Source organism: Maricaulis maris, from assembly GCF_036322705.1.
GTDB lineage: Bacteria > Pseudomonadota > Alphaproteobacteria > Caulobacterales > Maricaulaceae > Maricaulis > Maricaulis maris_B.
Window position 1 is genome coordinate 342,464 of record NZ_AP027270.1, and the last position, 57,671, is coordinate 400,134.

Below are 57,671 nucleotides of genomic sequence, written 5' to 3' on the forward strand. Positions count from 1 at the left end.
GGCCAGCGGGCTCGACTTCCTGTTCGGCATTGATCCCGGCATCATCACCCAGATCATCGTGATCGGCTGCATCACCTCGATCGCCATCCTCTCGGTCGTCCGCGGCCTTGATGGCGGCGTGAAGGTCCTGTCCAATATCAACATGGTGATGGCGGGCGTCTTCCTGCTGTTCATCTTTATCGTCGGGCCGACCGCTGTGATCGCCAGCGGCTTCTGGGTGAACACCGTGGATTATGTCCGCGACTTCCTGCCGCTTTCCAACTGGGTCGGCCGTGATGATACCGAGTGGTTCCACGGCTGGACGATTTTCTACTGGGCCTGGTGGGTGTCCTGGTCGCCCTTCGTCGGCATGTTCATCGCGCGTGTCTCCAAGGGCCGGACGGTGCGGGAATTCCTGACCGCCGTGATCTTCGTACCGTTGCTGATCACCATCGCCTGGTTCTCGACTTTCGGTGAAACCGCGATCTTCCAATATGAAAACGGGATCGGGGAGCTGGCCGACGGCGTCGGTGAGGTTTCGCTGGTGCTTTTCCAGATGCTCGACCATCTGCCCTTTGCCGCGATCACCTCCTTCCTCGCCATCGTCCTGGTCTTCGTCTTCTTCGTGACCTCCTCGGATTCCGGGTCTCTGGTCATCGATTCCATCACCGCGGGCGGCAAACTTCATGCCCCGGTTCCCCAGCGCATCTTCTGGGCGACGATCGAGGGTCTGGTGGCTGCAGTCCTGCTCTATGGCGGCGGCGCCCAGGCGCTGCAGGGCCTGCAGGCCGGTGCGATCACGGCGGGTCTGCCGTTCATGGTCGTACTTTTGGTGTGCTGTTACAGCCTCTGGAAAGGCCTGTGGTCGGATCTGCGGGCGCAGCGGGCGCTGGAGGCGGCACGCAAGGCCGCGACCGCGTCTGGGTCAGACGCAAACGCGAAGGCTTGAGTGAGCGCCTGAGAAAGCCACCGCACACCTGCGGCATAAAGGAAATTTCAACGGGCCTCGGTTAACCCTGTTGCCATCCGGACTGCGCGTGGCGGCGCGCCAAGTGGCATGTGGGTCCGAGTGTTGGGTAAATTTAGAACAGGCTTGGCCGCTCTGGCGCTGGGTTTGAGCCTTGCGACGCCAGTCCTGGCGCAAGGCTTCGAGACCGGCGGCAAGCTTCTGCTCACCCGGGGCATCAGCACTGTGGAAGGGGCCGGCGGCGGCGGGCTGTCGAGCTGGGCGCTCATCACCGGCAACGAGACTGACCGCGGTATTGGCGCAACGGCGCACGCGACGCAGGTCGAGCTCGATGATTTTCGGTTTCAGGCGGCCGGCTTTGCGGTCGGGCTGCATGATCGTTTCGAGTTTTCCTGGACTCGGCAGCGCTTTGACACCCGTGACGCCGGGGCGGCACTCGGCCTCGGTCAGGGCTTCACTTTCGAGCAGGATGTGATCGGCGTGAAGCTGCGGCTTCTTGGCGATGCCGTGTATGCGCAGGACAGCTGGGTTCCCCAGCTCGCACTGGGTATCCAGCACAAGTCCAATGACCAGGGCGCGATTGTTCGCGCGGTCGGCGCCGCCGATGACAGTGGCTATGACGTCTATCTGGCCGCGACCAAACTCTATCTCGACCATAGCCTCCTGCTGAACGCGACGGTGCGCTGGACCGAGGCCAACCAGACCGGCCTGCTTGGATTCAGCGGTCTCGATGACCATAGCCTGCAGGGCGAGTTCACGGCTGCCTACCTGGTTTCGCGTCGCCTTCTGGTCGGTGCGGAATACCGGTTCAAGCCGGACAATCTGGGCTTCGCCACAGAGGACGATTGGGTCGACCTGTTCGCGGCCTACGCGGTCAACGAGCACCTGACGGTCACGGCGGCCTGGGTCGATCTCGGCTCGATCGCGACCTTCGATGACCAGCGTGGTTTCTATCTCTCCCTTCAGGCCGGCTTCTAGGAGCGCGTGATGACCCGACTTTCCATCCCCATGGCCAGCCTCGCCATCCTTGCCATCGGCAGTGCCGCCCTGGCCATACAGCCACCCCATGCCCATCCCGGTGAGCTGGAGGTCGATCCCTACGAGGCGTCCAATGCCCATGCCGGAGCTGCTCCGATTTCGGATCCGGCTGTGTTGGCGGCCTTCAATGGCGAGGCCGGTATCGCCCGGATCGTTGACGGGCTCATCGCCGGCATCCAGCAGGATGAGCGCATCGAGGGGATCTTCCGCGCCACCGATTGGCCGCGCCTGCGCCGAACGCTGAACGAGCAGATCTGCTACATCCTCGGCGGTCCGTGCGATTATACCGGTCGGTCGATGGCGTCCGTGCATGCCGATCATGGCATCACCACGGCCGAGTTCAACGCGCTGGTCGAGAACCTTCAGGACGCCATGGACGCGGAGGGTGTGCCATTCGGCATGCAGAACCGCCTGCTGGCGCGCCTGGCCCCGATGCATGGCGACGTCGTCACCCGCTAGAACCCGTTTCACCCCGAATGCGCGAGCGTTTACCGACATCATGATCCAGAGCTGCCTCCGATCAATCCTGACCCTTCTTGTTCTGCCGATGCTCCTGTCAAGCGCGGCGGGGGCGGAGGATCTGCGCATCAGGGTGATCACCCCGGACGGGGAGCCGGTTGCCAACGCCGTGGTGAGCGTACCGGGCGAGCTGACGGCAGGCGCGCTCCAGGTCGAGCCGCTGGAAATGGCCCAGGTCGATATCCAGTTCGACCCGTTCGTCCTGGTCGTGCCGCGCGGCGCCGATGTGGTCTTCCCCAATCGCGACCGGGTCCGCCACCACGTTTACTCCTTCGCCCGCGGCAATCGGTTCGAGCTTGAACTCTATGGCCGCGAGCAGGAACGTTCGGTCCGTTTCGACGTCGCCGGCCCGGTGCCGCTGGGCTGCAACATCCATGACCAAATGATCGCCTTTATCCGGGTCGTGGACACACCGTTCGCTGCCCGGACCGATGCCGATGGGCGCGCGGTCCTGGCCAGACTGCCGGCCGGTTCGACGACGCTGACCGTCTGGCATCCCTACGGCAATGCCGAAGACAATGTTGTCACGCTCGCCATCGATCCCGCCGACGGGATGGAGGCGACTGTCACGCTCGCCCTGCTCGGGCGGAACTGAAGCGCATGTTCAACTTCCGCTCCCTCCGGACCAAGTTGGCGGTCATCTATGCCGCGCTGTTCAGTCTCGTCCTGATCGGCGTCGGGGGCGCGTCGCTCATGTCCGTTCAGAGCAATGCCACCGATCTGGTGCGCAGCGAGATGTCGGCCACAACCGCCGTCTTCAACCGGATCTGGGACATGCATGCCCGCCAGATGGGCGACGCGGCCGACATCCTTTCCCGCGACTTCGGTTTCCGCGCCGCGGTCGCGACGCGTGACGATCCCACCACCGAGTCGGCGCTTGAAAACCTGCGCCAGCGCTTTGACTTCGATCTGGCCTTTGTGATGGACGAAGCGGGTGGCATTGTCGGTGTTGAGCCCGGAAGCCTGGAAATGCCCGATGGCGCCCTGTTCGACATGCTGTCAGGCCGCGACAATGCCGGCGGCGTGCTCTTGATCGCGGGGGCGCCGCATCATGCCGTTGCGCGACCGGTTCGGGCACCGACCCGGGTCGGCTGGGTTGTGTTTGCCTATCGCCTCTCCGGAGCGGGTCTTTCGGATCTGACCGAGCTGTCGGCGATACCGCTGGATGCGCGCCTGTACTGGCGTGAGCCGGACGGCGAATGGACTGCCCAGGACCCGACCGCCCCGTCACTGACCCGGTTTACCAACGGCGAAACCGATATCGAGGCGTTCGATACCAGCGTCCGCTTTACGCCCGATGGCGACGCGCTCGCGAGCGTGATGCCGATCGGGGCCTTTGCCGATGGCCTGCCGGTGACCCTCGTCCTTGAATACCCGTTCGCATTGGCGATGGCGCCGTTTCGCAACATGCTGGTCTCGATCGCCGCAATGGGCCTTGTCGGTCTGGTCGCGCTCATTGTCGGGACGTGGATCCTGGCGCGTGGCCTGACCAATCCGCTCACCGCCCTCGAGTGGGCGGCACGGCGCCTGGCCGATGGCGAGACCACCCGCGTCGAGCTGGCCGGCCGTGACGAGATCGCGCGACTGGCCACGAGCTTCAATACAATGGGCGAGACCATTGCCGCGCGTGAGCTGCGAATCCGGGAACTGGCCCTGCGCGATGGCGAAACCGGTCTGCCCAACCTGACGGCCCTGGAAGCCGAGGTCGAAACCCGTCTCCTGACCCATCCCGCCGGGCAGGTTTATGCCCTGACGCTGGGCATCGACCGTTTCGCGGAAATCCGCGCCGCGATCGGCTATCGGCTCGCCTCGCGCATCATCGGTCAGATCGAGCTTCGCCTGCGCACGGTTTGTCCGTCGGCGCTGGTCGGGCGGACCGCCTCGGACACGCTGGGACTGGTCCTGACCGCCTCAACCTATCGCGAGGCCCTGGGTCTCGCGGTCCAGGCCTGCGAAAGCGCCAACCAGGCGGTCACCATCGACGACGAGCGGATCGATGTGCACGCTGCTATTGGTCTGGCCTCGGCGGCCGGCGCCGACGGGGCAGGCCTGAGCGTGATCGAGTGTTCAGCCGTCGCGCTGGACCAGGCCCGCAAGGCGGATGTTCCGATCGCCTCCTTCGACCCGGAGAGCTATGGCGATCCGACCGTCAAGCTGTCGCTGATGAGCCGGATGATGGAGGGCTTGGCAAAGGGCCATCTTTATCTCGCCTATCAGCCGAAATACGATTTTCGCAACCAGTCGATCACGGCCGTCGAGGCGCTCTTGCGCTGGCAGGACCCTGAACGGGGTTTCGTCGGTCCGGATGATTTCATCCCGCTGGCCGAGGAAACCGGGCATATCCTGCCCCTGACCGAATGGGTGCTGGATCGAGCGATTTCCGACCAGGTCCGGATGGGTGCGGCCGGTCATCATCTGCAAGTGGCCATCAATATTTCCGGGCGTCTGGTCAGTGATGCGCGCTTTACCCAGCGCGCGCTGGATCGTCTGTCCCGTCATCGCGGCCGGATCTGTTTCGAGATCACCGAAACCGCCGTCATCAACAAGCCTGAGGCCGCGCTCGAGAATATCAGCGCGTTGCGCGATGCCGGCATTCCGATCTCGATCGACGATTATGGGTCCGGCCTGTCCTCGCTGGCCTATCTTCGGTCTATTCCGGCCGAGGAGCTGAAGATCGACAAGGCCTTTGTGCTTGAACTCGGCTCGGTGCAGGCCGACCGCCTTCTGGTTAAGTCGACCATCGACCTGGCCCACAGCCTCGGCATGAAGGTAACGGCCGAGGGCGTCGAAGATGCGGCCAGCATTGCGATCCTGGCCGGCATGGGAGCCGACTTTGCGCAAGGCTATCATATCGGTCGCCCGATGCCGCTGGACGGTTTCCTCGACTATATGCTCGAGCAGGGCGGTGTGTGTCGTGAAGACGACGCGGAGCCTGGCGCGGTCAAAGCCATTTCATCACCTTGAAAAACCAGATCTGCGCGGCACTGACCGCCGTCAGAATGGCGAGGAAAATCCAGAAGGCGCTGGCCATGTCAGCGCCGGGTATGCCGCCCACATTGATCCCGAGCAGGCCGGTCAGAAAGCCGAGCGGCAGGAAGATCGCGGCGACCAGTGACAGCACGTAGAGGTTCTTGTTCATCCGGTCGGCGAGGGCATTGGCCAGCTCGTCCTTGACGATCTGCGCGCGCTCTCGGATGGCATCGAGGTCTTCCAGATAGCGTGTGATGCGATCGAGGTTTTCCTGCAGACGCCGGCGATGTCCGGTGGTCAGCCAGTCCATTTCCGAGGTTCGCAGATAGGCGATCACGTCGCGCTGCGGGGCGAAATAGCGACGGAAAATGATCGCCTGTTTGCGCAGCGAGGTGATTTCCTGCCGCTCGGCAATCGACGGCTCGTCCATGACCCGTTCCTCGACGTCGTCGAGCCGTTCGTGCATTTCGGTCATCACCGGCTCCATACGCTCGAACAGGCGGGCGGAGATCTGTCCGATGAATTCGCCGGCATCTTTCGGGCCATTGCCCGCGGCCAGCCGGTCCTGGATATCGCGAACCGCCTTCAGGGGCCGTCTTTGCACGGTGATGATGCGGGACGGGTCGATCCAGAGCCGGATCGAGACCATGTCCTCGGGTTGGGCGTCGGCGTTCAGATTGACACCGCGCAGGATCATCAGGGCGCCCTTGTCAAACTCCACCAGGCGCGGGCGTGTCTCCTCGGCCAGCAGGGCATCGATGATCAAGGGGTCGAGATAGTCGAGCTCAGTCTCGATCCACTGACGGGCCGCCTCGTGCCTGCCGTCCAGATGGACCCAGGCGAGGGCGTTGTCCCGGATCTGGTCTGCGATGTCGTCGCCGCTGAGGGGGCGGCCCGTGCCGTCGCCGGTGAGCGCGGCGGCGAAGATGATGCCGGCGGTATGATCCATGTCAGCCCTCCATCGGTGATGCGGGTGAGGACGAGCGTATATGCACATCGCGCTGCGGGAAGGGGATCTCGATGCCGGCCTCGCGGAATTTGCGCCAGATCGCGAACATCACTTCGCTTTGTGGCGCCCAACGGCCTTTGACCACATCGGCGATCCAGAACAGCAGGGTGAAATCAACCGAGCTGTCGCCAAAATTGCGCAGGAAGCATTGCGGCGCAGGGTCCTCGATCGTCAGCGGGTGTTCACGCGCGGCTTCCAGAATGAGCGCCTGTGCCTTTTCGAGGTCGGAGCCATAGGCCACGCCGATGGCCACCTCGATCCGGCCGCGGGTATTGGTCAGGGTCCAGTTGGTGACGCGGTTGGTAATCAGATCCTCGTTCGGGACCAGGATTTCCTTGCCATCGAGGGTCTCGATCAGTGTGTAGCGGGCGCTCGACCGGCGGACGAAGCCGGTGACGCCATCCGGCAGTTCAATCAGGTCATCCTGCTCGACTGATCGTTCGAGCAGCAGGATGAGGCCGGAGATGAAGTTCGAGGAGATCTTCTGCAGACCGAAGCCGAGGCCGATGCCCAGCGCCCCGGAGAAGACGGTCAGGGTAGTGAGGTCGAGGCCCATCAGGTCCATGGTGACCAGGAAGGCCACCACATAGAGGGCGATCTGGAAGACCTTCGTGATCAGGATGCGGGTGGTCACGCGCATCCGGGTCAGCTTCTTGAGGCGCCCCTCGACAATCGCCGAGACAATGGCCGCAGCCCAGAAGACAACAGCCAGTACCAGGGCCCCTCGCAGAACGTCATAGGCACTGAAGGACAGGCTACCGACCGAGAAGGTCAGCATCGGCGCATCAAGATAGGCCTGCACCGGATCGAGATGGCCCGTCGTGCCGGCGAACAGGACGCCAGCCAGCGTCACGAACAGCAGAATTCCGGCCCATGCGCCGTTTGGCTTGATCAGCGACAACAGGAAGGTCTTCATGCTGGCAGGCTTCCTTGCTCGAGAGCTGCAGAGAGTGTGGCATCAGGGATCGGCATCCACCAGCCGTACTCCGCGTGCTTGTTTCAGGCAAGCGCTTGGCCAGCCTCAGTAATCGCGGCGCCAGCGTATCGCGACGGTGGCGTCGGTATCGGCAGAGACGCGGGACAGGACGCTGAGATCCGGGCTCAGCGACCATTCGATCAGGGCTTCGTTGATCGCGGCGGCACCATTGCTGCCAACCTCGACATACACATTATCCCCGAAACGACGACCGCCGACCACCGCCAGGCCGCCGTCTTCGGTCGTCGAGATGTCGAGCCGATCGATCCCGGTCAGGTCGCGCAGCTGGCCGACCACGTCGAGCAGGCCCTGTCCCGAGAGCTGTGCCGCCAGCTGGGCGGCTTCAAACGCCCCGAGCTGGCTGACCGACTGGTCGAACAGCAGCCGTGCGAGGATTTCATCCTCCGGCAGGGCAGGGTCGCTGGACAGGGTGATGGTCGGCGCCTGCACTGACCCTTCGACCCGCGCTGACGCCCGGAAGCCGGACCGGCTGTGGACGGCAGTCAGGTCGACGCGGGCATCGTCCGGGGACCCGTCAAAGGTGACGGTCCCGGAGGCGAGGGTAAAGCGCCGGTTGAACACAAAGGCAGAACCGCCGACCAGCGTCGCTGTGCCGAACACGGAGGGTTTTGATTCGGGGCCTGTGACGTGCAGGTCCACACCCCATTCAGAGGTGAAGGCGCGCGACGAGACGAAGAGGCCATTCGCAGCCCGGACGCGGTAATCAATGCGGACCGGAATGCGCGGCTCGCCATTGCTGCGTCGGTCTTCGGGCAGGTTGATTTCCACGACCTGGAGCTGGGGAATCGAGGCGGCTCCGTTAAGGGTTGGCTGGATCCGCAACTGGTCGACCCGGCTCTCGCCGCCTACCAGCATCCCATCGTCGTCCAGGGTCAGGTCCACCGCGCCGGTCGCCTGGAATGTCAGCGCAGGGCGCCGCACGGCGACAAAACGCTCATACTCAAGCCGTCCGCCCCCTGCGGGCCGTCCATCGGCGCCAAGATCGATCCGCCCGGTGCCGGACAGTGTGCCTTCACGACCATCCGAAGCCGCGAGACGGGTCAGCTCAATGCTGGTTTCGGACAGCGTCAGATCGACATCCAGACCGGTCACCAGGCTGCCGGCCGTTGTCGCATTGATGCGGCCGTCACGCAGTGCGACTGCGCCGTCGAGATGAGGCTCGCCGACGGTGCCCGAAATAGCCAGACGGCTTTCGATCTCGCCGGTTTCCAGCAGGATATCCGACGGCAGGAAGAGAGCCGCCAGCGCCATCAGCGCGCCATTGGCCTCGATCAGCCCGGACAGCGGCGTGTCGGCATCGCCTTGCAGGTGGGCAATGTCGGTGGTCGGACCAGCGCGTGTCACTTCGCCCCGCGCGACAAGACCGCCTCCGGTCAGACGCAGGACGACGTGGGCCTCATCCTCGATCGAGGCGTTGGCACTGAGGGTCAGCTCGGGCATGTCAGGCAGGTCCGCGGCGAGCAGGCCGCTGGCTTCCAGCTGCGCGCTGCCGCGCCAGATGCCTTCACGCTCGCGCAGATCCGCAGCGCCGGAAATGACCCCTGCGGTCGAGGGCATGGCGGCGATGTCGGCGAGAACCCCGACCGGCAGGCTGTCGACGGTCAGGCTGGCGATCGGGCTCAGTCCCGCCGTCTGAAGGTCGAGCTCCACGCGCCCGCCGCCCAGCGTGAAAATCGCCGAGGCCGTCAGGCCGTCTGCTCCTGTTGCGACCCGGATCGGCTCCTGTGTCGCCCAGTTATGCGTGGCCCATTTGCCGGACGGGGACAGGCTGACCGCGACGCCATCATCGCGCAGATTGACCTCCCCGGTTGCCGAAATGTCGAAATTGCTGCGCATCTGGCCGTCTGCCCGGGCGTTCACCGCAATCTCCGAAAGCGGGCCGACAAGGGTGAGGGTCGCGGCATTGAGATCGGCCGCGCCGAGGCGCTGCGGGTCGAGCGACAGACTGGCGTCGAGCACGCCGGTCATCAGATCGTCCAGCTGCCCGCCGAAGTTGGCTACCAGGGAGATGTAATCGGTCCGGTTGGCGTTCACGGTCACGGTGAGGGACTGGTCGGCAAGCCGGGCCGACCCGGTCAGCCGGACCGCACCGACCTGGCCACGGGCAAGGGTGAGCGTGGTCGCGTCGGTCGCCAGGCTCAGCTGGCCGTCCAGCGCAATGGCCCCGGCCTCGCGGTCAGCCGTGAAGGCCCAGTCCAGCGTCGGCGGCTCATCCTCGGCGGGACCGAGCAACAGGCCCTCCACAGCCAGGCGTGGTGCGCCGAGCATCACAGGGCCAGCCTGCAATTGCCGGCTTGTGGTCACCGAGCGGAGGCTGAGTCCATCGGCGTCCCGGACCAGGCGGAATGCCGTCGCCAGGCCGCCATCAATCTCGATCGCAGCTACCGGCAGGGCGCCGACCAGCGCCAGATCGCCGCCGGCCTGCCAGTCAGTTGCATCATTGAAGCGACCCGTAAGGGTCAGATCGAGGGACGGACTGCGGGCATTGAAGGCGCTGATCTCCCACCCCTCGTCAGAGGGTGAGAGGCGCGCGTCGGCGACGAGGCCATCGAGGAGGGATCGGGTGCTGTCCGGCCACAGCATGTCACGGCCATCGAGGCTCACCGCGATGGATCGGTCCGCCGCGAGCGTGACTGTTGCGCGCGCCGGGCCGCCAATCCCGGCGCGCAAAAGGGCCGTGTCGCTGATCTCTGCCGACATCTCGCCAACCGGCCACTCCGATCCGCTCGGCAGGCGGGCGTCGACGGTGGCGCTCGCGACGTCCGAGGTCAGGATAAGGCCCGGGCCGATCTGCCAGCCGGTCCCGGAGTCCGGATTGCTGACAATGCCGGACACCTGAAGCCTGTCCCCCGCCAGCCGATCAATCTCGGCCTGGCCGGTGCGCACGGCCTGCAGTCCGAGATCAAGGGCGAGGCGTGGATGCCCGCCGGGGAGGGTGATGCCGATAGCGCCTTCGACCTGACCGATCTCGAGGCCGGGCAGTACCAGTCCTGCGATGTCGGGTCGAAGCTGGATATCGAGCCCCCCGACGCGGGCGATGGTCGCGGTGCCGGTCAGGGAGCGGGCTGCAACCCGCTGGTCCGACAACCGCTCCAGCAGCGCCGGGCTGATATCGAATTCAGCCTCGATCAGCGGCGCCATCACGTCCCGCAGCGATAGCCGGCTTTCGCCGGTCTCCAGGATCAGCCGGTCGATCGCGAATCCACCGGCCCGGCTGCCTTCGGCCCGGGCCTGGACTTCGGCGACTTCTGCGGCAAGGGGTTCGGGGACCAGACCCCAGCGCGCCGCGCGAATGTCCGCGTTGACGAGCCAGCTTGCCGGGTCCCAGCGGATTTCGGCATCCGCCCAGGCCTCATCGTCTCCCGACAGGGCGAGCTGGCCACCGCCGCTCTCCGGCGTGCCGCTCAACGTCCCGTCAATGCGTACGGCATGCCCCTCCATGCTCAGCAAGGCAGCCAGCGTTCCGCCTGCCTCCCCGGTCGCCGACAGGGTCCCGGAAACGCCGTCGGCATCAATGGTCAGGGCGGCTTCGACACGGTCGCCCGGGGCGTCGAGGCGTTCGGCGTTGAGGGCGAGGCGGCTGGTCCCGGGCCGGAGGCGGCCGCTGGCGTTGATCGAAAGTGCGGCTTGCGGACCGGCCACACCCTCGGCCAGCTCGAGCCGGGCGAGGGTGAATTGCGTGAGGTCGACCGGTGGCAGGGATGCCCGTCCGTTGCTGCCGGCATTGGCTGACGTCTCCGCCGCGCCGGTCAGGATCGGTCGCCGTGCAACGGCCAGGCGTTCGATGGTGAGCGCGTCAATCCGGACCGGTTGGGTGATGACGCTGCGGGCCCGCCATCCCAGAATGATGTCCTCGGCGATCAGCCAGACACCCTCGTCATCGCTCAGGGTCAGCCGCTCGATCCGCAGGCGCGAAAGCGGATCGCCCGACACGCCGGTGATGGAAATCCGCCCGGCGCCGGGAATATCCCGTCCGTCCAGCTGGCTGGTGATCAGCCAGCGCCCGGGCGCCTGCCCGGCAGCAAGACGCAAGCCCGCCGCCAGCAAGGCCAGCCCCAGAAGCACCACACCGGTCCAAATCGCCAGGCGACGTATCAGGGTGAGCGCGGGCATGGTCAGAAAGCCTGACCGAGACTGAGATAGATCTGGAAAGCCGGCTCGCCCGAGCGCCTTTCGATCGGCATGGCGAGGTCAATCCGGACCGGTGCAAAGTCGAAGTAATAGCGTCCACCAATCCCCACAGCATTCCGCAAGGTATTGAAGTCCGGCGTATTCTGGTCCGACGCTATGGCGCTGTCGACAAAGGCGACCGCCCCCCATTTCGGCGTCACCCGCCACCGCAACTCGGTGCTGAGCTCGACGACGGACAGCCCGCCGAAGGGCCGGCCATCGCTGCCGATCGGGCTTAGAGACTGATATTCAAAACCGCGCGCCGACCCGCCCCCGCCGGCGAAGAAGCGCTGGTCAGCGCCGAGACGCGCGGCCGACGTGCCCAGGACCGAGCCGAGCCGGATCCGGGTCGCGGCCACGAGGGCATCGTTGAGCTGAAGGTAGCCGGCAGCGCGGGCATCGATCCGGACATAGCGGTCATCAGAGTCGCCGAAGGTCAGGGCCGGCGTAAGCTGCAGGGACGCGCGAAGGCCCTCGGTCGGGTCGAGTGGATCATTGCGACTGTCATAGCCTCCACTCAGGTCAAAGGCGGCCGTCACGATGTCGCGCTCGCCGGCGACATCGGTGACCCGAGAGGTGTCGAATGACAGCCCCGCCCCGTAGGTCCGGCGCCCGTCCCGCCGATTGACGCCGATCCCGGCTTCGATCTCCTCCTGGTCGTAGGCATCCGTGGTTTCCCGGACCAGGCCGGAATGCAGGAAGAGGGTCTGTGCGTAGCGCCTCCAGTGCGGCCGATCGATCCGTGCTGTCGCGGACTGGTTCAGCGTCGCCAGCGTGGCGGACAGGGTGAGTGTCTCGTCACGCCCGAACATGTTGCGTCGGGTCCAGCGCACATCGCCGCCCGGCCCTTCGCTGGTCGAGTAGCTGAGGCCGGTCTCGATCGTGTGGCGGTTGGCTTCGGTGAGCGTAATTTCGATCGGTCTTTCGTCTGTGCCATCGACCGGTGCGCCGAGTGTCACCCGAGCCGAGCGGACGCTGGCCAGGCTGTCGAGCCGTCGCTGATAGGTTTGCATCTCCTCCCGGTTCGCCACGGCTCCTCGCTCCAGCGGCGAAATGCGGGCGATGAATTGCGGATCCCAGACCGCTGTGTCGCGGCTGACCTCGCCATAGCGCGAGTACGGGCCGGGCAGGAAGCGGAAGGTAATAAGGCCGTCCTGGCCGGCATGATCGACGATGACATCCCGCTCGAGCAGCTCGGCATCCGGCCAGCCCTCATTATGCAAGGCGCGGAGCGCACGGGCTTCGGCATCGATCACGGGTTGGGCCAGCAGGGGGGCACCGGGTGTCAGGGTTACCGCCTCGAGGGCATGGCTTCTGGCGGCATTGTCGCCGGCCGCGGCGGCATCGACCTGCCGGATAGTGAACTGCTGTCCGGGGAGCACGCGCAGGCTGGCGCCCTGGCGCTCGTCGACAAAAGGGTCAACCCGGGCCGCGTAATAGCCACGGGAGCGCAACAGGCGGCGCGCCCGCTCGGCGGCTGTGCGCGCGTCGCGCATGGCGCTGGTCGCCGGCGTATCAGCCGACATGTCCCGTTCGCCGATCGCGATCACCAGTGCCGCCTGCAGCTCGGCGTCGCGCATACCCGGTATCTGCGCCAACGGTTCGGCGTTTGCCGCGGCACTGAACAGTATGACAAGGGCTGGGAGAAGGGCGGTTTTCAAACCGGGTCACCGTGGAACGCAATACGGTTTTATAGGCTTGGTACCGCGGGATGTCCTCCCCTTTATGGTGTCGGACCTATGGCGTCAGACCGCGACGCTGTGCTGTTGCGCCGCGACGCGGAAAGCCGGGTCGAGCCGGGCCGCCAGGTTGCGGACATAGGGTTTGCCCGCTGCGGTGACGGTGAGTTGGTCACCCATTCGCCTGACGAGGCCGTCAGCGATCATGTCGGCAAGGGCGTCGAGATCATCGTCGGGGCTGAGCGGCAGGGCAAAACGGCACAGGAGGTCCGCCAGTCGCAGGCCGGTCGCATAGTCATCTGGCGTACGGGCGACACCGCGTACCAGCATGTCCTGCCCCGAGCTTACCCGTTCGGCGTAGCGCACCGGGTCGGTCTCGGTCTGGACATATCCCTGCGCGCATTCGCTGATGGCCGACGCTCCGAGGCCAATCAGAAGGTCGCTGGGGTCGGTAGTATAGCCCTGAAAGTTGCGCCGCAGTCCCCCGTCGCGGGCGGCGCGAGCCAGCGGGTCCTGCGGGCGCGCGAAATGGTCGAAACCGATGGCCTCGTAACCGCCTTCGGCAAGGGCATTCGCTGCCGCCATCATCTGGTCGAAGCGTTCTGATGCGCCGGGAAGCCGGTCTTCCGGAATGGCGCGCTGATGCTTCTTGAACCAAGGCACATGGGCGTAGCCGAAGACCGACACCCGGTCGGCCCCCATATCGGTGAGGGCCCTGGCGGTGGCCGTGACACCGTCACAGGTCTGCCCCGGCAGCCCGTACATCATGTCCATGTTGATCGCCCGAATTCCGGCGACGCGGAGCATATCGGCAGCCGCCTCAACCGTGGCACGGGGCTGGATCCGGTGGATCAAGGCCTGAACCGCCTCCGACAGGTCCTGAACGCCGAGGCTGGCGCGCGTGACCCCGGCCTCTGCAACGGCGGCACACAAATCCGGAGTGACCCCGCGCGGATCGAGTTCAACGGCGATTTCGGCATCAGGCTCGACGGTGAAGCGGGTGCGGATCCGGTTCATGATGGCGATGAATTCCGCCGGGCGCAGCATGTCCGGCGATCCGCCGCCGAAGTGGATATGACACACGCGGGCATCGGCCGGCGCGAGCGCCGCCCGACGGCAGATGTCATGATCGAGGGCGTCCAGGTAGCGGGCAATGCGGTCGTGCCGATTGGGGATGGTCGTGTGGCAACCGCAATACCAGCACATCGTCTTGCAGAACGGGATGTGGACGTAAATCGATGTCTGCGGCGCGGGCGCCTGCCGGGACATCCAGTCTGCCCAGTCCGCGAGTCCGACACCCGCGTGAAAATGCGTGGCTGGAGGGTAGGAGGTGTAGCGCGGCACGGCCTCCATTGCATATTTGGCGAGAAATTCGGGGGAAGCGCCTGCCATGACCTCGGGTCTCCATACTTTTATTGTGTCATTAGCGCGTCGCCGTGGATCGTGGCATGCGCCCAAAGCGCACAGGGGGCGGGGCGTGCGTGCGTGGCAGGATGGAGATCATGGTCGACCGCCGCCGGTCTCCATGTTAGGGGTAACATGCGTGGCGCGCATGCAGGCATCGGCGCGTTGAGGACCGTCAAGCAGGAAGCCAGACATGGCCGAACTCGTTCCCGTCGAACCCTTCGATATTGTTGTCTTCGGCGCCACGGGCGACCTTGCCTTGCGCAAGCTCATCCCGGCCTTGTTCCACCGCTGGTGTGATGGCCAGATCACGGACGACAGCCGCATTATCTGCGCATCCCGCGATGCGATGGAATCGTCAGCCTTCCAGGAAATGGCGGCCACCCATGTCATCGATGGCAAGACGAAGGACCAGCGCAAGGACGCCTGGGCGACGTTTTCGCGGCGGCTCACCTATGTCTCGGTGGACGTCAGCAGCGAGACAGCCGGCTGGGGTGATCTTGCCGCCGCGCTCGATCCGGACGAGAGCAAGATCCGGCTCTACTATCTCGCCCTGCCGCCGTCGGTCTACGGGCCGGTCTGTGCCGGCCTCGCTGCACACAAGCTCAACACCCGCAATGCCCGCATTGTCCTGGAAAAGCCGATTGGCTCGAACTATCACACGGCCCGCGCCATCAATGACAAGGTCGGCGAGGTCTTCCCCGAGAACAATATTTTCCGGATCGACCACTATCTGGGCAAGGAGACTGTCCAGAACCTTCTGATCCTGCGCTTCGCCAACTACCTGTTCGAGCCGATCTGGAATGCCAACGGGATCGATCATGTCCAGATCACGGTCGCGGAATCATTGGGAGCGGGCAAGCGCGCCAGCTATTATGACCGTTCCGGCGCCCTGCGCGACATGGTCCAGAACCATCTTCTACAGCTCGCCTGTCTGGTCGCCATGGAGCCGCCAGCCTCGCTGGAGCCGGACGCTGTGCGAACCGAGAAGCTCAAGGTGCTCAAGGCTTTGCGTCCGGTCACTGCCTCGAATGTGGGGCAGGACGTTGTGCGCGGCCAGTATCAGGCCGGCGCCGTCGATGGCGAGACCGTGCCCAGCTATGCGGAGGAAGTCGGCCACGATACCCAGACGGAGACCTTTGTCGGGGTGCGGGCACATGTCGACAACTGGCGCTGGGCCGGTGTCCCCTTCTATTTGCGCACAGGCAAGCGCATGGCGTCGCGGCGCTCTGAAATCATCGTCCAGTTCAAACCGATCCCGCATGATGTCGTGGGGGCGTCCGAGGGCGCCATGCACCCCAACCGACTGGTGATCCGTCTGCAACCGGACGAGGGCGTGAAGCTGATGCTGATGACCAAGGATCCCGGTCCGGGTGGACTCAGGCTGCGCTATGTCCCGCTCAATCTCGCCTATGCGGAGCATTTCGAGCAGGACTATCCGGACGCTTATGAGCGTCTCCTCATGGCCGTGGTGCGCGGTAATCTGAGTCTCTTCATGCGCCGTGACGAGGTCGAGGCGGCCTGGCGATGGGTTGATGGCATCATCCAGTCCTGGGACGAAAGCCAGGCGAAGCTCTATGGCTATCAAGCCGGGACTGACGGCCCGACACAGTCGGCCCTCCTTCTGGCCCGAGAGGAAAGGGAGTGGTTTGATGCCCTTGGCACCTGAACGCACGGCAAGCTTGCAGGAGTACGCTGACACCTCGGCGATGGCCGAGGCGCTTGCGAAGCCGATTGCGGTGGCCTTGGACGATGCGATCAAGCAGCGCGGCCAGGCCGTTCTCGCTGTCTCTGGAGGCTCGACGCCAACCGCCCTCTATCAGCGCCTGGCCCGGGTCGAGATCGACTGGTCACGAGTCACGGTTATTCTCGTCGATGAGCGCTGGGTTGAGCCGGGCGAGCCCGGATCGAACGAGACCTTCGTTCGCGAGACCTTGATGACCGGGCCTGCCGCCAACGCCCGCTTTGTCGGGCTGAAGGCACCGGGTGAAACGCCGCTGGATGGCCTGCCGGTGGTGGCCGCGCGGGTCGCGGATGTCACCTTCCCGCCCGACGTCGTCATTCTCGGGATTGGCGGTGACGGACATACCGCGTCCTGGTTCCCGCGCGCTGACGGGCTCGATGATGCCCTGGCCGAGACCGGTGCACCGGTCGCCGCGATCCGTGCCAAGCAGACCGTCGTCACGGGGGCGCTGACCGACCGTATCACCCTGACCCGCGCCGCGCTGACGGGCTCACGAATGAGCCTTCTCCTGCTCGCCGGTCATGACAAGAAGGCCGCTCTGGACGCCGCGCTCGGCGCCGGGCCTGTTGCCGACATGCCGATACGGGCGCTGCTGCGTTCGGACAGGGATCGGCCGGACATTCACTGGGCGCACTAGGCGCGTCCGCACGCATGGAAGATGAGCATGACCCAGACAATCCACGCGACCCTCCGCGCCGTCACTGACCGGATCCGTAACCGCAGCGCAGCCACGCGTCGCGCCTATCTCGCCCAGATCGAGGCGGCGCGGGAAACCGGCCGACACCGCTCGACCCTGTCCTGCGGAAACCTCGCCCACGGTTTTGCGGCCTGCGGCGGCGATGACAAGCGCGCGCTGAAAGATGGCGGCTGGGCCAATGTCGGGATTATCACCGCTTACAACGACATGCTGTCGGCCCACCAGCCCTTCGCCCCCTATCCGGACCTGATCAAGAAAGCGCTCAACCAGGTCGGCGCTGTCGGGCAGGTTGCCGGCGGCGTCCCGGCCATGTGTGACGGCGTTACCCAGGGGCAGCCGGGGATGGAGCTGTCGCTCTTCAGTCGCGACGTGATCGCCATGTCGACGGCGGTCGCCCTGTCGCACAACATGTTCGACGCCGCCTTGTGTCTTGGCGTCTGCGACAAGATTGTGCCTGGCCTCATGATCGGCGCCCTGCGCTTTGGCCACCTGCCGGTCATCTTTGTGCCGGCAGGACCGATGCGCTCCGGTCTGCCCAACCCGGAGAAGGCGCGGATTCGCCAGCTCTTTGCCGAGGGCAAGGTCGGCCGTGACGCCCTGCTGGATGCCGAAAGCAAGAGCTACCACTCACCGGGCACGTGTACGTTCTACGGGACCGCCAATTCCAACCAGATGCTGATGGAGATCATGGGGCTCCACATCCCCGGTTCTGCTTTCATCAATCCTGCGGATCCCATGCGCGCGGCCTTTACCCGAGCCGCTGCACAGCGCGCTGCGGCCATTACCGCCGACAAGGCCGATTATGCCCCGATGGGCGAGATCGTGGATGAGCGGGCCATCGTCAACGCCATCGTGGGCCTGCATGCAACCGGCGGGTCAACCAATCATACCATCCACCTGATTGCCATCGCCCGAGCGGCCGGCATTGTCATCGACTGGACCGACTTCGACGAACTGGCCTCGATCACCCCGCTACTATGCCGGGTCTATCCAAATGGCCCCGCCGATGTGAACCATTTCCATGCCGCGGGCGGGCTGGGTTTCGTGATCCGTGAATTGCTCGATGCCGGCCTGCTGCACGAGGATGTCAGGACGGTCATGGGCCAGGGTCTGCGCGCCTATGCCAGCGACGCCCTGCCGGACGGCGATGGTCTGATGTGGCAACCGGCGGCCGAGGTTTCGGCCGACCTGTCCATTGTCCGTCCGGTCTCCGATCCGTTTTCCGCCGATGGCGGGCTGAAACTGCTCGAGGGACCGCTCGGCCGTGCCGTGATCAAGGTCTCGGCGGTCAAGCCGGAACATCGCGTGGTCCACGCCCCGGCCGTTGTGTTCGAGAGCCAGGAAAGCTTCATGGATCGTTTCAAGGCCGGCGAACTTGATCGTGACTTCATCGCGGTCCTGCGCTTCCAGGGGCCGCGCGCCAATGGCATGCCGGAACTCCACAAGCTGACCCCGGCGCTCGGATCGCTGCAGGATCGCGGTTTCAAGGTGGCGCTGGTCACCGATGGCCGCATGTCGGGCGCCTCCGGCAAAGTCCCCGCTGCCATCCATGTCAGCCCGGAGGCCGCGCTCGGCGGACCGCTGGCCCGTGTCCGCGATGGCGATGTCATCCGCCTCGACGCGAACACCGGCGAACTGGCGATCGTGGCGGACGGATTTGAGGCGCGGGATCTGGCGACCGCGCCGGCGATGGTCCAGGCCGGTATGGGCCGGGAACTCTTCTCCGGGTTCCGGCAGCTGGCCGGGCCGGCAGAGGAGGGCGCGCTTGCCATCCCGGGCCTCGTTTCGGCGTCCCGGGTCGAGGCCGGATTGATTCCCGCCTGACCTGCCATCATCCTGCCGCAGCGGCCCGATAGTTTCGGCTGTCTCGGAGTGTGCGGAAGGATGCCATGCGAGTTTCCCTCTTGGTCGTTGCGACCTGTGTCGGTCTTTCTTTGGGGCTCGGTGCGTCGAGGAGTGGCGCTGATGCGGATGCGCGTGACCCGGCGCCGCCTGTCGGCGTGTCGGGCGTTCAGCTGTCCGCGCGCTATGCGTCGTCGGTCCTGGTCTTCAAGGTCGGAGAGATCACGCTCAACGCGCAGCTTGGCCCAAATGGCTATGCGGCAGACGGCTATATCGAAGCCGCCGGTCTTGCCGCGCTTTTCACCGATTTTGACATCCGCGCCGAGGTGCGTGGCTCGGGCGTAAACGGTGAACGCGAGCCGGCGGTGTATGGTCATGTGGAGCGGACCGGATCGAAAATTCGCTCGGTCCGCGTCGACTTTGCCGGCCCAGTGGCCCGATCCGAGGTCGAGCCGCCGTTTGGATCCCTTGGCGTTCCGCCGGCCAGCGAGGCTGACCGGACCCGTGTGATCGACCCGATAACGGCCTTTTTCGAGCTATCGAGACGACTGGAGGGCGGTGAAGGCTGCACAGGGCGTCTACCGGTCTTTGATGGCAAGGCGCGCTATGACCTTCGTCTGGAAACGGTAGGGCGCGAGCGCGTCCGGACCCGCGGTTGGCGCGGCGAGGCGCTGATCTGCCAAGCTTGGTATGAGCCCATATCGGGCTATGACCCGGAGGACTACCCGAGCGAATCAGAGCTGCGGCACCCTCTGGTCCTGTGGCTGGCACCGGTCGCCGGGGACGGCGCTTATCTTCCGGTGCGGCTGCATACCCGGGCCGGGTTCGGTGGCGTGACCATCGAGCTCATCGAGCTTGAGGTGTCGCAACGGGCTTCCTGATCCAAAATATTTGAGATCGTGACCGTCATCACAGGCGGCAGGGTCGCAGGGGGATAGTCTTTCCCCACCGCTCTGCGAGCGGCCCCAAACTCCCGCCTCCGGTCGGCCGGAGCGGGATGGGCGGGGCGCACGACCTTGCCCAAGCGAAGCCCCAACTTCGCCTTGCGCCCCGCCGCCCCCGGTCTTCGACAGCTCTTGGCTGGACGAAGGTGTGTCGATACGCCGTCGGCAGCCGTCCCAACCGGAATATCAGCGAAACGATTGGCCTTGGGCTCACGTACTCGCCATCCTGGCAAGGAAAACGTGTTGAAAGCTGAGTTTGCCAAGTGTGAACGCGACCTCCAGCGGTTGCACGCGATCCGGTAAGCGCCAATGATGGGCGGGGCAGTGTTGGGGGCCGGGTCTTTTCGGGTCGGGCGCTTCGGGGAGAGGGCATGAGTGCGGGGACACGCTATCGGGCGTTTATCAGCTACAGCCATCGGGATCAGGGCTTTGCCCGCTGGCTGCACCGCCAGCTTGAGACCTATGTGGTGCCGTCGCACCTCGTCGGACGGGACGCGGCGCAGGGCCCCGTCCCGCGCCGTCTGACGCCGGTTTTCCGGGACCGTGAAGACCTCGCTGCAGCGGGCGATCTGACGGCCTCGGTCCGCGACGCGCTGACCCATTCCGACGCCCTCATCGTGGTTTGCTCACCCGCCGCTGCGGCGTCGCGCTGGGTGAATGAGGAGATCCGCGCTTACCGACATCTCAATCCCGCCGGAACAGTTCTGGCCGCCGTGCTCGAAGGCAACCCTGATGCAGGTCCGGATGCCGAACCGGGCGAGGCGTGTTTCCCCGAAGCCCTTCTTGAGGCAGGCGCCAACGGCGTGACCACCGAGCCGGTTGCAGCCGATATGCGTCGACAAGCCGATGGGCGCCGCATGGCCCTTCTCAAGCTTGTCGCGGGGCTTTTGGGTCTCAGTCTGGATGAGCTTATCCAGCGCGACCTCCAGAGACGACAACGCCGTGTGACCGCCATCACAGGTGGATTGATCCTGCTTTCGGTTATCATGTCTACACTGACGCTGCTCGCTGTCTCGGCGCGATCCGAGGCGGAGCGGCGCAAGGCCGAGGCCGAGGACCTCATTGAGTTCATGCTGAATGACCTGAGAGACAATCTCGAACCCGTGGGCCGCCTGGACGCGCTCGATGCGGTCGGTGCCAAGGTGATCGAGTATTATGATCGTCAAAGCGAGGGGGCGATGACGACTGACGAGCTTGGTCGACGGGCGCGAGCCTTCCATTTGCTGGGCGAGATCGACAGTGCGCAGGGCGATCTGGACAATGCCTACGAGCATTTTCGCATTGCCTACCAGTCGACCAGTCGCATTCTTGCGGTCGAGCCGACCATGCCGGCGCGGATTTATGAGCACGCTCAAAGCAGTTACTGGGTCGGGTATTTCGCCTGGCGCCGTGCCGATCTGGACATGGCCGAGCGCCGCTTTGTCGAGTATCGGGATCTCGCCAACCAGCTGATCGAAATCGATCCGGACAATCCCGAATGGCAGGCTGAGGTCGCTTACGCCCACTCGAATATTGGAACCCTGCAGGTCGCCCAGCGGCGTTGGCATGATGCCCTCATTCCCGCGACGGCGGCCCTCGAGCAGTTTCGTGTGATTGCCGAGGCCCAGCCCGACAGCAATGCGGCGTGGATGGAGGTCGTCGAGACCCTGGCCTGGGTGGCGTCGATTTCGGAGATCACGGACGGCCGGGACGCGGCCATCAGCATTCTTCGCGAACAGCTTGCCCTCTACGATAGCGGGCGCCCGGATCCGACCAATGACTGGCACGCAAGGCGCGGGGCGATCGCAGCAGAATATGCGCTGGCGCGTCTCCTGATCGCTACCGGTGACCAGACATCGCAGGACGATATTGAGGGCGCGCTTGAAATCCTTGAGCCGGCTTCGCTCGAAGCGGCGACCCTGATTGCCCATGATCCGGAGAACCTGGAATGGCGTCTTATCGGGGTGCGTCAACGCCTTTGGCTTGCCCAGGCCGAGATCTATGGCGGTCGCATCGAAGCCGCGCGAGATGCTTACGTCGCCGCGACCGGTTTCATGGCCCATGATTCCTGGGGCTCGGCTGAAGGCGCCCGGTTTGCTGTAACCCGACTGCACGCAAGTCTGATCGAAGCCCGTATTTTTGCCGCCCGCGGTGATTACGCGGCCGCGCAGGCCTCGGTCGAGCACATGCTTGCGACGCTGGGGCAGGTCGATGATTGGGCCGGGGCGCTTGAGCGGGCTCCCTACTACTATTCCGCCGGTGCCAACACGCTCGCCGATGCGCTCGAAGCCCAGGGCCAATTGGCACAGGCACGCCGTATCCGCGAAGATGTCGTGCGTCGGCTCGAGCCTATTCGTAACCGGATTCGCACGGATTCAACCTCGGAACTCGACTATGCGCGGCGCTCACTCGAGCGTGCGCTCCTGTCTGCTGACTAGAGACATTCGATCCGGATACCGGGTCAGGACCAGCCTACGCCTCAGAGGGAAACCCTATGGCCGGAACGATCAAGGACGCGTTTGACGGGTCCATCATGCAGGAAGACCTGTCAGGCGCCTGCGGCCTGACCCCGACCCAGACACAAATCAGTCTTATCGCCCAGGCGACTGACGGTTTCACGGTCATGAACGGCAGCGATGTCGGTCGTGAGTTGTTTGATGATGCCGAGATTTCACAGATTTTCGTTGTCTTCGCCGAGACTGTGAATGAGTTTCGAAATGCCGACGCCTCAACCTTGCGCACCGCCCTCGCCGCCGCCCTGGCGGGGCTGTGGACTCCCTGTTCTGCCGAGAATCCCTGTCCGTTCGACCAGAGCGTCCACGGGCGGACCCGCATCATCTTCAATCTTCATGTTTCCGGCTGGGGGTTCGAGAAGGCCCGCATGAAACTGCTCGATCCGGCCGCGGTAAGCCAGTTTTGCGGACTGGACTGGCTGACCCTGAATGGTGAAAGCTGCAAGCCTTACAGTTTTCAGATCCAGACCAGGCCGGTCGAAGCCGAAGCCGTTTATGAATTTGCGCTCTTCATCAATGCGTCCCAGGACGCGGGTAACCAGACCACACGGATCATCATCGATCCCGCAGTCCGCCTCTCGCCGCCCTGATCCAGCGCCCACCCGGTTGCCGGCCGCTCCGGTCCGGGAGGTTCGTTGTGCGTGAACGGATCCTGGAGCGCTTCAATCAAGGCGACCTCGCCCGGGCTTACGATCTCTGCCAGGACGGTCTGCAGGACAGCCCCGGCGACATCTGGCTGCAACACCGCGCCGTCCTTTGCCTGATCCGGTCAGGTGCCCTGGAACGGGCGGCAAACGCCTATCATGATTATCGCCTCGCCGAGGTCAGGCACGATGAGGACTGCCTCGCGATCGGGGCACGCCTCGCGAAGGCGCTCACACTGGAAACCTCGGGGTTTGAATTCGCGCGCCGCGCCCGCGACAGCGCCCGCAAATATGCCGATGTTCATACCCGGACCGGTGGGCATTATCCTGCAGTGAACGCCGCAAGCATGTTCATGCTCGCCGGTGAGCCGGGTCCGGCGGAAACCTATGCGCGGCAGGTCCTGTTCGGGGGATTTGAGGGGGCTGATGGGAGCGCGGAGCAGGCTTATTACCGACATGCGTCACAAGCCGAAGCCTATCTGCTGCTCGGAGACCTTTCGGCTGCGCGGTCGACCCTCCGCCATGCCTTCCGCCAGGATCCCGACAATCATCTCGCCCATGCGACGACCCTCCGCCAATTGCGCCTGCTGGTCGGTGTGCTGGGTCTGGATGCCGACTGGCTGACAGAGCTTGAGCCGCCGCGCCCCACCCATTTTGCCGGTCATATCTTCGGTCAGGGGCAGGGCGACGGGCAGCTTGATCCCGGGCAGGAAAACCGCTTGCGAGACGTGGTTGATGCGATGCTGTCCCGCCATCATGTCGGACCGGTCCACGGGGCACTGGCGGCCGGCTCCGATATTGTGATTGCCGAGGCGGCACTGGCGCACGGCTGCGAACTGAATGTCGTTCTGCCCGTTCCCGTGCCGGTTTTCATGGCAGCCTCCGTTCGCCCGTTCGGCGATGCCTGGGTCCGGCGCTTCGAGGCTTGCCTCGACCGGGCGGAGAAGGTCGTCGAGCTGACGACGGACCGCCGCATCCTGTCAGCGGCTGCGCTGAACTTCGCCAGCCTCGTGGCCATGGGCCTCGCCCGCATGCGGGCCGACGTGCTTGCCACCGCGCCCTTGCAGCTGCTGGTCGCCGAGGCCCCGGGCATGGAACCGGTTGCCGGGTTCGGGACCCTTCATGATGGTGAAGTCTGGGCCGGTTGCGGGCTCGAGCAGGTTCGCATTGATTATCCGGGGGTCCGCGACCCGAACCCGGGCAAGCCGCTGCCGGCGGCTGATCTGGAACCCGGTTTCAAACCTGTGATGCGCGCCATGCTTTTCCTCGATATTGCCGGCTCTTCGGCGGTGCCGGACGATCGGGTGCCTCATTTTGTGCAGACGGTCCTCAAGCCGCTCGCCCGCTGTTGCGACCAGTTGGCTGAACCCGCAGTCCATGCGGACAGCTGGGGCGACGGCATGTTTCTCGCGTTTGAAACCGTTGAGCAGGCAGCGCGCGCGGCCGAAGCCCTGCGCCAGGCTTTTGTTGCGATCAATATGCGTGATCTTCAATTGCCGACCTCGCTCGGTCTGCGGATTGCCGGGCATTTGGGGCCCGTGCATGAGGGCGAGGATCCGTTGCAGAAGCGCCCGTCCCTGTTTGGCGGGCAGGTCGCGGTGGCGGCCCGGATCGAGGCGGTCACCGTTCCCGGATCGATCTTTGTGAGTGAAGCCTTTGCGGCAGCGCTTGCCATGTCGTCTGAGGCGTTTCGCAGCGAGTATGTCGGCCAGATCCGGATTGACGCGCTGATGCCGGAATATCGCCTCTACGCCCTCAGGGCCTTGCCGCTCAATGCCGCCGCCAATCTACGCCGGAGCCGATCAGCTCGAGCCGCGCAGTCGATCTAGCTGGTCAGGATCCACAAGCTCGATCCTGTCCTTGACCTTGTCCAGCAGACCTTTGCGTTGCAGGTCGTTGACCGTGCGAGACGCGGTCTCGCGGGTCGAGTTGACCCGCATTGCCAGCTCCTTCATTGACGGCGCCGGTGTGATCGTCCGGGCCCGGCCATCGGACCCGACCGGCCGCGACATGCGCAGCAGCTCGGCATAGATGCGGCCGGGCGCTGACAGGGCAGACAATTCGAACATGCGCTGGGTTGTGTGCTGGACCCGTCGGGCCAGTATGCGCGAGAGCGCCAGGCCCAACTCGCCATGAGCCCGCATCAGCTCGAAGAAGGCCTTGCCCTCGTAGACCGCAAGATCGCACGCCGTTTCTGCGATGATACCCGAGATCCTGGGCTGCCCTGTCAGCGCCGCCAGTTCACCGAAGACGGTGCCGGCTTCAAAGGCGTCAAGCCAGATCTCCTGGCCATTCTCGGAGAGCAGGACAACACGCGCGCGGCCATCAAGAAGCAGAAAGACCCTGTCGTCAGCCTCGTCTTGCGAGATGATGACTGACCCGGCGGAGACCCGGTTCCGTTCCGCCTGGCGGGTCAGGTCCAGGCGCGCCGCACCGTTCTGGATTCCCAGATCGGTGAGGGCAGCATTCCAGGCCGGATCGGGCGTCATGCGGTCTCCTGCGGGGGGCGGCTGGCTCGTCTTGTCCGGAACCAACCACGCGAAGCCTAGTGAGCTTCGACGAAAATGCCAGCGAATTCGGTTGCTTGTCATCCAATCACTTGTGAATGGCATCGCCATTCGCGGAAAGGGTCGCTAAACTAAGGTGAACACTGTTCTCGGGAGGGGGCCATGCGGCCGATAACGCGTGTACTGGTGGGGCTTTGCCTGGTGCTGGCGAGTTGCGGGGAGGGTGTGTCCGTGCCCGCGCCGATGACCGACATGGCGGGCCCGGATGCGGCCGGATTCAATCCGGCGGACGCGTCCACAGCCCGTGCGAATTCTGCCGTGGCGGGGCGGATTGCGTCCATCGACAGCGATGACGAGGCACTGGCGATGCGCGGCTATATCGGTCGCGACGAAGCGCTCGAAATTCGTAATCCCGATGGCGAAATTATCTGGCGTCCGCAGGATTATGCCTTTTTGGAGAACGACCCCGCGGCCAGTGTCCATCCCGGTCTGTGGCGGCAGGCCGCGCTCAACCAAATACACGGCCTGTTCGAGGTGGTTCCGGGAATCTACCAGGTACGGGGCTATGACCTTGCCAACATGTCGGTGATCGACGGTGAGACCGGACGCATCATCATCGACCCCCTGACCTCGGTGGAGACAGCCCGGGCCGCCCTCGACCTGGTGAACCGGGAACTCGGTGAGCGCCCGATCAGTGCGGTCATCCTGACTCACTCTCATATCGACCATTTCGGCGGTGTCGGTGCTGTCGCGGGACCGGACACGCCGATCATCGCCCCGGCCGGTTTCCTGGAGGCTTCGGTCAGCGAAAACGTGATGGCCGGCATCGTGATGGGGCGGCGGGCCGGCTACATGTACGGAACGCAGCTACCCCGCTCGCCGCGTGGCCATGTCGGCGCAGGGCTGGGGAAACATCCCGCGTTGGGCACGCATACAATCGCGCTGCCGACCCAGATCATCGATACGACCGGCCAGACGCTGGAGATTGATGGCATCAGGATGGAATTCCAATACGCCCCCGAAACCGAGGCGCCGGCCGAGTTGACGGTCTTCTTCCCGGACCTGCAGGCCTGGTGCGGGGCGGAGCTGGTGTCGCGGACCATGCACAATCTCTACACGCTCCGGGGCGCCCAGGTGCGCGATGCCGTGGCCTGGTCGGGGGCCATCGATGAGGCCCTCCGGCGCTTTGGCCCGCGCACCGAGGTCATCTTCAACAGCCATCACTGGCCGGTCTGGGGCGAGGCCGAGAGCGCCGACTTCCTCACGGCCCAGCGGGATGTCTACAAATACATCCATGACCAGACCCTCCGGCTGGCCGCCCAAGGTCTCGGGCCGGATGCGATCGCCGAGGCGATCACCCTGCCGGACAGTCTCGCCGACGTGTTTGCCGTGCAGGGGTATTACGGGACGTTGAAGCATAATTCCCGGGCCGTTTATCAGCGCTATTTCGGTTGGTATGATGGCGTGCCCGCCCATCTCGACCCGCTTCCGCGCGTCGAGGCTGCGCAGCGCTATGTGGCGGCCATGGGCGGCGTTGAGGGTGTCAATGCGCGCGCCTTGGAGGCTCTCGAAGCGGGCGAGTATCGCTGGGCGGCGGAGCTGGCACAGCACGCAGTATTCGCCGAACCTGACAATGAAACCGCTCGCGACACCCTGGCCCGGGCCTATGAGCAACTGGGTTATGCGGCGGAATCAGCGCCATGGCGGGACAACTATCTGACCGGCGCCTATGAATTGCGGAATGGTGTGGAAGCCCTGGACGCCACGGCGGCCGGGACGGCCATGCTGCAGGCCATTCCGCTCGACCTGTTCTTCTCCGCCATGGCGACCCGTCTCGATGGCGAGCGTGCAGCCGGCCAGGACCGGGTGTTCAATTTCATCTTCTCCGATGTCGGCGAGACCCATGTCGTCAGCCTGTCGAACGGCGTCATGCATCACCGTCGGGCCGATCCGGTTGAGGGCGCCGACGCCAGCGTCACCCTGACACGGGGCTTCTGGTTGCGGCTGCTGCAACAGCAGGCCGGGGTGATGGACATGATCGGATCGGACGAGTTTTCTGTCCGCGGCGACCGGATCGCGCTGCTCGGCTTCTTTGCCATGCTGGAGCAACCGCAACCCGATTTTCCGATTGTCACGCCCTGATTTGCTGGGCCGGGGGCTTTCCCCGACGTGGCAAAACCGTATCTATTGAGGTCTTCGTTGTTCCGGGGAATTCCATGTATCGCGCCATTCTGTCTGCCAGTCTTTTTCTGATCACCGCGACCGGAGCCGGATTGGCTCAGACGTCTCCCTTCGAGGTTCGCTATGATCCGGCGATCCCGGATTCCCGTACCGCGTTCGGCTATGATTTTGGCGAGGAGATCACCCCGCCTGAAGACGCGATCGACTATCTCTACACGCTCGAAGCGGCCGCCCCGGATCGCGTCAGCGTGGTCGAGTACGCGCGCAGCTGGGAAGGCCGCCCGCTGGCCTATGCCATTATCGCCAGCCCCGATGTGCTCGCCCGGGCCGATGATATTCGTGCGGGTCTGGCCAGTCTCGCGGATCCGCGCGGGCTCGATGCGGCCAGTCGCGAGGCGCTGATTGCGGACCTGCCCGCGGTCGTCTGGCTGTCCTATGGCGTCCACGGCAATGAGATTTCCTCGACCGACGCTGGCTTGCGCACCGCCTATCACCTGCTGGCGGCCCAGGACGATCCCATGGTCGACACCATTCTCGAGAACACGATTGTGGTCGTCGACCCGACCCAGAACCCGGATGGTCGCAATCGCTTCATCCAGTCCTTCCGCGCTGCCCGTGGTCTGGACTCCAGCGACGATCGCTATACGGCCGAGCATGACGAGCCGTGGCCGGGCGGGCGCTATAATCACTACCTCTTCGACCTCAATCGTGACTGGTTCGCACGGACCCAGCCGGAGACCCGCGGACGGACCGACGCCATTCTCGACTGGCGCCCGGTCGTCGTGGTCGACGCGCATGAGATGAGCGGTGACAGCACCTATTTCTTCGCGCCCTCGGCCGAACCCTTCAATCCGGAGATCGTCCAGTCGCAGCGCGATGCGCAGGCGCTGATTGGTCGCAATCACGGTGAGTGGTTCGACCGTTTCGGCTATGCCTATTTTACGCGCGAGGTCTATGACGCCTTCTATCCGGGCTATGGTGACATGTGGCCGACCCTGCAGGGCGCGGTCGCCATGACTTACGAGCAGGGCTCAGCCCGTGGTCTGGAATGGCGTCGCCGCGATGGCTCGCTGCTGACCTATGCCGATGGTGTTGACCACCATTTCGTTGCCTCACTTTCCACCGCTCAGGTCGTGGCCGAGAACCGCGCCCGTTTCCTCTCGGATTTCGTCGCCTTCCGGGCCGGCGCGGCCTCGAGCTCGGATGATCCGCAGGCGATGATGCTGTCGATTGCCGGCAATCGCTGGGGTGCCGAGCGCATGGCTCGCAATCTGGCTGCCCAGGGGATCGAAGTCGGCCGGGTTGCCCCGGGCAGCTCCGCCTGTGGTGTAAGGTTTGAAGAGGGCGGCTTCCTGGTCCGCTTCGACCAGCCGTCTGGCCGTCTGGCCCGCACGCTTCTGGAAGCGACGACCGATCTGCCGGCCGACTTCATGGCGGAGCAGGAACGTCGCCGCGATGAGGGGCTCGGTCATGAACTCTACGATGTGACCGCCTGGTCGTTGCCACTGATGAATAATGTCGAGGCCACTACCTGCCGCCGCACGCCCTCGATCGCCACCGAGGCCGTCGAGCCGGAAATGCCGATCGAGCGTGTGACCACGACCGACAGCGCCGAGTGGGGGTATGTGATCCCGTGGACCGATGCCGGTCAGGCCCGCCTGGTTGCGGCGCTGGGGCAGGCTGGCGTCGCCATGCGCACGACGGATGCGCCTTTCCGTATCGGCGAACGTCGTTTCCCGCGCGGCTCCGTCGTGGTGCCGCGGCATGGCGCGCCGGATGATCTTGACGCCCTGATCAATCGCCTCGCCGCCGAGAGTGGTGCCCGCTTTGAAGGCATGGCCTCGAGCTGGGTCGATGAAGGCCCCAATCCGGGCAGCGCCAATTTCCGCACCCTGCGCGCGCCCAGCGTCGCCATGCTGTGGGACGAGGGTACCGATCCGACGTCGGCTGGCGCCACGCGTTATGTGCTGGAACGCCGATACGATATTCCCGTCTCGGTGATCCGGACCTCGTCCGTCGGCCGGGCCCAGCTCGGCAATTACGATGTTCTGATCCTGCCCGAGCAGGGCTATGGCGGTTTGGCCGACGCGCTGGGCAGCTCCGGCGCCAGCGCGATCCGTGATTTCGTCCGTGAGGGCGGAGTCGTGGTCGGCCTCGGTGATGCCACGCGCTGGCTGGCCTCGGCCGATGTTGCGCTGATCCCGGCCCAGCGTGAGCGGGCTGCCGATGCGCCGCGCGACGGCGCGGCTCCCTCCGGACAGGTCATCGACGGAACGGTTCTGTCGGATGAGGCCGAGCTGCGGGTGCTCGAGGCGGAAACCGGCGCCCTGCCGGATAGTTCGCCCGGTGCCCTGGTCAGCGTAGTCGCCAATCCCGAGGCCTGGATGTCAGCCGGATATACCGGGGGGGCAACGGCCCTGGTGATGGGGTCCGATATCTATGCCCCGGTCTCGATGGGCGATGCGACCACGGCGCTGCGCTTTGACGCGCGTGGCGCCCTGCTTGAGGGCGGGTATCTGTGGGACGAGTATGCCGACCAGCTGGCCCTGAAGCCCTTCGTCCTGTCGACCAGCCAGGGGGCCGGTCAGGTGGTTGCAATTACGCAGTCGCCGACCACGCGGGCTTATCTGGAAGGTCTGGACCTGCTGCTGCTGAACGCCGTTCTGCTGGGACCGGCGCAGTCACGCGCTTTGCGCTAGGCGGACATCGCAAGGCGGATTGGTCTGGCATGGCCAATCCGCCGTCCGTCCTGTTCGGGGTTCGGCGTCATCACCGCTGAGTGCGAAGGCTATCCTTCGATTTCCTCGCGCAAGGCTTCCAGCTCGAGCCAGCGGTCTTCCTTGTCGGAACGTTCCTGGATCGCGGCGCCGAGGCGCTTGGAGACCTGGGCGAAGCGCACGCTGTCGGAAAACAGCTTGGGGTCGGCCATGTCCTGCTCCAGTTGCGCGATCTCGCTGCTCAAGGCCTCGATTTCCGCCGGCAGGAGTTTGAGCGCGTAGCGATCCTTGTTGGCCATCCGGCGCCGTTCGGGTTTGGCCGCGGGGGCAGGTGTCGCAGCACTGCTCGAGGTTCTGCCAGCGGCCTTGCCACGCTTGTCGAGTGCCGAGACCCCGGCGCCGCGCTGGGCGACCATGTCCGAATATCCACCGGCATATTCCTGCCAGACACCATCGCCTTCGGCGATGATCACAGAGGTGCAGCAGCGGTCGAGGAAATCGCGGTCGTGCGAGACGAGGAAGACCGTGCCGGCATAATCCGCGATCAGGCCCTGCAGGAGATCCAGCGTCTCCAGGTCAAGGTCATTGGTCGGTTCGTCGAGCACGAGAAGGTTGGACGGCAGGGCGAGGGCGCGGGCCAGCATGATGCGGGCGCGCTCGCCGCCGGACAGGACATGGACCGGGGTGTTGGCCTGTTCCGGCGGGAACAGGAAGTCCTTCATATAGGCCATGACATGCTTGGTCTTGCCGCCGACCTCGACCTGCTGGCCGCTGCCCTGGGTGAGGGCCTCCGACAGGGTCCAGTCGTCCTTCAGGGCGAGACGTTTCTGGTCGAGCGAGGCAATCTCGAGCTTGGTGCCGAGACGGACGGAGCCTTCGTCGGGTTCAAGCTGGCCGGTCAGGATATTGAGCAGCGTGGTCTTGCCGGCGCCATTGGGACCGACGAGGCCGATACGGGCATTGCGGGCGATCTTGGTCGAGAAATCCTTGACGATGTCACGCTCGCCATAGCGCAGCGAGACCGACTTGGCCTCGGCCACGAGCTTGCCGCTCTCGGAGGCTTCGGAGGCTTCCAGCTTGACGCTGCCCTGCGGGCCGCGGTGGTCGCGGCGCTGCTGCTTGAGGGCGTGCAGGTCACCGAGGCGGCGGACATTGCGCTTGCGCCGGGCGGTGACGCCATAGCGCAGCCAGTCTTCCTCGCGGACGATCTTGCGGTCGAGCTTGTGCAGCTCCTCCTGCTCCTGTTCCAGTACCGTGTCGCGCCAGCTCTCGAAGCCGGCGAAGCCCTGGTCGAGCTGACGGGTCTGACCGCGGTCAAGCCACACGGTCTTGCGGGTCAGGTTTTCCAGGAAGCGGCGGTCGTGACTGATCAGGACGAGGGCCGAACGACAATGGCGCAATTCCTCTTCCAGCCATTCAATGGCCGGCAGGTCGAGATGGTTGGTCGGCTCGTCGAGCAACAGGATGTCAGGATCGGGGGCCAGGGCGCGCACCAGGGCCGCACGCCGTGCCTCGCCGCCGGACACGGTGTCCGGCGTTTCCTCGCCGCTCAGGCCCAGCTTCTCGAGCAGATAGTCCGCCCGGTAATCGGCATCGCCGGGCGCGAGGCCGGACATGACATAGTCGCGTATGGTGGCATGGGCCGACAGATCGGGATCCTGCTCGAGATAGCGCACGGTGGCGGACGGGTGGACGAAACGGTCGCCCTCGTCACATTCGACCAGACCGGCCGCGACCTTGAGCAGGGTCGATTTGCCCGAGCCATTGCGGCCAACCAGACACAGGCGTTCGCCTTCGTCGACCTGAAGGTCGGCGCCGGCCAGCAGCGGGGTCACACCAAAGGTGAGATGAATGTTCTGAAGCGTGAGAAGGGGTGGAGCCATAGGCCACCGCATACATTCCGCCGCCGCTCCGGTCACCCGTTTCCGGCAGGAATTGAACGGAAATCGCGAGGGGGGACATCCGGCGTTGCGCGTCCCTCTAGCGTCAAACCTGAACATACTCTCATTTGCGCCATAATCCGGCGCGGCCTAGGCTTCGCCTTCGGGACAGGAGAGGGACGCTGGCCATGGCCGGCGCAAGACAATCATGCTGACAATCAACAATCTCACGAAAACCTATGGCAATGGCGTGCGCGCCATGGACGGGGTCACGCTGGACATCCCCAAGGGCATGTTCGGTCTGCTCGGCCCGAACGGCGCCGGCAAATCGACCCTGATGCGCACCCTGGCCACCCTGCAGGCCCCGGATAGCGGCTCGGCGGTCTTCGGTGAGATTGATATCGTCAAGGATCCCAAGGCGCTGCGCGCCACGCTGGGCTATCTGCCGCAGGATTTCGGCGTCTATCCGCGTATGTCGGCGCGGGCCATGCTCGACCATCTTGCCGTCCTCAAGGGCCTGACCAATGCGAAGGAACGCAAACAGGTCGTCGAGGCCCTGCTGGAACAGACCAATCTCTCGCAGCACGCCAAGAAATCCGTCGCCTCCTATTCCGGCGGCATGCGCCAGCGCTTCGGCATCGCCCAGGCCCTGCTGGGTGATCCGCAGCTGATCATCGTCGACGAGCCGACCGCCGGCCTCGACCCGGAAGAGCGCAACCGCTTCCACAATCTTCTCTCGGAAATCGGTGAGAATGTCGTCGTCATCCTGTCGACCCATATCGTCGAGGACGTCGCTGATCTCTGCCCGAAAATGGCGATCATGAACCAGGGCAAGATCGTCGCCTCCGGCGTGCCGGCCGATCTGGTCAGCCAGCTCAATGGCAAGATCTGGTCGAAGACCGCCGCCAAGTCCGCACTCGCAGAGCTGCGTACCCGCCACAACGTCATCTCCGAGCGCCTGACCATGGGCCAGGTGATGATCCGCGTCCTCGCCGACAGCCAGCCGGGTGATGATTTCACAGCGGCGACGCCGGATCTCGAAGACGTCTATTTCTCGACCATTCGCGGCGGCCAGTCCGACGCAGCTGCGGCGTAAGCCTCAACCCAGCAGAAAGGAGCTCGTCATGCTCTCCAAGATCGCCGGGTTCGAGATCCGCTATCAGCTTTTCTCCCCCGTTTTCATCGCGGTTTTCGCGATTTTCTTCCTTCTCGTGTTCGGTGGTGTGACCATCGACAACATCCAGATCGGCGGCGGCGGCGCGACCAATATCAACTCGCCCAACGCGCTGACCATCAATGTCCTGATCTTCTCGCTGTTCGGCGGCCTGATCCCGGTCGCCTTCCTGTCGTCCGGCGTGATCCGGGACCGCAGCTTCAAGATGGAAGAGCTGTTCTTCTCGCGTCCGATCAAGGAATTCGATTTCGTCCTCGGTCGCTTCATCGGCGGCTTCCTGGCGACCGCGCTGTGCTTTGCGAGCGTGCCCTTGGCCTTCCTGCTGGGCTCGATCATGCCCTGGCTGGACCAGGAACTGATCGGCCCGACGCGGCTGGACTGGTTCCTCTACGTTTACCTGGTCTTTGGCCTCGTCAACATGTGGGTGGTCGGGACGATCCTGTTCACGGTCGCGAATTTCACCCGTTCGACCATGCTGGTCTGGGCCGGCTTTGTCGGCCTTCTGGTCCTCTACTTCGTCGGATCGGCGATTGCCGGTCAGGAGCCGGCCCTGCGCGACACCCTCGCCTTGATCGACCCGTTCGGCTTCAACACCTTCGGTGAGGCCACGCGTTACTGGACTGCCTTCGAGCAGAACGGCCAGGTCGTTCCGTTCGAGGGTACGCTGCTGATCAACCGGCTGATGTGGATCGGGATCGGGGCAGCCCTGCTCATCCTCAATCTCGTGACCTTCCGCTTCCGTCGCGGCAATGCGGGTGGCAGTGCCAAACGCAAGTCTGCCGTTGTCACCGGAGGCGCCAATCACGCCATCACGGATATCGAGCTTCCGCGGGCGACGCCCAATCTCGGCGGTGCCGCTTCGCGTCAGCAGCTCTTTGCCCGCATCGGCTTTGAGGTGAAGGGCGTTGTTCTCAACATCGCCTTCTGGATCATCCTGGCGCTGGGCCTGTTCAATACCGTGCCGGGCTTCTTCTTCGCCAACGGGATTTACGGGACCGATAATTTCCCGATCACCCGCCTGGTCATGAACACCATCGGCAATGCCTATTCGATCATCCCGATCGTGATCGTGATCTACTACGCGGCCGAGTTGATGTGGCGCGAGCGCCGCTTCGGCTTCAATGAAATCACCGACTCCACGCCGACGGAAAGCTGGGTCTTCATCACCGCGAAATTCGTTTCGATGGCGGTCGTGATTGTCTCGCTGGCCCTGGTGGCCGTGATCGCCGGCATGCTGTCGCAGCTGATCATGGGCTATTCCGATCTCGAAATCGGGCAGTACGCCCTGCGCAGCCTGATGGAAGTCATCATTCCGGCCGTCCTTCTGTCGGCTCTGGCGATCTTCTTCCAGGTCGTGCTCAATAATCGCTGGCTCGGCATGGCGGCGATGCTGGTCTACTTCATCACCAGCCTGGTGATGAGCCAGGTGGGTTTCGATCACAACCTGTACCAGTTCCCGGCCATTCCCGGCGCGCCCTATTCCGACATGAATGGCTATGGCCATTTCCTCGGGATCTCGCTCTGGTTCACGGCTTATTGGAGCTTCTGGGCCCTTCTGCTCATGGTGCTGGCCTACCAGCTCTGGAGCCGCGGCGCGCTGAGCCCGATCGGTCAGCGGATCGGACGGGTCATCTCCGGCTATTCACCGGCGACCGGCCTGCTGGCGCTCATTGCCATTGTTGGGGCCGGCGCAACCGGCGGGTGGATCTTCTACAACACCAACATCCTCAACACCTATCGGTCCGGACCGGATGCCCGGGCGATGACGGCGGAGTATGAGCGGCAATACCTGTACCTGCAGGACGTGCCGCAGCCGACCATCATCGAGACCGCCTATGATGTCGACATCTATCCCGATGAGCGGCGCTATGCGGCGAGCGGTCACTATGTGCTGGAGAACAAGGAAGACACGGCCATCGACACGCTGTGGATCTCCTACGGCAATGGCACGACTGTGGTGTCGCAGTCGGTTGAGGGGGGCGAACTGGCGACGTCGGACGAGGATTTCTACCTCTACTCCTTCGATCTCGGCACGCCGCTCGAGCCGGGCGAAACCCGCCGCTTCGACTTCGCGGTCGAGCGCAACAACCCGGGCTTCCGCAATTCGGGCAATGTGACGACCGTCAATTACAACGGCACCTTCTTCAACAATGGCGAGTCGATGCCCAATATCGGCTTCAACGGAAACTGGCGCCTGACCGATCGGCAGCAACGCCGCCGCGAAGGGCTGGAGCCGATCGAACGGGCCTTCCCGCTCGAAGACGAAACCCATTGGTACGAGAACGGGATCACCAATTCCGATTATGTGAGCTTCCGCTCGGAAGTCTGCACGTCGGCCGGTCAGACCGCGATCGCCCCCGGCTATCTCGAACGCAGCTGGGACGAGACGGATGAGAACGGCGCCGCGCGAGCCTGCTTCGAATACATCATGGATCGGCCGATCCTGAACTTCTATTCCTGGCTGTCGGCGGACTATGCGGTCGCCGAACGCGAGCGTGACGGCATCAATCTCCAGGTCTTCTATCACCCCGACCATGCCTGGAATGTCGAGCGCATGCTGGAGGCGTCCGAGGACTCGCTCGCCTATTTCTCCGAGCATCTTTCGCCCTTCCAGTACCGGCAGTTCCGGATCCTGGAGTTCCCGGCCTATGCGAGCTTCGCCCAGTCCTTCCCGAACACCATCCCGTATTCGGAAGGGATCGGCTTCATCGCGGACCTCTCGGACCCGCAGGACATCGACTATGTCTACTACGTGACCGCCCACGAAGCGGCGCACCAGTGGTGGGCCCACCAGGTCATGTCGGCGAATGTCCAGGGCGGCACGATGCTGATCGAGACCTTCGCCCAGTATTCGGCCCTGATGGTGATGCGCCAGGAATATGGCGAGGACCACATGCGTCGCTTCCTGAAGTACGAGCTCGACAGTTATCTGTCGGGACGCGGGTCGGAGGCCATCGAGGAGCAGCCGCTCTACCGGGTCGAGAACCAGCAATACATCCATTACCGCAAGGGCGCGGTGATCATGTACGCGCTGCAGGACTATGTCGGCGAAGAGGTGGTGAACCGCACCATGCAGCGCCTGATTGCCGAGCGGGCCTATTCATCCGCCCCCTATGCGACGACGCTCGATTTCCTGCGCCTTCTGCGCGAGGAAGCGGGCCCGGAGCATGAGGCGATGATCCATGACTTCTTCGAGCGGATCGTTCTCTTCGATCTCAATGTGACTTCGGCCACGGCGAGCGAGCGCGAGGATGGCCGCTGGGATCTGGTGCTGGAGATCGAGGCCCACAAATACGAGGCCGATGGCGCCGGCGAGCAGACCGAGGAGCCGATCGACTATCTGATCGATATCGGTGTGTTCACGGAAAATCTCGACGACGCCTATGAGGGCAATGATCATGTGCTCTACATGGACAAGCACCGCATCAACGAGACCACGATGCGGATCGAGCTGATCGTCGACGAAGAGCCGCGCTATGCCGGTATCGACCCCTACAACAAGCTGATCGACCGCAATTCGGATGACAATCTGATCCCGGTCACGATCGAGTAGGAACGACCTGCCCTTCCACGAGGAGAGCCGGGCCTTGCGGCCCGGCTCTTTCATTTGGGGGTCTGGACGGGATCACCGGTTGGGGAAGGGGCGTGACCGGCCGGCTCAGGCGGCGCTGAACGCCTGGACAACCGGATGCGGGATCGGGGAATGCATGCGGCGACGACCGTCACCCTGTCGGGTCTCGCTGCCTGGCACGATCCGCGTCACGCTGGCGATGAAGTCCGAGAACAGCATCACCGCCTCGCGGGCCTGCAGGAAGCCTTTCGAATTCTGTCGCGCCCAATAGCTCCAGTAACCCGGGACATGGCTGACCGCCGACAGGTCGCTGCCGACATCATAGAAGAGGTTCGGCGCTTTCAGGAGGAAGTTGCGAAAGCCGTTGGCATCCTCGCCGCGGCAGAAGCGGCCGAAGACATGCTCGTATTCATCCATGACCGAGGTCAGGCTTTTCCAGCGGTGTCGGGTCTCCTCGATGATCGAGCGGCGCATGTGCTGGAGTTCGGTGTACTCATGATCTGAAGCGCCGACGATCGAGACCGCCTTGATCTGGTTGATGAAGCCTTTGAGCGCCTCGAGGGCTTCGCTCATGCACCAGCGGTAGTAGAGAATTCCCTTCCAGCCGAAGATGCCGGTCTTGAATTCGATCTCGGTCATGTCGAGGGATTTGCGCAGGGCCTGCATCCTGCCGTCGAGATCGCCGGACAGGAGCTGGCGCGTAAAGCGCATGGCCCGTTCGTCGTCCCGCCCGGTATCGGTTTCGCCGAATGCCAGCGCGACGACGGAGACGATCTGCTTGGCGACCGATTGTTCCATCCGTTCGACCTCGGCATCGGTGATGTTGAAGTAGCAATCATCAATGGGCCGGACATGGTCACGGAAACGCTCGGCGATCAGGAAGGGGTCGAAGGAGGGCAAGGCTGCCAGTTCGCGCAGGCGGATCATGTCGAGATCCAGCAGGTGAGGCTCGTCCCTGCGCTCGAACAAGGTCCGCATCTTGGCCGCGAAACCGATCTCCTCGACGAAGACGGCATGACCGCCAAGCGACAGGTCGTCATGGGCGAGCGGCACCAGGACTTTCGTCACAACCGGCTGGCTCGACATCACATAGGGACGTTCATGAGCTCGCACCGTGTGCTTGACGATGAAACAGCGATTGAGGCGGGCGTGGAGGAAGAAGGGCTTGTCGGCGTGGGCGTCAAACTCGCCATAGCGCCTGGCGATGGAGTGCAGGTCGAGGATGCGGGACGTGGCGCCGCCCTTGACGATGTTGCGCAGATCGGACCGGACGGTTTCGCGGATACGAGACATCATCACCTCTCTTCAGAAAGGACAGGTTAGGCGCAGGCGTTTTAAGGAGAACTCTGCCCCGGCATCGGCATTCGAAACTCAATTGAGTCGAATGCCGGGTATCAGGTTGCGTGGGCAGCAGGCTTGAGCGTGGCGAAGAGGAGACCGGCAATCAGCCCGCCCAGCGACAGGGTCAAAAGCCCGGCGAGCTCCCGGCTCGAGGCAACCGGCGTGATCGTCGCTTCCAGCGCCACCTGGTAGAACAGCGTGATGCTGGAGACCATCACGATGACAGCTACCGCGCCGGCGAGGGCAAAGCCGAAATGGCGCCAGCCGGCGCCGAGCCAACGGCTGATCCAGCCGGCGACCGGGAAGGCGATGGCAAAGCCGATCGTGATCAGCACCATCAGGGTTGGACCGAAACCCATCAGGTCACGCCCGACGGCGTCAATCCGGACGGCGAGCGGGATCCGGGCGCCGATACCGGCTAGGGCCTGAAGGTCGATATGGGTGTTGGCGAGGCTGACCAGGACCGTGCCGACAAGGACGGCCAGCAGATAGATCGCGATCGTTTTCAGCACGGACATGTCAGCATTTCTCCTCGGCACTCTACAGTCGCTGTGGGAGCCTATAGTGTGGCGTCCGAAGCGACAATTCGGGAGTGATACCATGCGCGCAATCCTGGCAGGCCTGATGACGGCGACCGTGCTCGCCGGTGGGGCATGGGCGCAAACCCTGGAGACCCGGGCCAATGGCCTGGAATATCCGTGGAGCGTGGCTTTCCTGCCTGATGGTCGTCTCCTTGTGACGGAAAAGCCCGGACGCTTGCGGATCGTCGACGAGACCGGCCTCGTCGCGGCCCCCGTCTCGGGCGTGCCGGACGTTCTCCATTCCGGACAGGGCGGTCTGCTTGATGTTGCCGTCGCGCCGGATTTCGAGAGCAGCGGCGAGATCTATCTGACCTGGAGCGAGGGAACGCCGACCGACAACACCCTTCATCTAGGTCGCGGCCGGCTGGTCGATGGCGGGCTGGTCGGGTTTGAGACCCTGTTCTCGGCCGAGCCCCGACGCCGGACCGATGTGCACTATGGCGGCCGGATCGCATTCGTCCCGGACGGGCTTCTGCTGGGGATCGGGGACGGTTTCGATTTCCGCGAGCAGGCCCAGAATCCGCAGACCCATTTCGGAAGCTTCGTGCATCTCGCGCTGGACGGTGAGCCGATGCCTTCGCCCTTCGACGCGGCTGCACCGGGGGTGTTCTCGATCGGCCATCGCAACCCGCAGGCAGTCGTTTACGACGCGGCGAGCGAGACCATCTATGCCCATGAGCACGGACCCCAGGGGGGTGACGAAATCAATGTCCTCCGGCCCGGTGCCAATTATGGCTGGCCGATCGCCAGCTATGGCATCGACTATACCGGTGCGCTGGTGACGCCCTTCGAGCGTTATGACGGCATGGTCGAGCCAATCCTCGCCTGGGTTCCGTCAATCGCACCGTCCGGCATGGCGGTCTATCACGGCGACATGTTCCCCGAATGGGAGGGCGACCTGCTCGTCTCGGCCCTGATCGCCGGCGATGCTGACACACCGTCAGGGCATGTCCGGCGGGTCGATCTGGAGGACGGGGCTGTCGTCGGTCAGGACGTATGGTTCGGCGAACTTGGCGCTCGCATCCGCGATGTCCGGGTCGGGCCGGATGGCGCGATCTGGTTGCTGACCGATGCCGCCGACGGACAGCTGGTGCGCGTCAGCCGCGACTGATCACTCGGCGGGCTGGGCCTCGGTCGCAACCTGTTCGCTGCGTCCCAGAAGGCGGCGCATCATGTGACCGAGCCGCGAGGGCACGCCCAGCATGACGGGCGTGAGCAGGAGGGTCAAAAGGGTTGAGAAACCCAGACCCCAGACCACCGCCGAGGACAATTGAACCCACCATTCGCTGGCCGGTCCGCCGATCGACAGGACGCCATGGGCGAAGTCTGCATTGAGCTGGAAGACCATTGGCAGAAGGCCGAAGATTGTCGTGACGGTGGTCAGCATGACCGGACGCAGCCGCTGGGCCGCGGTGCGCACGATCGCTTCATCGACCGGCATGCCGAGGCTGCGAAGCCGCTGAAACGTGTCGATCAGCACGATGTTGTTGTTCACCACGATGCCGGCCAGCGTCACCACACCCGTCCCGAGGAAGAGGATGGAGATGTAGGGGAAGGTCAGCATCACGCCGAGCAACACGCCCACGACCGACAGGACGACGGCCTGGAGGGTCAGGATGACGTGCCAGAAATTGTTGAACTGCCAGAGCAGGATCACCGCCATCATGAAGAGTGAGGCGGTCATGGCCGCAGCGAAGAAGGCGCCGGCCTCGGCATTCTCCTCGTCGGCGCCAAGATAGTCGATCTCGACGCTGGGCGGGATGGTCCCGTCGGCAACACGGGCATCAATCCAGCCGCGCAGATCGGCGAGCAGCAGATTGCCGGCAAAGCCCTCATCGGCATTGGCCCGCACGATCAGCACGCGCTTGCCGTCGCGGCGACTGATCGAGTCGACCCGTTGCCGGGCCTCGCGGGTGACGAAATTGGAGATCGGGACAGCCCCGGTCGCGGTATTCACGCGCAGATCGTCGAGGCGTGAAATGTCTCGGTCCTCGGCCGGGAAGCGGACCCGGATATCGACCTCCTCGTCAGCATCGTCGGGCCGGTAGCGACCGACCAGCGTGCCGGTGGTGACCAGTTGAACGGCGGCGCCGAGCTGGGTCACGTCGGCACCGAAACGCCCCGCTTCCTCGCGGTCGATATCCAGTCGCCACTCAACGCCGGGCAAGGGCAGGGTGTCGTCGATATCGGTGACGCCATCCATCTGGTCGATATAGCCCCGCATCAGGCGCGCGGCAGCTTCCAGGGCTACCGGATCGTTCGAGCGCAGCTCGATCTGGATGTCCTTGCCGACGGGCGGTCCCTGCTGGAAGGGGCGGATCTCGATGATGACACCGGGAATACCGGTCATGGCCTGGCGGATCTGGCGCTCGATCAGGCGACCATTGGGGCGTTGTCCGAAGGGCTCGAACTCGACGAAAATCCGCGCCACGCTATCGGCCGGCGCGGCACCGACGCCGTCGAAGGGCGATTGCCCCGGCGGGGTGCCGGCCACGGTGTAGTAGCCCTTGATGCCCTCGATCCCGGCCAGGCGGGTTTCCGCTTCCAGGGCCAGTTCATACTGCTCGGCCGGAGACAGGTTGCCGCGGGCACGAACGAAAACGTAGAGCTGCTCCGGCTCGGCATCGAGGAAGAATTCGGTGCGCATGCTCGACGCGGTCGCGACGAAGCTGCCGACGACACCGACGACCACGGCGAGGGCGGCCAGCGAGACCATCACGGGGCGTTTGACCAGTTTGGCAATCGTGCGGGCATAGACACCGGTCAGGCCGGGCAGGTCGGCGGGATCGCTTTCCTCCTCGGCATTGAGATGGGCGACGGCACTGGATGTGTCGACCACACCGCCCTTGCGACCGAAGACCGAGCCCAGGGTCGGCAGGAAGATCAGCGCCATCACCAGTGCCGAACTCAGCACGAATATCAGGGTGAGCGGCAGGAAGGCCATGTACTGGCCCGGTATGGAATTCCAGAACAGGAAGGGCACAAAGGCGGCCAGCGTCGTCGCCGTCGAGGAGACGATCGGCCAGAACATCCGCTTCCCGGCGCTGGCATAGGCCTCCTTGCGGGTCGCGCCTTCGGCCAGTTTGCGGTCGGCATATTCCACCACGACAATGGCGCCATCGACCAGCAGCCCGACCGCGAGGACCATGGCGAACATGACCATGAAATTCACGGTCAGCCCGTACAGGTCGAGCAAAAGGAAGGAGAAGAGGAAACTCGACGGGATCGCGATGCCGACCAGCAGGGCCGAGCGCAGGCCGAGGGCGGCGACCACGATGATCAGCACCAGGATGATCGCCAGCATGATCGACGAGGTCAGGCTCTGCAGGCTGTCGCGGACATAGGTCGACAGGTCGAGCGAGAATTCGTGGCGGATGGTTTCCGGCCAGCTCTGGGAAATCTCATTGGTCAGCGCGCGGACTGCGGCCGCCGTGTCCATGATGTTCTCGCCAGAGCGGCGGACCACTTGCAGCGTGTAGGCCGGGGCGCCGTTATAGCGGGCGAAGCTGTCGGCATCCTTGAAGGTCCGGCGCACCGTGGCGACGTCCTGCAGGGTGACAACCGTATCGCCGGACCGGCTCAGCGGCAGGTTGAGGGCGTCATCGGCCTCCTCGAAAAGCCCCGGCACCTTGACCTGGAAGCGCGCCTCGCCGCTATCCAGCGAGCCGGCGGCGATCAGCCGGTTGTTGGACTGAACCGCGTTGAAGAGTTGCGAGTAGGTGACGCCATAGGTTTCCAGACGAGCCGGATCGATCACGATCTCCAGCACTTCCTCGCGCAGGCCCTGAATATCGACCTGCAGGATCTGCGGCAGGGCCTCCAGCTCGTCCTCGAGGGCCCGGGCGGTGCGATAGAGCGCGCGCTCGGGCGCTTCGCCATAGATCTGCACGGCAATGGTCGGCGCGAGCGCCGAGTTGAATTCCTGGATCACCGGCTCGCGGACATCCTCGGGGTATTCGCGCCGCGCCATGTCGACGGCCTCGCGGACGTCCAGCACCGACTGGTCGGCGTCAAAGGGAACGTCGAATTCGGCGACCAGCTGGCCCGCACCCAGTGAGGCCGTACCGTTGAGCTCGGACAAGCCTTCGATCGCCCGCATCTCGGTTTCGGTCGGCCGTACGATCAGACGTTCGGCGTCTTCCGGGGAAATGCCGTCGAGCGGTACGACCACGATCACGAAGGGGAAGGGGATGTCCGGGTCGGCTTCGCGCGGCAGGGTCAGGAAAGCGATCAGGCCTGCGATCAGGGCGCAGACGAAGATCGCCAGGATCATGCGGGCCCGGCCGATGGCAAAGTCGACAATGCCGGTCAACGGCTTGCCCCTTCGCGGCGGACCTCGACCCGGGTGCCGTCGGAGACGAAGTCCTGACCCAGGACAATGATCTCCGCCGTCTCCGGCAGACCGCTGATCCAGACCTGTTCGCCGTCATCGCTCAACAGCCGGATCGGCAGGAAGCGAACGGTGTCGCCATTCTCGATGATGCGGACGCCAAGATCGCCATTGGAATCCAGTGCGAGGATGGAGGCCGGGACACGGTGGGCCGGTTCCGGCGGCAGGTTGAGCCGGATTTCGGAGGTCACACCCGACCGGATCGCACCGTCGGGATTGGGCACTTCCAGTTCGACGCGGAAGGTTCGTGTCGCCGGATCGGCGCGCCGCTCGACAAACCGGATGGTTCCATCAACCCGCTGACCACTCAGCAGGCGGGCTTCGCCGGGCATGCCCGGTTCCAGACCGCCGACATCGCGCTCGGCAACTTCCGCAACGATCAGGATCGGGTCGAGCTGAAGCACGGTTCCGCACGGGTCACCGGTCCGCAGGAAATCGCCGATCTCGGCGTCGCGACCGTCAAAATAGCCGTCGAAGGGCACGCGCAGTTCGATATTGGCGAGCTCCTCGCGGGCAGCGCGGAGCTGGGCCCGGGCGCCATCGCGGGCGGCCTCCAGCGCGGCCACGCTATTGGCCGAGCGGTGACCACGGGCCTGCAGCTCGACGGCGGCATCATATTCAAGTTGCCGGGCCCGCAGGTCGGCAGAGGCCTGGTCGACCGCCGCGCCGCGGGCATCGACATCGAGCCGGCAGACCACGTCGCCAGCCTGGACCGGGCTGCCTTCCAGAATCGGTGCCTCGACAACGCGTCCACCGGTTTCGGCCCGGATGGTGACCGCACGGATGGCCTGCGTCCGGCCACGCAGCCGCAGCTCGGCCGGGCGCGGCGAGGCGGTCACGGAGCGGCTGACGACTTCAAACAGGGGATGCTCACCCACCGGCGTGCCGGGCTCGGTCACGGCATCGCCCCGGAACACGGTCCCGAGGGTGAAAAGGAGAACGACTGCAACGAAGATACCGGCAGCGGCCAGGTAGGACGTATTCAACTTCATGGTCACACTGGTCTCGTCGGGATGCCAATGACGATCCGCCGGTCAGGCGAACGCCGTTCACTGCCCCTGAGATACCCCCCATCCCGTTTCATGGCGAGAACAAATACGCGGCCATGTGGTCGCGCCCTGTCGCGTTCGCCGTTTCCTAAACCACCTGTCCGGCGCTCCAGCCCGACGACCATGCCCATTGGAAGTTGTATCCGCCAAGCCAACCCGTCACGTCAACAACTTCGCCGATGAAATACAGTCCCGGCACATCGCGGGCCTGGAGCGTGCGGCTGTCGAGACCATCGGTATCCACCCCGCCCAGTGTCACCTCGGCGGTGCGATAGCCTTCCGAGCCGGTCGGGGTTAGCGGCCAGGCGGCCAGATGGTCGGCGAAGGCGCGCAATTTCTTGTCCGACTGATCCGCCAGATTGCCGGTCAGCCCGACCTCCTCGACCAGCATCTGCGCGAGCCGTTTGGGCATGTGCTCGGCCAGCGCCGTCTGCACGGCCTGGCGCCCATTGGCTTGCCGGGCGTCGCGCAGAAGGGTGTAGAGGTCGAGGTCGGGGCGAATGTGAACCCGGATGTCCTCGCCTTCCCGCCAGTAGGAGGAAATCTGCAGGATGGCCGGTCCGGAGAGCCCGCGGTGCGTGAACAGCATGGCCTCCTCGAACCGTGTCCTGCCATGGCAGGCGACCCCATCAACGGCGACCCCGGCGAGCGGCTTGAACCGGGTCAGCGTATCGGGATCAAAGGTCAGCGGGACGAGGCCGGGCCGGGTTTCGATGATGTCGAGGCCGAACTGCCGGGCGATGTCGTAGCCAAAGCCGGTCGCGCCCATCTTCGGAATCGACTTGCCGCCCGAGGCGATGACGAGGGACTGGCAGGTCAGGGTCGAGCCGTCCGAGAGCATCAGGAGATAGTCCTCGCCCTGGCGTGAGACCGTGTTGACTGCGGTCGACAGGCGCAGCTCGCCGCCGGCCTGCTTCAGGTCAGCGAGGAGGGCGGCGATGATGTCCTTGGCCGAATGGTCGCAGAACAGCTGGCCCAGCGTTTTCTCATGCCAGGCAATGCCATGGCCATTGATCCAGTCGATGAAATCCCACTGGGTGTAGCGCTTGAGGGCTGACTTGGCGAAATGCCGGTTATTCGACAGGAAGTTTTCCGGCGTCGCGTGCAAATTGGTGAAATTGCAGCGTCCGCCGCCGGAGATGCGGATCTTCTCGGCCGGTGCCCTGGAATGCTCGATCAGCGTGACCGAGCGTCCGCGCTTGCCCGCCTCGATGGCGCACATGAGACCGGCCGCACCGGCCCCGATGATGACGACATCACGTGCGGGCATGGATCAGCCGGTGACCCGGTCGAGCCAGTCGGCGAAGGCGTCGGTCTGAGCGTCGCGGCCGATCTCGTTCATCGTCTCATGGCGGAAATCCTTGAGCACTTCGAGCCGGACATCGGTCAGGCCGGCCTTCTTGAGACGCTTTGCCAGCGTCGCCATCGAGGCGCCGCCCTCCGTCGCCGGGTCCTTGGAGCCGGCGATCAGGTGCAGCGGTATAGCCTTGGGCAGGGCAGCCAGGTGGGCGTCATCCTCGGCATAGGCGACGCCGGACAGGAAGTCGCGCCAGAGCGAGACCGTCGACGGCCAGCCGCAGGCCGGGTCATTCACGTAGGCGTCGACCTCGTCGGTGTCGCGCGACAGCCAGTCGGCATCGCTGCGGCCCTCCGGGAAACGCTTGTTCCAGGCCTTGAAGGTGAGATTGTCGAGCGTATGGCTGGTCGCCGTTGCGCCGCCGCCGAACAGGGCTTCGAAAAACAGCACGAAGCGCATCACGCCCTTCAGCCCGCCAAGCGCCATATTGCCGTTCCAGATTGCCGCTGCGGTGACGCTGTCGGGTGCCCGCAGGATATGGTTGAAGGCGATCACCGAGCCCATCGAGTGACCGAAGATGACCAGCGGCAGGCCGGGCCAGCGCCGTCGCGCCTCGGCATGGACCGCGGCGACGTCCTGCATCAGCTTGTTCCAGCCATCGGTATCGGCAAAGCGGCGCGGACCGCCATCGCTGGCTTGTGTTTCGCCATGGCCGCGATGGTCCTGGGCGATCACGTGATAGCCCCGTCGTGCCAGGTGCGCCGCCATGCGCGCATAGCGACCCGCATGCTCGGCGAGGCCGTGATTGATATGGACGATACCGCGCGGCGTGCCCTCGGCCTCCTGCGTGTAGATCGCCAGATCGGCACCGCTGGTGCTGGCCAGCCGCTCAAGCCTGAATGTCGCGTCGCTCATGCATCCTCCCGTTTGGGTGTGAACCTAGCGCGTTTTCTCCGGTGCCGTCAGGGCTATAGTCACCTGTTCGCTCCGCGAGAGGGTGGCATATGGGGAGGATGGCGATGTTTTCCAAACGCAAGGCCTTGCTGGCAATCGACCAGGGCACCACCAGTTCGCGGGCGGTGGTGTTCAAGCCTGATGACGACGTCGTGGCGACGGCGCAACGCGAATTCCAGCAGATCTATCCCCGGCCGGGCTGGGTCGAGCATGATCCGGATGTGATCTGGGCCACCGTCCGGGCCACTGCCCGTGAAGCGCTCGCCGCCGCCGAGAAAGCCGGGTATCGGGCCGAGGCGATCGGTATCACCAATCAGCGCGAAACCACGCTGGTCTGGGACCGCATGACCGGCGAACCGATCCACAACGCTATCGTCTGGCAGGACCGCCGGACTGCCGAGACCTGTGCCGCCCTGCGGGCTGCCGGCCATGAGGCGCTGGTCACGGAGAGGACCGGGCTTGTCCTCGATCCCTATTTCTCGGCGACCAAGATCGCCTGGATCCTTGATCATGTGGACGGGGCCCGGACCCGTGCCGAGGCCGGGGAGCTGGCCTTCGGGACGGTCGACACCTGGTTGATCTGGAAGCTCACCGGCGGCGCGGTGCACGCGACCGATGCGACCAATGCCAGCCGGACCGCGCTCTATGACATCACCGCCAATCGCTGGGACGAAGACCTGCTCGCCCTGTTCGGTGTGCCGGCTGCCCTGCTGCCGGATGTGCGCGACAGTGCCGGAGATTTCGGCGTCGCCGCCAAGTCGGTACTGGGCCAGGCGCTGCCGATCACCGGTGTTGCCGGCGACCAGCAGGCTGCCGCTATCGGCCAGGTCTGCCTGGCACCGGGCGAAATGAAGTCGACCTATGGCACCGGCGCCTTCGTTCTGATCAATACCGGCGACGCACCGGTCCGGTCCCGGAACAAGCTTCTGGCCACCATCGCCTATCGCATCGCCGGTCAGACGACCTATGCGCTGGAAGGCTCGGTGCTGTCGGCCGGAGCGACGGTACAATGGCTGCGTGACGGGCTCGGCCTGATCGCCAAGGCGTCCGAGATCGAGGCGCTTGCCGAGAGCGCCGACCCTGACAGCGGGGTCTATCTGGTGCCTGCCTTTACCGGTCTGGGTGCGCCCTACTGGGATGCCGAGGCACGCGGTGCCCTGATCGGTCTGACCCGCGGCTCAGGCCGGGCCGAGATCGCGCGGGCGGCGCTGGACAGTTCGGTCCACCAGACCTGCGACCTGCTCGATGCCATGGCCGCGGACGGGGTCGAGGCGCGCAGTTTGCGGGTCGATGGCGGCATGGCCCGCAACGCGGCTTTCCTGCAACGGCTCTCTGACCTGACCGGAATCGACGTGGTGCGGCCGGCCAGTGTCGAGGCGACCGCCTGGGGGGCGGCCTTCCTCGCCGGTCTGGGGTGTGGCCTGTTCAGGAGCCTCGAGGATGGTCGTGCCCTGTGGGTCGCCGACGCCGAGTTTGCGCCGACCCGGGACACCAGCCGCCGGGACGCTGACCGGGCGGGCTGGCATGCCGCTGTGGCCCGGGTGCGCTCGGACGCGGTCTAGCTCATCCCGCCGACAGCGCCCGGTCGAGATCGGCGATCTGGTCGGCGGTGCTTTCCAGCCCGACCGAGAGCCGGATCAGGCTGTCGGCGACGCCGGCTTCGGCGCGCGCTTCCGGTGACATCGAGGCGTGGGTCATCAGGGCCGGTATGCAGCACAGGCTTTCCACCCCGCCGAGCGACTGGGCCAGGGTGAAGATCTCCAGCGCCGAGACGACCTCGCGCGGATCGGGGGCGTTCCTGGCCAGCTCCAGACTGATCAGCTGACCGAATCCGTCCTGCTGACGGGCCGCTAGCTCATGGCCGGGATGGCTGGCGAGGCCGGGATAATCGACCCGGGCCACACGCGGATCGGCGTCCAGCCAGCGGGCAATCTCGAGCGCGCTCCGGCATTGGGCCTCGGCGCGCAGTGGCAGGGTGCGCAGGCCGCGCAGGGCGAGATAGCTGTCGAAGGCGGCGGCGCCGACCCCGACGCAATTCGCCCACAAGGTCAGTTCGGCGACACGTTCGGGATCGGCGCAGCAAACCACCCCGCCGACCATGTCGGAATGACCGTTCAGGAGCTTGGTGACGGATTGGACCGAATAGTCCGCGCCCCAGTCGAGCGGACGCTGCAGCACGGGTGACATCACGGTGTTGTCGACCGCGAGCTCGGTTCCCGAATTGCGCGCCAGCCGGGCCAGGCCCTTGAGGTCGGAGATGCGCAGACGTGGATTGGACGGTGTCTCGGCAATGATCAGGGCGGCGTCCTCATTGAGCGCGTCGGCGACCTTGTCGAGATCGGAGGTGTCGACATAGACCGGGATCAGTCGGCCGCCGCGACCGCGGGCGTCGAGCAGCCGGCGTGTGCCGCCATAGGCATCGTGCGAACACAGGACGCGGGCCCCGTGCGGCAGGCCATGAAGCAGGAGATCGATCGCCGCCATGCCGGAGCCGGTGACCACCGCGCCGGCAGCATTCTCAAGCTCGGCGATGGCATCGGCCAGGAGGGAGCGTCCCGGATTGCCGGTGCGGGCATAGTCGAAGGCCGGCTGGATGCCCGGGTCCTCGCGCCGATAGGCGGTCGAGAGCGAGACCGGCGGAATGACGGCGTTCCAGCTCCGGTCGGTGTTCAGCCCCGCCCGGATGGCCTTGGTGCGTTGATCGCTCGACATGTCAGCTCCCGAATATCTCGTCCAGTGTGGCGCCGATGATAGCGTCTTCCTTGAGGAAGGCATCATGGCCGTAGACAGAGCTGAGGGTGATGAGTCGGCCTTTGGGGGTGTGACTGGCGGCCTCGGCGATCTGGTCGGCGGGAACCAGCCGGTCTTCCAGGGCAGCGAGATAGGTGACCGGACAGCGGATCTGGCTGACATCGACCCGGTGCGCGTCCATCGAGCGGGACAGGGCGAGAAAACGCTGTGGATCGACTGTTTCGGCCCAGGCCTTGCCGCGGGCACCGAGATAGGCGGTGACCCCGTCGGCATCGCGGCTGTTCGCGTCCGGCGCGGCGAAGCGGTCCTCGAATTCCTCCGGCGTGCGATAGGTCGTCATGGCGAGGCGTCGGGCCAGGTCGAGCCCGGCCTTGCCGTCGCCGAGACGAATGGCCAGCTCAACCGTGTCGCGCTGGATCGAGCGCCAGGCCTTGGCCATCTCGCTGGAGCGGTCGGCGGCCGAGATCACAACGAGTTCGCGCACCCGCTCCGGGGCCAGCGCGGCGAGGGCGAGCCCGATCATGCCGCCATAGGAGGACCCGACAATGGCGAGGTCGCGAATATGGGCGGCGTCGGCCAGCGCCAGGATGGCGCGGGCCTGGTCCTGTGTGCTCGGGAAGGGGGGAATGTCCGCCCCAATGAAATCGAAGGAGAGAATGCGATAGCGATTGGTGTCGATCGACTTTCCGGCGCCGGCCTGCTGCCGCCACCAGCCTTGCCCGGTCACCGTGTCGGACACACGGCGATCCGAGGATATGCCGCCCAGCACGAGGACCGCCGGTGCGCCCTCCGGACCGGCGACCCGTCCCGTGACCCGGACCGGCGAGCCGCTCGTGGTCAGGGCAATGGTCGAGATATCGCGACAGCGCAGGGCGGGCGGATGTTCCAGGGTGACGCTCATCGCGGCGCTCCATCGGCCAGCAGGGCGCGGACATCGGACAGGACCGAACCCGCCGTCGGGGCCTGACCGGCGCCCTTGCCGTTGAGGATGATCGAGATGCCGCTGGCACAACTGACCTCGACCGCATTCTCCTCGTTTTCGACCCGGGCCAGGGCGTGATCTTCCGGCAGAGCAATCAGGCGGACGCTGGCGGAGATGCCGTCTTCGGTCGCGACCAGTTCGGCGACCTGGCGATAACGCAGACCGTTCTCGCGGGCACCGAGGATTTGCCCGACCGAGAGGTCGAACAGGCTGTCGGCTTCAATGGCGTGCGGATCAGGGGCGATGTCGAAGGCGGCGCGGGCGATCAGGGCCAGTTTGGCGGCGGCATCCAGCCCGTCGAGATCGGCGCTGGGGTCCTCCTCGGCAAACCCGGCGGCTTGGGCGGCGGTGATCGCCTCGTCAAACCCGACCCCCTTTTCCAGCAGGCCGAGCACGAAATTCGAGGTGCCGTTGAGGACGCCGCGCACCCTTGTGACGCGCTCGCCGGAGGCTTTCAGGCGGGCCACGGTTTCCAGCACCGGCACGCCGCCGCCGACTGCTGCGGAATAGGCAAAGCCGTTGCCGGCCTTGCGGGCCCGGGCTTCGAGATCCGGGCGACGGGCAATGACCGCCTTGTTGGCCGAGATGACATGAATGCCACGCTCGACGGCGAGGGCGAGCGCCTTCTCGGCGGTCGCACAATCGGGCAGCGCGTCGATGACCAGATCCGGGCCGGTGTCGAAGGCGGCGTGGATATCAGTCAGCCAGGCATAGCGGTCATCACCCTTGCGACGCGGCTTGCGGGTGATGATCGCCGCGATCTCGACCCGGTCAGCCATCGCCTCGAGGCCCGCGAGAACACCGGCATTCACCGTCCCGCATCCAAGCAGGACGACGCGCAGGCGCGGCGCATGGGCCGCCACCGGCGCGGGGGAGAGGGGGTAGTCAAGCGCTGCAACCAAAGTCATCGCGACACATTCCGTCTGGGCGGAATGCGCGGCACGCCGATTGCGGGATACTGCCGAGGCGAAAGGGATGTGTGGCGATTGCCGCTGCCTCGTCCGATCCGCTTTAGCCGCACTTGTTCCGCGCCCGCAAGCTAGACATCAAATCGGCGCGACTTCACGTATAAAGATATGTTTATATGTGTCAAGCGCGCCGCTGCACGCATCGAGATCGCCACGGTGTCTCCACCTGGCGGTCTGGGCAGTAGAGGGGTGCGAGGTGCCTTGCCGGTGCCTTGCTATGGAAGTTGTGTAGGTGGCGCCGGGGGCACCTCGCACACGGAGATTTGGTCGGCGCCGTTACCGGCCCCGTCTCGAAACCGACAGGAACAAACGGTCGAGCTTTGTGCCGCCGTCCTGCCGATGGCCACGCCGGGTTTTGTGGTGGTCAAATCCACAAGACCGGACGAGCTCCGCAATCCCCGCACCCCCGGATAACCGGTCCGAGCCTCGAGTTGGCGCGGGAACACGAGGAGTATGCGCCGGGTGCCACGGGGCGGGGACAAGTCTTGTGATTTTTTTCTTCACACACCGTCATTCCGGCGACGGCCGTGACCCAGATTGCGACGCAAGCTGTTGCCATGTTTGGCGAAATCGCGTGTGCGAGACTGGGTCCTGACTTGCGTCAGGATGACGGTTTGTGGGGCGCACAGCGGGGATAAGCTCGAACTTTTCTTCCCCATTCCATGGGGAAGTGGGCCGAGGCGAAGCCTCTGGTCGATGGGGTCCGAGCGGAGCGAGGAAAACCCATGCCGCTTGCGGCGTCACCCCTCCGTCTCGCCCTTCGGGCGCGACACCTCCCACGATGTGGGGAGGAAAAGATCACATTTTTCCCGGCCGCAGTCCCGCAAAAGCGGGGCGAAGAGCCGGGACCAACGAAACCCTCTAGCAAGCGATGAGTCTCCCGTCGGTCCCGGATGGCGCTGTGCGCCTCCGGGAAAAATATAGGGTGATGAAAACGAGGAGAAGCCTCATGCCGCCTGCGGCGTCATCCCACCGTCTCATCGCTTCGCGCTGATCCCCCTCCCCACGATGTGGGGAGGAACAGGTCCAGCCTCTAGGTCGCCACAAACGCCTTCTCGACGACGAAATCCGCCGGGGCCGCATTCGAGCCTTCGACGAAATTGCGGTCGAGGCAGATCTGCTTGACGTCCTTGAGCAGGCCTTCCGAGCCGCAGATCATCACCCGGTCGACGGCCGGGTCGAGCGGCGGGACGCCGAGGCGGTCGAAGAGTTCGCCGCTTTCGATCATGTCGGTGACACGACCTTTCACCGGCCCGTCCTCGCGAGTGACCGAGGTGAAGTGGACCAGTTTCTCGCGCGCGAACTCGCCGATCAGCTCGTCATCCTTCACGGCTTCGACCAGCTCGATGCCATAGGTCAGCTCGGCATTTTCGCGGCAGGTCTGGGTCAGGATGACCTGGTCGAATTTCTCATAGGTCTCCGGGTCGCGGATCAGGCTCGCGAAGGGTGCGATGCCGGTGCCGGTGGAAATCATGTAGAGCCGTTTGCCCGGCTTGAGGGCGTCGAGCACCAGCGTGCCGACCGGCTTGCGGCCGAGCAGGACTTCATCACCGGCCTTGATGTGCTGGAGGCGCGAGGTCAGCGGGCCGTCGGGCACCTTGATCGAGTAGAAATCGAGTGCCTCATCCCAGAACGGGCTGGCCACCGAATAGGCACGCAGCAGCGGTTTGCCGTCTTCCTTGGGCAGGCCGATCATGATGAATTCGCCCGAGCGAAACCGGAAGCTGTCCGGCCGCGTGATGCGGAAATGGAAAAGCCGGTCGGTGTAGTGGGTCACCGACAGAACCGTCTCGACCGTATAGGGGCCGGGCTTGGCGGAAATCGCATTCTTCGGGGCGGGCGCAGTCGCGGTCATCGTCGGGGTCTCGTGCTCGGGTGGTCGGGGCGTGGCGGTCAGGCCGGCAGGCGCGGCGTCTCGGTATCGGCCCAGGACGGGACAGGCAAGCCCCGTGAGGACAGGAAGTCCGGGTTGAAGAGTTTGCCGGCATAGCGCGAACCACTGTCACACAGGATGGTGACGATGGTCTTGCCCGGTCCCAGATCGCGCGCCAGCCGCATGGCGCCGGCGATATTGATCCCGGCCGAGCCGCCCAGCGACAGGCCTTCGCGCTTCACCAGGTCGAACAGGATGGGCAGCATCTCGGCGTCCTCGATGCGGTAGACATGGGAGACATCGAGGCCTTCCAGATTGCCGGTGATGCGATTGACGCCGATGCCCTCGGTGATCGAGGAGCCTTCGCCCTTGAGCTCGCCCTTGGTGTAATAATTGTACAGCGCTGCCCCGGCCGGATCGGCGGCGCCGATGGCGATATCGGGTTTGTGGGCGCGCAGGGCCTGCGCGACCCCGGCGAGCGTGCCGCCCGAGCCGACCGCGCAGATGAAGCCGTCGATCTTGCCGCCGGTCTGCTCCCAGATTTCCGGACCGGTGGACTGGATATGGGCGCGCTTGTTGGCGAGATTGTCGAACTGGTTCGACCAGATCGCGCCCTGGGGCAGGCTCGCATTGAGCTCCTCGGCCAGGCGGCGCGAATAATGAACGAAATGGTTGGGGCTGGAGAAGGGCGCGGCATCCACCTCGATCAGGCGCGCGCCGAAGGAGCGGATTGCCGCCTTCTTTTCCTCGGACTGGGTGCGCGGCATCACGATGGTGACGTCATAGCCGAGCGCGCCGCCGACCATGGCGAGCCCGATACCGGTATTGCCGGCCGTGCCCTCGACAATCATGCCGCCCGGCTTGAGCGAGTCGTCGGCGACCGCCTCGCGGACGATATTGAGCGCCGCGCGGTCCTTGACGGAACCGCCCGGATTGAGGAATTCGGCCTTGCCGAGGATTTCGCAGCCGGTCGCATCGGACGGGCCATTGAGCCGGATCAGCGGCGTCTTGCCGATCAGGTCGAGCACATGTTGGGCAGACACGGGGCGTGTCCTTTCTTCAAGTCTGACTATTCCGCAGCGACCCGGGCCGGCGTGTGGATTCCGCACTCGGTCTTGTCCTGGCCAAGCCAGCGACCGGATCGGATATCGCCCTCGCTCTGGACCGGTGCTGTACACGTCCAGCAACCGATTGAGGCATACCCCATATCGGTCAGCGGGTGTCGCGGCAAATCGAAGCGCTGGAAATAGGCCTCGACCGCGGCCGCATCCCAGTTGGCGAGCGGATTGACGCGGATATGGCCATCAATGCGCTCGACCACCGGCAGCCGCATCCGGCCGCCGCCATGGAAGCGTTTGCGCCCGGTGATCAGGGCGCTGTAATCGCCAAGTGCCTGGTTCAGCGGGCGGACCTTGCGCAGGGCGCAGCAGGCATCGGGATCGCGGCGCCACAGGCGCTCGTCACTGTCCTCGTCGGCCAGCTCCCCGGCATCCGGGCCCAGCACCCGGATCGCGGTCAGGCCGAGCTTGTCGGTCAGGGCGCGCTGGTATTGTTCCGTCTGGGCAAACAGGCGGCCGGTATCGAGGAAGATGACCGGCGTCGCCGGGTCGATCTGCGCCATCATGTGCAGGCCGACGGCTGCTTCGGCGCCGAAGGAGGACATCACGGCGATCCGGCCGACCCACTCGCGCTCGATGGCATCACGCAATATGTCCTGCGGGCCCATCTCGCGATAGCGCGCATTGAGGGCAGCAAGATCGTCCGGTGCCGGACGATTGGCGGCGGTGGTGTGGCGATGGCGAAACAGCGGCGTGACGTTGTCGCGCGCCGGCTGGTAGGCGTGGGTGAAACGGGTCCGGGCCCGGGCCCAGTCGGCATCGAGGCCCTTGCGGTCCGGATCGACATCGTCGAAGCCGACGCGGATCAGGTGCCGGGCCTGGTCGGGAATGAGATCGCCGACGGCGCGCAGCCTGCCGGTATAGCCGACGCGCTGGCGCAGCTGGGTCGCGAGCGAGAAGCCGCGCCCGTCATTGAATTTTGCAAAGCGGATATCGACCCGGATGGCCCCGGCGATTTGCTCGCCGACCTCGCGCCAGTCGGCATCGCCGGGCAGTTCGACGACATGTCCGCCACCGGCGGCCAGTTGGGCTTCGGTGATCGGGTTTGTGTCGGCGGTGCGATCAAGCGTCAGCATAGATGGCCTCCTTGAAGGCGTCAGACCCGACACGCCGCAGCGTGTCGATGAAGCGCTCATTTTCGGCGCGAATGTCGAGATAGGTTTCCAGCGTGCGGGCAATGGCGGCGGGGACATCCTCGCCGGCCAGGCCCTTGCCGATGATCGAGCCGATGGCGGCATCCTTGCCGAAGGCGCCACCGAGCGTGATCTGGTAGAATTCCTCACCCCGCTTGTCGACGCCGAGCACGCCGATATGGGCGACGTGATGGTGTCCGCAGGCATTGATGCAGCCGTCGATCTTGATCGTCACATCGCCCGCCTTGTCGGACAGGCCGGTTTCCTCCAGCAGGCTGGAGATCGCCTGGGCGATGGGGATCGAGCGAGCATTGGCGAGGTTGCAATAGTCCAGTCCCGGGCAGGCGACGATATCAGTGGCGAGACCGGCATTGGCGGTTGCCAGGCCGGCCTCGACCAGGCCGGTCCAGACGGCTTCCAGGTCACCATTGCCGACATGCGGCAGGATCAGGTTCTGGTCCGGCGTGGCGCGGATCTCGTCAAAGCCGAAGCGCTCGGCCAGATCGGCAACCGCCTCCATCTGGACGTCCGTGATGTCGCCCGGCGTGCCGCCGATCGGCTTCAGGGAGATGACCAGCGACGACAGTCCGTCAACCGCATGGTCGCGGCGATTGCGATCGAGCCAGCGCGCGAAGGCGCGGTTCTCGCTGACCGGGACCGGCGCGGGGGCGGCGCTTTTCGGCTTGTCGAAGAAACTGCGAATACGGTCGATTTCGGCGGCGGGAAGCCTGAGCTCGCCATCACGGATGACCGCCCACTCGTCGGCAACCTGGCGTCCGTATTCGTCGGGACCGAGCGCCTCGACCAGGATCTTGATCCGGGCCTTGTAGAGATTGTCGCGGCGACCGTGCTGATTGTACACGCGCAGGCAGGCGGTGAGGTAGGACAGGAGGTCCTCCGGCGCCAGAAAAGGCTTGATCAGATGGCCCAGGCGCGGCGTGCGGCCCTGGCCGCCCCCGACCCAGACTTCAAACCCGGTCTCGCCGGCGTCGTTCCTTACAATTTGCAGACCGATATCATGGACGCGGATACCGGCACGGTCGGCGCTTGCGCCATTGACGGCAATCTTGAACTTGCGCGGCAGGAAGGTGAATTCCGGGTGGAAGCTCGACCATTGCCGGACGATTTCGGCCCATGGGCGGCCATCCTCCAGCTCGTCGGCGGCGGCACCGGCAAACGGGTCGGCGGTGACATTGCGGATGCAATTGCCCGAGGTCTGGATGGCGTGCATCTCGACGGCGGCGAGGCGGTCGAGAATGTCCGGGATGTCGACCAGGGCCGGCCAGTTGTACTGGATGTTCTGGCGGGTGGTGAAATGGCCATAGCCCTTGTCATACTCGCGCGCGATCGCGGCGAGGGTACGCATCTGGGCGCTGTTCAGCGTGCCATAGGGGATCGCCACCCGCAGCATGTAGGCGTGCAGCTGCAGATAGACGCCATTCATCAGGCGCAGCGGCTTGAACTGCTCCTCGGTCAGACGGCCATCGAGGCGACGTTCCACCTGGTCGCGAAACTCCGCGATCCGGTCGGCCACCATGGCGTGGTCATAGCTGTCATACTTGTACATGGGTCAGGCCGTCGCTTGGGCATGGGTGGAACCGGTCGTCGGACCGGACAGACGGATGCCTTCACGGCGCCATTTCTGGCCGCCGGGTTTCTCGTCCTCGAGCTCGATCAGATAGGCACCAACGGCGATATGGGTCTCGTCCGAGGCGGCCTCGAGCACGGCGTCGGCCTCGTCCGCGTCGAGACGGGCAGCGTCGGAGAGATCGGTTGACCAGCTGCCGGATACGGTGCGGTAGATCACGCGGCCATCGGTGAGGCGGTTGGCGGTCACGGTTTTCATGCGAATTGCTCCTCGCCGACGCTTGTGGTCGTGCGGGCAGTGGCGGCAAGCGCCGTCCCGGCCACCTCGCCGACAATCATGATGGTGGGGCCGGCAATCGCCTCGCGGGCGACCAGTCCGGCAAGATCGCCGAGTGTTCCGAAGACGCGGCGCTCATTGTCCAGCGTGCCGTTCTCGATCAGGGCGACCGGGGTCGAGGGGCTGCGACCGGCGGCGATCATCTTGGCCTCGATCTGCGGCGCCGCGCCGACGCCCATGTAGAA

The 57,671-nt window shown here is 64.9% G+C and carries 40 protein-coding genes (2 of these 40 running past the window's edge); 18 read left to right on the forward strand and 22 right to left on the reverse strand.

What is annotated here, in order from left to right; translation table 11 throughout:
• From AAA969_RS01540 to AAA969_RS01560, 5 genes are all read left to right on the forward strand, one after another.
• A protein-coding gene (locus tag AAA969_RS01540; RefSeq protein WP_338242883.1) for a BCCT family transporter crosses the window boundary here: on the forward strand, positions 1-928 show its 3' portion. Its footprint begins 695 nt before the window's first position; the window shows 928 of its 1,623 coding nt (coding positions 696-1,623); its start codon lies off the left edge, out of view; the stop codon is at positions 926-928.
• A 165-nt stretch (positions 929-1,093) separates the two neighbouring features.
• Positions 1,094-1,924, forward strand: a complete 831-nt coding sequence (locus tag AAA969_RS01545) for a DUF3034 family protein (RefSeq protein WP_338242885.1) — start codon at positions 1,094-1,096, stop codon at positions 1,922-1,924.
• 9 nt (positions 1,925-1,933) lie between these two features.
• Positions 1,934-2,443 carry a group I truncated hemoglobin gene (locus AAA969_RS01550; RefSeq protein WP_338242887.1) on the forward strand — a complete coding sequence of 170 codons (510 nt, stop codon included), beginning with the start codon at positions 1,934-1,936 and terminating at the stop codon, positions 2,441-2,443.
• 40 nt (positions 2,444-2,483) lie between these two features.
• A complete protein-coding gene (locus tag AAA969_RS01555) occupies positions 2,484-3,098 on the forward strand; it encodes a hypothetical protein (RefSeq protein ID WP_338242890.1) in 615 nt (204 codons plus the stop codon).
• 5 nt (positions 3,099-3,103) lie between these two features.
• The gene (locus tag AAA969_RS01560; protein ID WP_338242892.1) at positions 3,104-5,467 is read left to right on the forward strand and encodes a putative bifunctional diguanylate cyclase/phosphodiesterase; all 2,364 of its coding nucleotides are present in this window, start codon (positions 3,104-3,106) and stop codon (positions 5,465-5,467) included.
• Here the strand turns inward: AAA969_RS01560 and AAA969_RS01565 are convergent.
• The 5 genes from AAA969_RS01565 to hemN all read right to left on the reverse strand — a co-directional run bounded on the left by AAA969_RS01565 (position 5,445) and on the right by hemN (position 14,720).
• The gene (locus AAA969_RS01565; protein WP_338242895.1) at positions 5,445-6,422 is read right to left on the reverse strand and encodes a zinc transporter ZntB; all 978 of its coding nucleotides are present in this window, start codon (positions 6,420-6,422) and stop codon (positions 5,445-5,447) included. The genes AAA969_RS01560 and AAA969_RS01565 overlap by 23 nt on opposite strands.
• A gap of 1 nt (position 6,423) precedes the next feature.
• Entirely contained in the window at positions 6,424-7,398 is a 975-nt protein-coding gene (locus tag AAA969_RS01570; RefSeq protein WP_338242897.1) for a mechanosensitive ion channel family protein, read from the reverse strand.
• Positions 7,399-7,503: 105 nt separating this feature from the next.
• Complete coding sequence (locus AAA969_RS01575) at positions 7,504-11,592, reverse strand: translocation/assembly module TamB domain-containing protein (RefSeq protein ID WP_338242899.1); 4,089 nt, start codon at positions 11,590-11,592, stop codon at positions 7,504-7,506.
• Positions 11,593-11,594: 2 nt separating this feature from the next.
• On the reverse strand, positions 11,595-13,229 hold the full coding sequence (locus AAA969_RS01580) for an autotransporter assembly complex protein TamA (RefSeq protein ID WP_338242901.1): 1,635 nt from the start codon (positions 13,227-13,229) through the stop codon (positions 11,595-11,597).
• A 165-nt stretch (positions 13,230-13,394) separates the two neighbouring features.
• A complete protein-coding gene (gene hemN / locus AAA969_RS01585) occupies positions 13,395-14,720 on the reverse strand; it encodes an oxygen-independent coproporphyrinogen III oxidase (RefSeq protein WP_338242903.1) in 1,326 nt (441 codons plus the stop codon).
• 205 nt (positions 14,721-14,925) lie between these two features.
• On the opposite strand from hemN, the gene zwf reads away from it, so the two are divergent.
• The 7 genes from zwf (at position 14,926) to AAA969_RS01620 (ending at position 24,924) form a co-directional block, all read left to right on the forward strand.
• Positions 14,926-16,401, forward strand: coding sequence for a glucose-6-phosphate dehydrogenase (zwf, locus tag AAA969_RS01590; protein ID WP_338242905.1), 1,476 nt, complete (start codon positions 14,926-14,928; stop codon positions 16,399-16,401).
• Positions 16,385-17,113: a 6-phosphogluconolactonase gene (gene pgl / locus AAA969_RS01595; RefSeq protein WP_338242907.1), complete on the forward strand. Its 729-nt coding sequence runs from the start codon at positions 16,385-16,387 to the stop codon at positions 17,111-17,113. The genes zwf and pgl overlap by 17 nt, the downstream gene beginning before the upstream one ends.
• Before the next feature lie 27 nt (positions 17,114-17,140).
• Positions 17,141-18,997 carry a phosphogluconate dehydratase gene (edd, locus tag AAA969_RS01600; RefSeq protein WP_338242909.1) on the forward strand — a complete coding sequence of 619 codons (1,857 nt, stop codon included), beginning with the start codon at positions 17,141-17,143 and terminating at the stop codon, positions 18,995-18,997.
• Positions 18,998-19,062: 65 nt separating this feature from the next.
• Positions 19,063-19,896 carry a DUF3108 domain-containing protein gene (locus tag AAA969_RS01605; RefSeq protein WP_338242911.1) on the forward strand — a complete coding sequence of 278 codons (834 nt, stop codon included), beginning with the start codon at positions 19,063-19,065 and terminating at the stop codon, positions 19,894-19,896.
• A gap of 434 nt (positions 19,897-20,330) precedes the next feature.
• Entirely contained in the window at positions 20,331-22,376 is a 2,046-nt protein-coding gene (locus AAA969_RS01610; protein WP_338242913.1) for a toll/interleukin-1 receptor domain-containing protein, read from the forward strand.
• A 56-nt stretch (positions 22,377-22,432) separates the two neighbouring features.
• Positions 22,433-23,041, forward strand: coding sequence for a hypothetical protein (locus AAA969_RS01615; RefSeq protein ID WP_338242916.1), 609 nt, complete (start codon positions 22,433-22,435; stop codon positions 23,039-23,041).
• Positions 23,042-23,088: 47 nt separating this feature from the next.
• Positions 23,089-24,924: an adenylate/guanylate cyclase domain-containing protein gene (locus tag AAA969_RS01620; protein ID WP_338242918.1), complete on the forward strand. Its 1,836-nt coding sequence runs from the start codon at positions 23,089-23,091 to the stop codon at positions 24,922-24,924.
• On the opposite strand, the gene AAA969_RS01625 is transcribed toward AAA969_RS01620, so the two are convergent.
• A complete protein-coding gene (locus AAA969_RS01625; RefSeq protein WP_338242920.1) occupies positions 24,898-25,584 on the reverse strand; it encodes a Crp/Fnr family transcriptional regulator in 687 nt (228 codons plus the stop codon). The genes AAA969_RS01620 and AAA969_RS01625 overlap by 27 nt on opposite strands.
• A gap of 180 nt (positions 25,585-25,764) precedes the next feature.
• Here AAA969_RS01625 and AAA969_RS01630 point away from each other — a divergent pair, with 180 nt between their 5' ends.
• Positions 25,765-27,744 (forward strand): alkyl/aryl-sulfatase, encoded by a 1,980-nt coding sequence (locus tag AAA969_RS01630; protein ID WP_338242922.1) that lies wholly within the window; start codon positions 25,765-25,767, stop codon positions 27,742-27,744.
• A gap of 74 nt (positions 27,745-27,818) precedes the next feature.
• The gene (locus AAA969_RS01635; RefSeq protein WP_338242923.1) at positions 27,819-30,482 is read left to right on the forward strand and encodes a M14 family metallopeptidase; all 2,664 of its coding nucleotides are present in this window, start codon (positions 27,819-27,821) and stop codon (positions 30,480-30,482) included.
• Between the two features lie 89 nt (positions 30,483-30,571).
• On the opposite strand, the gene AAA969_RS01640 is transcribed toward AAA969_RS01635, so the two are convergent.
• A complete protein-coding gene (locus AAA969_RS01640; protein ID WP_338242925.1) occupies positions 30,572-32,383 on the reverse strand; it encodes an ABC-F family ATP-binding cassette domain-containing protein in 1,812 nt (603 codons plus the stop codon).
• Between the two features lie 205 nt (positions 32,384-32,588).
• Between AAA969_RS01640 and AAA969_RS01645 the strand changes: the two genes are divergently transcribed.
• A complete protein-coding gene (locus tag AAA969_RS01645; protein ID WP_338242927.1) occupies positions 32,589-33,476 on the forward strand; it encodes an ABC transporter ATP-binding protein in 888 nt (295 codons plus the stop codon).
• A 28-nt stretch (positions 33,477-33,504) separates the two neighbouring features.
• Positions 33,505-37,107 (forward strand): ABC transporter permease/M1 family aminopeptidase, encoded by a 3,603-nt coding sequence (locus tag AAA969_RS01650; protein WP_338242930.1) that lies wholly within the window; start codon positions 33,505-33,507, stop codon positions 37,105-37,107.
• A gap of 105 nt (positions 37,108-37,212) precedes the next feature.
• Here AAA969_RS01650 and AAA969_RS01655 read toward each other — a convergent pair whose 3' ends face one another.
• Both AAA969_RS01655 and AAA969_RS01660 read right to left on the reverse strand, forming a co-directional pair.
• Complete coding sequence (locus AAA969_RS01655; protein WP_338242932.1) at positions 37,213-38,421, reverse strand: hypothetical protein; 1,209 nt, start codon at positions 38,419-38,421, stop codon at positions 37,213-37,215.
• Between the two features lie 98 nt (positions 38,422-38,519).
• Positions 38,520-38,984: a hypothetical protein gene (locus tag AAA969_RS01660; protein WP_338242935.1), complete on the reverse strand. Its 465-nt coding sequence runs from the start codon at positions 38,982-38,984 to the stop codon at positions 38,520-38,522.
• Between the two features lie 82 nt (positions 38,985-39,066).
• Between AAA969_RS01660 and AAA969_RS01665 the strand changes: the two genes are divergently transcribed.
• Entirely contained in the window at positions 39,067-40,158 is a 1,092-nt protein-coding gene (locus AAA969_RS01665; RefSeq protein ID WP_338242937.1) for a PQQ-dependent sugar dehydrogenase, read from the forward strand.
• Here AAA969_RS01665 and AAA969_RS01670 read toward each other — a convergent pair whose 3' ends face one another.
• The 4 genes from AAA969_RS01670 to AAA969_RS01685 form a co-directional block, all read right to left on the reverse strand.
• Positions 40,159-43,359 (reverse strand): efflux RND transporter permease subunit, encoded by a 3,201-nt coding sequence (locus AAA969_RS01670; protein ID WP_338242939.1) that lies wholly within the window; start codon positions 43,357-43,359, stop codon positions 40,159-40,161.
• Positions 43,356-44,429 carry an efflux RND transporter periplasmic adaptor subunit gene (locus AAA969_RS01675; protein ID WP_338247207.1) on the reverse strand — a complete coding sequence of 358 codons (1,074 nt, stop codon included), beginning with the start codon at positions 44,427-44,429 and terminating at the stop codon, positions 43,356-43,358. The genes AAA969_RS01670 and AAA969_RS01675 overlap by 4 nt, the downstream gene beginning before the upstream one ends.
• Before the next feature lie 145 nt (positions 44,430-44,574).
• Complete coding sequence (locus AAA969_RS01680) at positions 44,575-45,756, reverse strand: NAD(P)/FAD-dependent oxidoreductase (protein ID WP_338242941.1); 1,182 nt, start codon at positions 45,754-45,756, stop codon at positions 44,575-44,577.
• Between the two features lie 3 nt (positions 45,757-45,759).
• Positions 45,760-46,698, reverse strand: coding sequence for an alpha/beta fold hydrolase (locus AAA969_RS01685; protein WP_338242944.1), 939 nt, complete (start codon positions 46,696-46,698; stop codon positions 45,760-45,762).
• 104 nt (positions 46,699-46,802) lie between these two features.
• Here AAA969_RS01685 and glpK point away from each other — a divergent pair, with 104 nt between their 5' ends.
• Complete coding sequence (gene glpK / locus AAA969_RS01690) at positions 46,803-48,299, forward strand: glycerol kinase GlpK (RefSeq protein WP_338242946.1); 1,497 nt, start codon at positions 46,803-46,805, stop codon at positions 48,297-48,299.
• A gap of 1 nt (position 48,300) precedes the next feature.
• Here the strand turns inward: glpK and AAA969_RS01695 are convergent, their stop codons facing one another.
• The 9 genes from AAA969_RS01695 to cysG all read right to left on the reverse strand — a co-directional run.
• Positions 48,301-49,449: a trans-sulfuration enzyme family protein gene (locus AAA969_RS01695; protein WP_338242948.1), complete on the reverse strand. Its 1,149-nt coding sequence runs from the start codon at positions 49,447-49,449 to the stop codon at positions 48,301-48,303.
• A 1-nt stretch (position 49,450) separates the two neighbouring features.
• Positions 49,451-50,389 carry a homoserine O-succinyltransferase MetX gene (gene metX, locus AAA969_RS01700; protein ID WP_338242950.1) on the reverse strand — a complete coding sequence of 313 codons (939 nt, stop codon included), beginning with the start codon at positions 50,387-50,389 and terminating at the stop codon, positions 49,451-49,453.
• Positions 50,386-51,378 carry a homoserine dehydrogenase gene (locus AAA969_RS01705; protein WP_338242952.1) on the reverse strand — a complete coding sequence of 331 codons (993 nt, stop codon included), beginning with the start codon at positions 51,376-51,378 and terminating at the stop codon, positions 50,386-50,388. The genes metX and AAA969_RS01705 overlap by 4 nt, the downstream gene beginning before the upstream one ends.
• Before the next feature lie 1,093 nt (positions 51,379-52,471).
• Positions 52,472-53,293 (reverse strand): ferredoxin--NADP reductase, encoded by an 822-nt coding sequence (locus AAA969_RS01710; protein ID WP_338242954.1) that lies wholly within the window; start codon positions 53,291-53,293, stop codon positions 52,472-52,474.
• Between the two features lie 38 nt (positions 53,294-53,331).
• Positions 53,332-54,354 carry a cysteine synthase A gene (locus tag AAA969_RS01715; RefSeq protein ID WP_338242956.1) on the reverse strand — a complete coding sequence of 341 codons (1,023 nt, stop codon included), beginning with the start codon at positions 54,352-54,354 and terminating at the stop codon, positions 53,332-53,334.
• A gap of 26 nt (positions 54,355-54,380) precedes the next feature.
• Positions 54,381-55,505, reverse strand: coding sequence for a phosphoadenylyl-sulfate reductase (locus AAA969_RS01720; RefSeq protein ID WP_338242958.1), 1,125 nt, complete (start codon positions 55,503-55,505; stop codon positions 54,381-54,383).
• Positions 55,492-57,129 (reverse strand): nitrite/sulfite reductase, encoded by a 1,638-nt coding sequence (locus tag AAA969_RS01725; protein ID WP_338242960.1) that lies wholly within the window; start codon positions 57,127-57,129, stop codon positions 55,492-55,494. The genes AAA969_RS01720 and AAA969_RS01725 overlap by 14 nt, the downstream gene beginning before the upstream one ends.
• A gap of 3 nt (positions 57,130-57,132) precedes the next feature.
• Complete coding sequence (locus AAA969_RS01730) at positions 57,133-57,408, reverse strand: DUF2849 domain-containing protein (RefSeq protein WP_338242962.1); 276 nt, start codon at positions 57,406-57,408, stop codon at positions 57,133-57,135.
• Positions 57,405-57,671, reverse strand: partial view of a siroheme synthase CysG gene (gene cysG / locus AAA969_RS01735; RefSeq protein ID WP_338247209.1) — the 3' portion only. It continues 1,137 nt past the right edge of the window; only the last 267 of its 1,404 coding nucleotides appear in the window; its start codon lies beyond the right edge, outside the window; its stop codon occupies positions 57,405-57,407. The genes AAA969_RS01730 and cysG overlap by 4 nt, the downstream gene beginning before the upstream one ends.

Excerpts from the sequence above, each read along its gene's own strand:
- AAA969_RS01720 (WP_338242958.1), bottom strand. The coding sequence starts at position 55,505 with ATGCTGACGCTTGATCGCACCGCCGACACAAACCCGATCACCGAAGCC.
- AAA969_RS01625 (WP_338242920.1), bottom strand. The coding sequence starts at position 25,584 with ATGACGCCCGATCCGGCCTGGAATGCTGCCCTCACCGATCTGGGAATC.
- AAA969_RS01660 (WP_338242935.1), bottom strand. The coding sequence starts at position 38,984 with ATGTCCGTGCTGAAAACGATCGCGATCTATCTGCTGGCCGTCCTTGTC.
- AAA969_RS01570 (WP_338242897.1), bottom strand. The coding sequence starts at position 7,398 with ATGAAGACCTTCCTGTTGTCGCTGATCAAGCCAAACGGCGCATGGGCC.
- AAA969_RS01680 (WP_338242941.1), bottom strand. The coding sequence starts at position 45,756 with ATGCCCGCACGTGATGTCGTCATCATCGGGGCCGGTGCGGCCGGTCTC.
- AAA969_RS01710 (WP_338242954.1), bottom strand. The coding sequence starts at position 53,293 with ATGACCGCGACTGCGCCCGCCCCGAAGAATGCGATTTCCGCCAAGCCC.
- AAA969_RS01565 (WP_338242895.1), bottom strand. The coding sequence starts at position 6,422 with ATGGATCATACCGCCGGCATCATCTTCGCCGCCGCGCTCACCGGCGAC.
- AAA969_RS01685 (WP_338242944.1), bottom strand. The coding sequence starts at position 46,698 with ATGAGCGACGCGACATTCAGGCTTGAGCGGCTGGCCAGCACCAGCGGT.
- AAA969_RS01705 (WP_338242952.1), bottom strand. The coding sequence starts at position 51,378 with ATGACTTTGGTTGCAGCGCTTGACTACCCCCTCTCCCCCGCGCCGGTG.
- AAA969_RS01605 (WP_338242911.1), top strand. The coding sequence starts at position 19,063 with ATGCGAGTTTCCCTCTTGGTCGTTGCGACCTGTGTCGGTCTTTCTTTG.
- AAA969_RS01640 (WP_338242925.1), bottom strand. The coding sequence starts at position 32,383 with ATGGCTCCACCCCTTCTCACGCTTCAGAACATTCATCTCACCTTTGGT.
- AAA969_RS01635 (WP_338242923.1), top strand. The coding sequence starts at position 27,819 with ATGTATCGCGCCATTCTGTCTGCCAGTCTTTTTCTGATCACCGCGACC.
- AAA969_RS01655 (WP_338242932.1), bottom strand. The coding sequence starts at position 38,421 with ATGATGTCTCGTATCCGCGAAACCGTCCGGTCCGATCTGCGCAACATC.
- AAA969_RS01650 (WP_338242930.1), top strand. The coding sequence starts at position 33,505 with ATGCTCTCCAAGATCGCCGGGTTCGAGATCCGCTATCAGCTTTTCTCC.
- AAA969_RS01630 (WP_338242922.1), top strand. The coding sequence starts at position 25,765 with ATGCGGCCGATAACGCGTGTACTGGTGGGGCTTTGCCTGGTGCTGGCG.
- AAA969_RS01610 (WP_338242913.1), top strand. The coding sequence starts at position 20,331 with ATGAGTGCGGGGACACGCTATCGGGCGTTTATCAGCTACAGCCATCGG.
- AAA969_RS01675 (WP_338247207.1), bottom strand. The coding sequence starts at position 44,429 with ATGAAGTTGAATACGTCCTACCTGGCCGCTGCCGGTATCTTCGTTGCA.
- AAA969_RS01550 (WP_338242887.1), top strand. The coding sequence starts at position 1,934 with ATGACCCGACTTTCCATCCCCATGGCCAGCCTCGCCATCCTTGCCATC.
- AAA969_RS01695 (WP_338242948.1), bottom strand. The coding sequence starts at position 49,449 with ATGTCGAGCGATCAACGCACCAAGGCCATCCGGGCGGGGCTGAACACC.
- edd (WP_338242909.1), top strand. The coding sequence starts at position 17,141 with ATGACCCAGACAATCCACGCGACCCTCCGCGCCGTCACTGACCGGATC.
- glpK (WP_338242946.1), top strand. The coding sequence starts at position 46,803 with ATGTTTTCCAAACGCAAGGCCTTGCTGGCAATCGACCAGGGCACCACC.
- metX (WP_338242950.1), bottom strand. The coding sequence starts at position 50,389 with ATGAGCGTCACCCTGGAACATCCGCCCGCCCTGCGCTGTCGCGATATC.
- AAA969_RS01555 (WP_338242890.1), top strand. The coding sequence starts at position 2,484 with ATGATCCAGAGCTGCCTCCGATCAATCCTGACCCTTCTTGTTCTGCCG.
- hemN (WP_338242903.1), bottom strand. The coding sequence starts at position 14,720 with ATGGCAGGCGCTTCCCCCGAATTTCTCGCCAAATATGCAATGGAGGCC.
- pgl (WP_338242907.1), top strand. The coding sequence starts at position 16,385 with ATGCCCTTGGCACCTGAACGCACGGCAAGCTTGCAGGAGTACGCTGAC.
- AAA969_RS01575 (WP_338242899.1), bottom strand. The coding sequence starts at position 11,592 with ATGCCCGCGCTCACCCTGATACGTCGCCTGGCGATTTGGACCGGTGTG.
- zwf (WP_338242905.1), top strand. The coding sequence starts at position 14,926 with ATGGCCGAACTCGTTCCCGTCGAACCCTTCGATATTGTTGTCTTCGGC.
- AAA969_RS01725 (WP_338242960.1), bottom strand. The coding sequence starts at position 57,129 with ATGTACAAGTATGACAGCTATGACCACGCCATGGTGGCCGACCGGATC.
- AAA969_RS01580 (WP_338242901.1), bottom strand. The coding sequence starts at position 13,229 with ATGCGCGACGCCGAGCTGCAGGCGGCACTGGTGATCGCGATCGGCGAA.
- AAA969_RS01730 (WP_338242962.1), bottom strand. The coding sequence starts at position 57,408 with ATGAAAACCGTGACCGCCAACCGCCTCACCGATGGCCGCGTGATCTAC.
- AAA969_RS01665 (WP_338242937.1), top strand. The coding sequence starts at position 39,067 with ATGCGCGCAATCCTGGCAGGCCTGATGACGGCGACCGTGCTCGCCGGT.
- AAA969_RS01645 (WP_338242927.1), top strand. The coding sequence starts at position 32,589 with ATGCTGACAATCAACAATCTCACGAAAACCTATGGCAATGGCGTGCGC.
- AAA969_RS01560 (WP_338242892.1), top strand. The coding sequence starts at position 3,104 with ATGTTCAACTTCCGCTCCCTCCGGACCAAGTTGGCGGTCATCTATGCC.
- AAA969_RS01615 (WP_338242916.1), top strand. The coding sequence starts at position 22,433 with ATGGCCGGAACGATCAAGGACGCGTTTGACGGGTCCATCATGCAGGAA.